Genomic DNA, 57,671 nt, shown 5'->3' with positions numbered 1-57,671 from the left:
GCGGAAACCTTCGCCATCGCGCAACAGAAATACGCGGCTGACCATGATTTCATATTCAAGCATGATGTCTTCGACCGCCTGGTCATCAAGACCGGCACGGCCAAAGGCGGCTTCTATGTCGCGTTGAATGATGAAAAGCTGGCGCTGGATCTGAAACACCGCCCAGACGAAATTTTCCCGATAGGTAAACCGCTCGTCTTCAAGCTGGCGAATGATCGCCCCGGACAGAACCGCATACAAACCGACAAACAGCACCAGTCCAAAGAACATGGCACGGCCTGAACGGTTGAAAAAAAACGCCTTAATTCTTTGCATCAACAGATTTTACCTGCCAGACCGAATATGCCCAATAGGTATCTGTCTGGAAACGCACGTCCCTGTCATAGGGGAAGACAACCCAGAACGGGCCTTTTTCACGCACCGACATTTCCGCGTCATTAAGGTGATAGGCCAGAATGGCACCGTCATTTCGCAATACGTTGGTCGGGACAATGACGCTGTAATCATTCAGGGCCGCGACACGCACCATATCGGCGTCAAGGCCATAGGTCTCAAGCAGCAGGTCAAAGGAAACGCCCTGAAATTTCTGCACCCCGTTTGTCCAGGGGGTCGATGTGTAAAACTCGACCGCAGGCATTTCCATGAGCTTTTCCATGGAAACCGTTACCACCTCGCCATCGGGTTTTGTCAGCTTCAATGACCCGCCGGCCGATGCCCCCGCAGAAACGAAGCCCACCATGGCGACCACAAGGGCCAACACCTTTGCAAAGCTTTTCATATTCATATCCATGCTCCCTACCATGCCTTAAAGAGTGGTCACAGCATGTTGATTTAACAATAACTAACAGGTGAATTTAGTCAAAGACACAAGCACTTTTACGCGCTCATGGCTGTTGCTGTCTTTTCTTCCCAGACATCAAGCGGCTCCGGGCTGCCAAGATAGAATCCCTGCAATTCGGTGATGCCATAGACTTGCAGTTTTTCGACAACCGCACCGCTTTCGATGCCCTTGGCCGAAATCGACAGCCCCATTTTCCAGCAGACCTGCGCGATCCATTCGACAAAGGCATCATCAAGGAAATCGGTCATGATCCCGCGGACAAGCTCACGGTCCAGCTTGATCCCGGCAAAGACTTCGTGGCGCAACAGTTCAAGCGAATTGTTGCCCGACCCGAAATCATCAATCAGTACCGCAATGCCGCGTTCACGAAGGCGTGAAACACTGCCCAGCAATTCCTGATCATCCGGAACCAGCTGACGTTCGGGAATTTCATATGTCACGACGACACCGCGCATGCGCATCTTTTCATAGAAGCGGATCAAAAGATCGAGGAATTCCGGCGTTTTGAGCGAATAGGCAGAAATATTGACCGCAAGGTTGCTGGAATCGCCCAGCAAGGCACGATATCGCGGTGCCTGATCAATCATCACCGCCATCAGCTGGCTGGTCAGCCGGTTGATTACCGGATGATCGCGGCATGCCTCAAAGATTTCATCAACACCGAAATCCTTTTCAAGCGACGGCATGCGGCACAGAACCTCCACACCGCACAGACCCAGGTCACTTGCCGCAAATCGTGGCTGAAGAACCGTGGAAAATCTGGCCTGATCAATCGTCGAATTAACCATCATCGGCGTCACGCGTGATGTCGGCTTTTCGGCCGGTTTGTTGGTCTGGATGACACGGTCAATGGCGTCTTTCAAAACAGAAACCGAAACCGGCTTGGCCAATACACGCGTGACCATGGCCTGACTGATGGCTTCGCGCAGGGAAATGGTCGAAATATTGCCAGACAACATCATGCGGCTGACCATCGGCGCGATGCGGGCGGCCTGTTTCAGGAACGAGATACCATCAAGAGTCGGCATGATCAGATCGGCAATGACAAGATCGGTGCGTTCGCGATTGTGCGACAACCAGTCAAGTGCCATTTGCCCGTCGGAAAATGTGACAAATTCAAAACTGGTCGCAAGGGTACGCCGCACCGCTGCCAACAGTTTTTCATCATCATCTACCATCAGAATGACGGGGCGTTTTGTATTGACCACATCCATTAATGGGCAACTCCGGAATTACTCTAAGTCCTGAAATTCTTGTTATTTGGCCCGGCGAGTTTGCGCATATGACGAAAGGCGGGGCTTTGAACGATTGCAGAATAGTGTCAGACTGCCATTGTCCAATATCCCCATTTGTGGAGGGCACTTTTGATGACCGAAAAAACGCCGGTGCGGATTGCCTTTGTCGATGATGACGAACATCTATTGTCATCACATCGGCGCAACTTTGCGCGCTTGCGGCCCCAATGGGGGGCGGTCTATTTCAATGATCCGATAACGGCACGCGATGCCATTGCCGCTGACCCGTCAATCGGGGCTGCTGTTCTGGATATCCATATGCCGGGCATGTCGGGGCTGGAACTGGCTGCGGAATTGCGCACCGTTCGCCATGATCTGCTGATTGTGATCCTGACCGGATATGCCGATTTGCAGTCGGCCTTGCTTGCCGTTAACGAGCTGGGGGTATTTCGGTTCTATCCCAAGCCGACCAATCTTCAGACCATTCTTGAAGGACTGGAAACAGAAATCGAAGCCCGTCAGGGACAGGCGGAAGATACCCTTCCCACCGATTTCCTTGATCTGTTCGAGCTTGGCGTGATTGCCGTTGATGCCGACCTTTCGATTTTGCATATGAACGCCCAGGCAGCCGAATTGATGCGCGGATCATCACTTGTTCATTCGGGCAGTCAGGGGCGCCTGATCATTGAACCCGTTCCGGAGGGGTTGGAAAGTTTCCTGAACCCGCCAGCAAAGATGGCGCCGCGCAAACATCAAAGCTATGCGATCGAACGTGACGGCGAAAAACTGTCTGTTCTGATCCGGCGTGTGCCCAAAAAGACCGATGGCAAATCAACCTTTATGGTGATCCTTGTTGATCCCGCACAGCAAAAGCCACCCGCGATTGACGATCTGATGGATCTGTTCGGTCTGACCCGGTCCGAGGCAAAACTGACCCAGAAACTGGCAGAAGGTCTTGCCCTTGATCAGGCAGCGGAACTTGTCGGCATCTCGCACAGTTCGGCCAGAACCTATTTGAAAACCATTTTTTCCAAGACCGGCGTCAACCGCCAGCCGCAATTGATGAAGACGGTCCTTTCATCAATACCGTCTTTGCGATAAGCGACGGGAAAACCAATAGAAACAACCCCCTACCAACCAAAGGCCATAATATATTTACTTGATCAGCGGCAAAATACATCTACCCTGAGTTATGTGAGCTGACATAACCATCCAGATGTGGGGGCATCGCGGTTGACCGGGGAAAATCACAAACCAGAAATCCTGTCCGACTTTTCCCGGGTGAATGCCGATCGCCATTACGGCCTCAAACGCCTTTGTGATCTGTTGATTTCATTGCTGGCGATCATCGTCTTGGCACCAGTGATGATTGTGATTTCCATAGTCCTGATCGGACTTGGATTCCACCACCCGATTTTCCGTCAGAAACGTGTCGGCAGACATGCAACGGTGTTCACCATTTTCAAATTCCGCACCTTGCGTGACCGGACCTGTCGGCGGTCATCAGGCCGGATTATCCGGCTTTCAGATCAATTCACCGGGTGGCTGCGCATAAGCGGGCTGGATGAATTGCCACAATTGATCAATGTGATACGCGGCGAGATGTCGCTGGTGGGACCGCGCCCGCACAGTGTCGCCGATCATGCCCTGTTTGCCGCATCCCTACCCGGCTATGACGCCCGCCTGGCCATGCGTCCGGGCATCACAGGATTGGCGCAAATTCGTGGGTGGCGGGGCCCGGTTGATTGCCATCATCATCTTCGGGCGCGCACGGGATGCGATCTGGATTATATCGCTGATCAAAATCCGCTGCGTGACGGGCTCATTCTGCTTGCAACCGTTCTTTTGCCGTTGCGCAGATCATCGACATCGCGACTGCCACCCCGTCAAGCGGACCATAAAGGGCAGAGGCCGGGACAGGGTCACGTTTTTCGTCATGACCAGCGGCTTGTTTGATGATCAGGCATTTCTGCACAATCACCCAAACAGTCGCCAGGACCGTCACCGGTCACGGCAAAGTCCCCGTCATGTTGTGTTGTGCGATATTCCTGACCGGGCTTTGGGCCCCAACGCGTTCTGTTGCCCAACCTGCCGCGTCATCCGGTCCGAAACACACCCGGTCACAAGATGCCCCCCATATGCGCCTTGGACGGTTTGTTCTGGCCCCGGAAATCACCAACCGCGCAACCCATGACGACAACATCTTTTTATCTGATGACAATGCGCAATCGGATGTCATCACCACGATCGCCCCGCGCCTTCATCTGAGCGGCGACTGGCCGTTCTTTCGTATGCATATGACGATCGGCGGGGAGCTTGGCTTTTTTGCCAAATCCGATCAGGACAATTATCAGGATGCCGAGGCCAAGGCCGCCGGAAGCATTGATCTTGGCCCGTCATCGGTTGATGGCGCAATCGAATGGCATCGTCAGCATGATCCGCGCGGAAGCAATGATGTCCCGACTGGCGCACGGGAACCCGTGATTTATCGCGATGTCCGCGCCCATATTGGCGGGCGATATGCCACCAGCAGCTTGCAATATGAATCGCGGTTGTCTTTGCGTCGTCTTGATTTCGAAGACAGTACCGCCATCAATGGCAATGCGATCCGCAATGACGATCGCGACCGCCTTGAAACCCGTGAAACCCTGCGCGCTGTGATGCCATTTGATCCGGGACGCGAAGCGTATGGCGAAATCACGCTTAATCAACGGCAATATGACAGAACCCCCGATGATAGCGGGCGGGTTCGCGATTCTGCCGGATACCAGATTTATGGTGGCCTGCGGTTTGATGTGACCGACCTGATCCGGGCGGATATTGCGGCCGGCTGGATGAGCCAAAGCTACGTCGATCCGGCATTTGGCAATATCAACGACTATACGCTGCGGGCCGATATCGACTGGTCCGTTACCCGGCTGACCAGCCTTTCATTTAACGCTGCGCGGGCGGTGCGCGAAACCACCGTCCAAGGTGCCAGCGGCATTCTGGCATTAGAAACCGGCATCGGAGTAACCCATGAATTGCTGCGCACGTTGCAGATCGGCGCCAATGCCCGTTATCGCAATGATGCCTTTCAACAAACCACACGCACCGACAGGGTACGTTCGATCGGCCTTGACCTTGATTATCAGCTGAATCGCTTTGCCAGGATCAACAGCACCGTTGGCCACGAAATTCGCCAATCAACCAGCAACGGCGAAGATTACGCCCGCCTGAAAAGCCAGATCAGCCTGAAGCTGGAGATGTAAATGACCGGCATTGTCACATCCGTCACAGCCAGAACCCGATTGCTTCCGATTGTGCTGATCATGTTTTTCGGGATCGTCGCACTTTCGCGTTCCGGAACTGCCCAAACCATCTATTCGCTTGATAGCGGCGATCTGGTCAGGGTCACGGTATTTGGTGAGCCGGACCTGTCGGGTGAATTCAGCATCGATGCACAGGGCAAACTGAACCTTGCACTGATCGGGCCGGTTTTTGTAAGGGGCATGACAACCAGCCAGGCTCGCACCGCCATTCATGACGCCTATCTCGACGGCTATTTGCGCCATCCCGATATTGCGGTCGATGTCGTTGCCTTTCGCCCGTTCTTCATCGTTGGCGAAGTCAATCAGCCCGGGTCATACAGCTTTGTCCCGGGCATGAATGTTTTAAATGCGATTGCGGTTGGCGGGGGCATGACCTATCGCGGGGACGAGGACGATATCGAAATCCTGCGCGGTAATGACACAGCGCGGGTTTCGATCCCGGCCAATCTGGCAACCATTGTCATGCCCGGGGACATCGTGCGGATCGCCGAACGGTATTTCTGATCCGCCCGCCGAATTCCATGCCGCTGCCGCGATTGTTCCTATGCCGCGGTTTCCATTGCTGATTTCGCGACAAAATGATGGGCTGCGATCTGTTGCAGGTCGGCAAGTTCCGGCTGGTAATCCAGCCCGTGAACCGGACTTGGAACTTCGCCGGTGATCAGGCTGAAATCCTGACGACGTTTGCGCGGATCGGGGATCGGGACTGCGGCCATCAGTTTTTTGGTATAGGGATGCTGCGGATTTTCAAAAACCGCCTGACGCGGCCCGATTTCAACAATCTGCCCCATATACATGACGGCTACCCGGTGGCTGATCTGTTCGACCACGGCCATATCGTGCGAAATAAACAGATATGAAAGCCCGCTTTCGGCCTGCAATTCCCCGAGAAGATCAAGAACCTGGGCCTGCACCGATACATCAAGTGCCGAAACCGATTCGTCGGCAATGATCACCTTGGGCGACAGGCTGAGCGCGCGCGCAATACAGATGCGCTGACGCTGACCGCCGGAAAATTCGTGCGGATGCCGTTTGGCTGCATCTGCTGGGAGTCCGACCCGCCTGAACAGATATTCGACCCGGTCATCAAGTTCCGACCCCGATGCCAGACCATGGATTACCAACGGTTCGGCCACCAGTTCCCCGACCGTCATGCGCGGATCAAGGGACGCATAGGGATCCTGAAAAATCATCTGGATATTGCGGCGAACTTCACGGGTCTGGATGCGGGAATTGGCATCGATCTCGCGCCCGTCAATCACCACTTCGCCCTGCCAGGGAATAAGGTTCATCAACGCCCGGCCGGTTGTCGATTTGCCACAGCCGCTTTCACCGACAATCGACAATGTTTCACCGGCAAAGATATCGAAACTGACCTGTTCGACCGCATGCACGCGTTTCTGCACGCGCTGCAAAAGACCGCCGCGAATATCGAAACGCACGGTAAGGTCCCTGACCGATACCAGGGGCTTGGCCAAACCGCGTTCAAGCGCCTTGCCATCACTGCTGGCCGGGCCTTCTGTGCCGGTCATGGCGCCAAGTCGCGGCACAGCGGCCAGAAGCCCGCGGGTATAGGGATCATCGGGTTTTTCAAACACATCGGTCACAGTGCCGCTTTCGACCACCTTGCCCTGGTTCATGACAATGACGCGGTCCGCCATTTCGGCAACAACCCCCATGTCATGGGTAATCAGAATGATCGCGGTTCCGGTTTCGCGTTGCAGATCGCGCATCAGTCCCAGAATCTGGGCCTGGATGGTGACATCAAGGGCCGTGGTCGGCTCATCCGCAATCAGAACATCGGGATTACAGGCAAGTGCCATGGCGATCATTACCCGCTGGCGCATGCCGCCCGACAATTCATGTGGATATTGCGAAAGCCGCTTTTCCGGCTCGGAAATGCGAACCTGTTTGAGTACCTCAAGCGCACGCGCCCGAACCCGGGATCCGGGCATCGGATTATGGGTTGAAATTGCTTCGCCCAACTGGCGTCCGATCGTCAGAACCGGATTAAGCGATGTCATCGGTTCCTGAAAGATCATCGCGATTTTATTGCCGCGAATGTCGCGCATGGCCCGTTCAGACAGGGTCACAAGATCGGTGCCGTTCAGGCGGATTTCCCCGCTGGCAACCCGTGCCATCGGTTCGGGCAGAAGCCCCATGATCGACAGTGACGTCATGGATTTACCACTGCCCGATTCCCCGGCAATACAAAGCGTCTCGCCACGGCAAAGGTCAAAGCTTAATCCATCGACAACGGTTTTCGGGCCGCTTGGTGTTGCCACCTGTGTCACCAGATCGCGTACTTCAAGGATCTTTTCCACCGCTTTACTGCCCTGTTCGATCATACTGCCAACCCTGAGAAAGTCTGTAATTTATTGATTTTAAAATCCGGGGCAGAACAATTCGATCGCTCCGCCCCGAAAAGCCGCCTTAGTCAAATACGATGCGCGGGAAATAGAACGAGACAACCCAGTTGGGCTGATCAACGATTTCACTGATGCGCAGATCCCCACAGACCGAACACAGCATATAGGCGTCGACCGCCGACATGCCCTGTGTCTTGCACAGCCAGTCCACCATGCGACGTACGGCATCACGCGCACCGGTCATAAGATCACTTCCGATCCCGGTTGTGCATTCATAGCCCTTGCTGTCGAGATGGCTGGTCACCGGACCCGGTGTGGTGAAATGCGGCGATTCAAGCTGCGCATTCTTGACCAGATCAAGGGTCACGGTTGCGTTCATCGGGCTTTCAATCGCCGTTCCGCAAACTTCGCCATCGCCCTGTGCGGCATGGGTATCGCCGATCGAAAACAGGCCACCGGCAACCTCGACCGGAAGATAAAGTGTAGTCCCTGCGGCAAGATCGCGAATATCAAGGTTGCCACCAACCCGCCTTGGCGGCACGACCGAATGCAGGCCCGGTTCAGCCAGTGCAAGGCCGATGGTACCGGCAAACGGTTTCAGCGGCACTTTGCCGTATTTGGAAAACAGCGACGGGGCCAGCGTATCGGGATCATATTTCCAGATATGCAGGGCCGGGTCTTCGAACTGATCGGCCAAAAGACCAAATCCCGGAATATTTGCCGTCCAGCCAAAGCCCGACGGTTTGAAACCTTCGATGGTGATTTTGACCGCGTCACCGGGTTCTGCCCCGTCAATAAAGACAGGACCGGACACCGGATTGATTTTGGAAAAATCCAGTGCGGTTACATCCGCAACCGTACTGTTTGCATTGAACTGGCCTGCGGCACTGTCGACGCATTCAAATTCAATGGTGGTACCGGGCGCGACCGTCAATGCGGGCGGAATCGAATGATCCCACCCGTGATGACAGTGCGCGGAGTGGATCGTGTAATCCGCACATTTGCACATGTTTATTTCACCGCAATGTAGTCATAGTGAACAGGAATGTGGACCGGATCGACGAGGATCGCGTCATCGGCCACAAGGCGCGGCGAACGAATGGTGTAACGCTGTTCATTGAACACCGGTACCCACGGTGCGTCGGCCATGACTTTGGTAAAGATGTCGCGCCACATATCAATGCGGGTATCGGCCTGGGACGGATCGGCAAGCGCATCGGCCTTTGATGCTTCGGCATCAAGTTCCTCGTTGCAATACCACGACCAGTTCCAGCCACCCGGCACCGCACCGCCACAACCCAGAATCGGGCCATAGAAGTTCGACGGATCCGGGAAGTCCGCAATCCAGGCCATGCCACCCGACCAGATCATCGGGGCCTGATCGGCTTCACCACCAGCGGCAATCACGTTTGCCTGTGCCAGCGACTTGATTTCGACTTTCATGCCGATTGCCGAAAGATCCTGCTGGATGGCCTGGGCGATACGCGGCTGCGGATCGGTGTTGGCAACAAACAGGGTGGTTTCAACGCCATCAGCAAAACCGGCTTCGGCCAGAAGGGACTTGGCCTTTTCCGGATCAAAGGCATAGCCCTTGTAATCGGTATTGTAACCGGGCATCAGCGGCGGCAATGGCTGGTTGGCCGGAACGGCACGACCATTGATTACGCGAACGATACGATCCTTGTTGACCGCCATGTTGACGGCCTGACGGACCTTGACATTGTCGAATGGCGGAATGTTGGTATTCAGGGTGATATAGCCGGTATGAAGCTGTTCACCCGATACAACCAGATCCTTGTATTCCGGGTCATTCATGACTTCGAGGAACTTTGCCGGCGGAATGCCGTCACCGGCAATGTCAACTTCGCCACGCTGCAAGCGCAGAAGTGCGACCACCGGTTCCTGACCGACTTCGACCGTAATGGTATCAAGCTTCGGGATACCCGCAATGTGATAGTCCGGGTTGGCCTTGAAAATCAGATGCTGGCCAAGGGTCCAGTCTTCAAGGGCAAAGGCGCCAGTACCAACCGGATGTTTGCCGAAATCCTGACCCCATTTTTCGACTTCTTCCTTGGGCACGATATGCGCAAAGTTAAGCGCCATTTTATGCAGGAAGGCCGCATCAGGCTGGCTCAGTGTGAATTTGACGGTGTAATCATCGACAACTTCAACACCCGAAAGGCTTTCGGTTTCACCCGCGGATTCTTCGGCAAAGCCCTTGATGGTTTCAAAGAAACCGGCACCCGGGCTTTGGGTTTTCGGATTTACAACGCGTTCAAGGGTGTATTTGACATCAGATGCCTTGAATTCGCGGCCATTGTGAAATTTGACCCCTTTGCGCAGCGTAAAGGTATAGGTCAGACCATCATCAGAAACCGTATAGCCGGTTGCCAGATCAGGCTTGAGCGTCGTGGTGCCCGGCTCGTAATCCATCAGGCCGTCAAACAGGCTTTTGATCATCGACCAGTTCTGCCAGTCATAGCCAATCGCCGGATCAAGGGTCGAAACATCGTCCTTGTAGGTCACGGTGATGTTGCCTTCGCCAGCAGCGGCGTTGTGCGCCGTCGTCATGCCGGCACCGGTAATCAGTGCTGCCAGTGCAACACCTTTCAGTGCTTTGCTAAACATTGTTGATATTCTCCCTGTGAATATAAACTTCCATAAGTTTCCTTCCTGATTTTGCTGCGTCTTTTGGTCTTGCATCAGCGCAGCTTGATGCGCGGGTCGATGAACGGCGCCACCAAATCCGCCAATAGATTGCCCAGCACGATGGCGCAGGCCGACACCAGCGTCACACCCATGATGATCGGAATGTCGACCCGCTGAATGGCCTGCCAGGCCAGCTGACCGATGCCAGGCCAGCCGAATACGGACTCGACAACGACAATGCCGCTCATGAACATGCCGATATCGATGCCAATCATTGCGATGATCGGCAAAAGCGCGTTGGGGAATGCATGAACAAAGAATACCCGGGCACGTCCAAGGCCCTTGGCGCGCGCGGTGCGCACGTAATCCTGACGCAGAACATCAAGCATTGATGACCGCATCATGCGCGAATACCACCCCGCCCCGAGGAACCCCATCGAGACCGATGGCAACACCAGATGCGCAAACGTGCCGTACCCGCCAATCGGGAACCAGCCGAGCACCACCGCAAACAGATACAGCATCAGAATGCCGACCACGAATTGCGGTGCCGATACCCCGACAAAGGATGCCACCATCAGACCGCGATCAAGCGGTGTATTGCGCTTGATCGCCCCGATTGCACCGGCCGTCAGCCCGAACAGAAGTTCACAGAAAATCGCACCGGCCATCAGCAAAAGGGTCGCTGGAAGACGGGCCGCAATCAGTTCACCAACCTCGGTCTTTTGCAGATAGGACCGACCGAAATCACCGGTCAGAAGATTGCCCAGATAGCGCAGATATTGCTCATAGAATGGCAGGTTAAGGCCAAGCTGCTCGCGGATATTGGCAACCGTTTCCGCGGTTGCCGAACGCCCGGCAATCTGGCGCGCCGGATCGGCCGGCAGCATGTAAAGCAACGCATAGGTCACGATACTGACGCCCAGAAGGATCAGGATGGCCTGGACAAGACGGCGAAGAATATAGGCAATCATCAGTGGCGCCCCTTCTGAGTCGGATCAAGAATGTCACGAAGGGCGTCACCCACCAGATTGAAGGCCAGTGCCAGAAGAATGATCGCAATACCCGGGAAGAACACCAGCCACGGGGCCGAGGTAAAATAAGTCTGGTTTTCAAAGATGATGTTGCCCCAGCTTGGCGTTGGCGGCTGCACCCCGACACCAAGATAGGAAAGGGTCGCTTCAAGCAGCACCGTGGTCGCAATTCCAAGGGTTGCCCACACCACCATGGTCGACAACAGATGCGGCAACATATGTTTGAAAAGAATACGGAACCGGCTGGCCCCGATGCCCCATTCGGCCTCGATGAATTCGCGCTCGGACAGGGACCGGGTTTCGGTATAGATCACGCGTGCAACCTGGACCCAGTTGACCATGGCAATCACCATCGCAACAATCCACAGGCTGGGTTTGAAAATTGCCGCCAGCACAATCGCCAGCAACAGGGCGGGAAACGCCATCATCAGATCGGTTGCCCGCATCAGGATGGTTCCGATCCAGCCCCGGAAAAACCCGGCCGTGACACCTACAAGGGCACCGATCAGGACCGCGGCCCCGTTTGCGACAATCCCGATGATCAGCGATGTCTGTGCCCCATACATCAGACGGGACAGCAAATCACGGCCCAGCAAATCGGTTCCCAGCAAGAACTGCCCGCCGGGCGGCATCGGCGCGCCTTCGATGGTCAGGCCGTCAAACATCTGGTTTTGCGGATCATATGGCGCGATCCACGGCGCAAGCAGGGCTGAACCCGCGATCACCACGATGATAATCAGCCCCAGAAGCGCCAGTTTTCTTTTGGCCAGTTCGGCAAGAACAAGCATACCCACCCTGTCTCGTTAGTTCGTGACAATCGGTGCACCGTCGCCCGAACCGGTCCGGCCCGACGCAACGATTGCCGCGCAATAGTCTTCGATCGTTTGTTGTTTTTTCATCGCTTCGGCGCGGATCGCCTTAAGGGCGCCGTGCTCGTCGATATTGTGGCTGAGCATCACGGTCATCAGCACCTTGGCCACGACCGGACGCAGTTTCAGCCGCCTGCGCAATTCACAAATCTCAGCCCGCAATTTCTGTTGCTGTTCAAAGGCATGAACCGCCAGAACCGCCGCACTGAAAACACCGGCTGTTGAAACCGGCTTTTGCAAATGGGCCCCGCTTTGACGGCTAAGAACCCATTCAAGACGCCCCGGTGCTTCCGACCCGATCAGGGCGACACTTGGCATCGGGGTCTGATCGGGCGTCCAGGGGAACTGTTCATCCATCCCCATATCGGCATCGAAAAACAGGATATCGGCCGCCTTCAGATTGGCATCATCGCCGCGCGGCAATTCCGGCCAATAGCGGTCAACCGTCATCCCGAGACGTTCCAGATGGCGCAATAACGGATCGATCGCCGCACTTGGACGGTGCAGGACCCAGACATGCCAACCTCGGAAGTTCGGAATACGATTGGTGCGTTTCATCAGCTGACCACCCGCAAATTGCCTGCACCGGGTTTGCCGACCTTGCGCCGGAAATCATCGGCATCAAAATGCACAAGATAGGGATCGGGCACGACCGCATGATCCGCGCGCGACACGATCTTGAACCAGCCCGCTTCGCCGATCTCGCCAATCAGCGGAGTCAGGGCGGCATGATTGTTGGTTGCATCGATCTGAACCATGCCAAACGGTGTCTGTACCGGCTTGCGCATCAGGTGATGGCGCACCGCAGGAACATCATCATTCCCGGCCCGCCGGATCGACTGGGCCAGCATTTTGACCGTGGCATATCCCTGGGCGACAAAGGCCGACGGAATACGATCAGCCCCGGCAAATTCATGGAATCTGGCCAGCCATTCGGTGTTTTCGGCATCGGTCTGGTTGGCGAAATAGATCGCTGTACTCAGATGCCCGATCCCCGCTTCGCCAAGCTGGCCCAACTCGCATTCCGTCAGATTGCAACTGACGATCGGGCGTTTGGCAGCGGCAAATTCCGGATCTTCCTGACCCAGTTTCTGATAGGCGCGAAACAGCGCATAGCTTGAATTGCCAATCAGGTTATTAAGGATGAAGTCGGGCTTCTTGGCCTTGATATCTTCGATGATGTGGTCGACATCGACACTGTCGATCGGCAGGTACTTTTCGCCGAGCACTTCACCATTGCAGGCCTGAATCAGTTCGCGCCCGATGCGGTTGGTTTCCCAGCCCCAGATATAGTTCGACCCGGTCAGATAGACCCGCCGCCCGAATTTCGGAACAACATGTTCAAACAGCGGCAGGATATGCTGATTGGGATTGGCCCCGGTATAGATGACATTTTCGCTGCATTCGAAGCCTTCATACGGGCACGGATACCACAGCAAGGCGTCAAATTTTTCGACAGTGGGCAGCACTTCCTTGCGCGCCAGTGACGTGATGGTGCCGATGATATGTTTGCACCCGTCGCGCCGGATCAGACTGTCGCAAAATTCGGTATAACGTTCAGGCACACCGGCCGGATCGCGAAATTCCGGCACCAGGCGAAATGCAAAGGCAGAGTCGTTATTAACCTCGTCCAGGGCCATGCGCGCGCCATCATAAAGATCCTGCGCGATGGTCCGGTACGGTCCGGTCACGGAATACAGAAAGCCGACCCGGTAAACCGGGTTGGAATGCGTCTCGCCCAAAACTAAAAGCCCCTAAAACAAAAAAAACCCGCGCTTCTTTGCAGTGCAAAGAAACAGCAGGCCTTGATTGGCATGCGGCGATTTGTTGCCGCTATTTGATAAATTCCGCCCCGAAGGACAACATAACGGTAACAATAATTTCCAACTTGTCAAACGGGAGTTTCAGTTTTTGCAAATCTAATGCTGCAATGCCGCATTCCCGCAGAACATCATGCTGTGCCCGTGCTGGCAAAAAAGCCAGCTTTTAGAACCGTTAAACCCGATGTTCGATTTTCCGCCAATTGATCGCGCTGACACCTTTACCTTGGCCCTGAATTCGTGATGAAATCGCGTTTGCGCATCCACCGCGCCAAAAATGAACAACGCAAATCACGTATTTTGCCCCACCATACGGAGTTCTTCATACATGTCCGGGAAAACGGAAAATCGCCAACAGCGTCACGGCGGTCGTATTCTGGTTGATCAATTGGCCCTGCATGGCGCGGAACGCGTCTTTCTGGTGCCTGGCGAAAGCTATCTGGCGGTTCTGGATGGTCTGGTGGATCATCCCGCCATTGATCCCGTCATCTGCCGTCAGGAAGGCGGTGCCGCCATCATGGCAGAGGCCTATGGCAAACTGACCGGAAAACCCGGCATCTGCATGGTCACGCGCGGCCCCGGTGCCACCAATGCATCGGCGGGCGTGCATGTCGCCCATCAGGACAGCACACCGATGATCCTGCTGGTCGGGCAGATCGGGCGTGACATGGTCGATCGCGAAGCGTTCCAGGAAGTCGATTATCGCAAGATGTTCGAACCGCTTGCCAAATGGGTCGGCCAGATTGATGACATCAACCGCATCCCGGAATATATCAGCCACGCCTATCACATCGCGACATCGGGTCGCCCCGGCCCGGTTGTTCTGGCCCTGCCCGAAGACATGCTGTCTTCAAGTGCCGATGTCGCGGACGCCAAACCCTATGTCCCGATCGAGGCCAAAACCGCCCCCGAAGATGTCGCGCGTTTCCGCGATGCCCTGTCAAAGGCCAAACAGCCGATCATGATCGTTGGAGGTGGCGGCTGGACCCGTGAGGCGACTGAAAACCTTAAATCGTTTGCACTTCGTAACAATGTTGCGATCGCGACGTCTTTCCGCTGTCAGGACTATATCCCCAACACGCACAGCCATTTTGTCGGCGATGTCGGCATCGGGATTAATCCCAAACTGGCCGAATTTATCCGCGACAGCGATCTGGTGATTTTGGTCGGGTCGCGCATGGGGGAAATGACCAGCAGCGGCTATAGCCTGCTTGATATCCCCTGTCCGAAACAGAAACTGGTCCATGTCTATGCCGGACCCGATGAACTGGGCCGGGTTTACCGCCCCGATATCGCGATCAATGCATCCCAACGATCCTTCCTGCGTGCCATCGCCATGATGGAGCCGGTTGACGGATCGGCACGCGATGAGATGATTGAAACCGCACACGCCCATTACATCGCCTTTTCCACCCCGCTTGATACGCCGGGCGACGTAAAAATGGCCCATGTGGTTGCCGAACTTCGCGAAAAACTGCCCGATAATGCCATTGTTACCAACGGGGCTGGCAATTACGCCGCCTTCCTGCACCGGTTCTTCCGTTATCGCGAGTATCGCACCGAACTGGCGCCAACGTCGGGCTCAATGGGCTATGGCCTTCCGGCATCGGTATCGGCCAAGCTTGCCCATCCGGATCGCACTGTTGTCTGCCTTGCCGGTGACGGATGCTTTTTGATGCATGGACAGGAATTTGCCACCGCCGTGCAATACGGGGCCAATATCATCACGATTGTGGTCAATAACGGCATGTTCGGCACCATCCGCATGCATCAGGAACGCAACTATCCGGGTCGAGTTTCGGGCACCGAACTGCATAATCCGGATTTCGCGGCCTACGCCGTTGCCTTTGGCGGACACGGCGAAACCGTCACACGGACCGAGGATTTCGGTCCGGCCTTTGACCGCGCGGTGGCCAGTGGCAAACCCGCCATCATCGAGGTCCAGGTCGACCCGCAGGCCCTGACCCCGATCAAGACCCTTGATCAGATCCGGTCCGGTTCGTAATCGAAACGAAAATATGAATTGTTGAAAAACAGGCGGGATCAGCGTTTGGGAATGCTGATCTCGCCATTTTCAAGCCCGGTCTTCCGGGCATCGACCGCAACGGCCAACTTTTCATCAATCACATGCAGATAGGCCGTCCAGTCGGAAAGCTTCTTAAGCTCTTCCTTGCCATCTGAAATGCCGCGAAGCCCGATCAGCGGCACATCAAACTTGTGACATGCCCGCAGGATGGCAAAGCTTTCCATATCGACCATATCGGCATCAATCACATCGTAGGCCGCACCCGAAACCACATTGGCCCCGGTCGAAAGACGCGCTTCGGGGATACCCGGGATGCGCAACTCCATCGGAATTTCGGCCGGGAAATCCACAAACGGCGTGCAGCCCTTTTCAAACCCCAGAACCGACGCATCCATATCGCGGTAAGACACGGAAATCGCCTGATAAACCTCGGCCTGCTCCAATGTCCGCGACCCGGCCGAGCCCAGCGTCACAACAAGATCGGGCAAATCATCGGTAAGCTTAAGCTCGGTCAAAGCCGCGGTCAGATTAATCGCAGCCTCCACCGGCCCAACCCCGATCATCAGCGGCGTAAAACGTGCCTTCAGATAGTCGCCATATTCCGCCGGTGCGGCCATACAAAACAGCATATTGTAACTGAGGAAATTACAAAGGTTTTTACTCATGATCCACCACTTTATAGATGTATCTATTTCTTCGATTAAAACGTCTAGGCAGGGCGAAGTTTGACAAAAACCCTACAATTAGATTAAATATCTGATCTTAATAACTACCTTTGAATCAAAACAACGACATCAAAGGAGATTTTCTCGCATCTACAAATTCGGGTGAAATCGTTCAAATTTCAGTCCAAAAGCCGTTTGCATCATTTGAAGTGTTCGCCTATAAATTCTCGGATATAGTGTCGCAAATCATCGTATTTTCTTGAAGTAGATTTTGATTCAAAAGGTCAAAAATTTCTTCTGGTTAACATTGTTCTTGGAGTTTGAAAGGATAATATCATGCTTTCTATCTCGATGCAGGGCCTGCACAATATAGTTCGAATGAAACTTTTGCATTTGCACAAAGGGAACAACGAGGCCCTCGGAACTCGCAGAACCCAACAATTTGCAAAATGGTTCAATGGATTACTTGTTAGCCGTTCAGAAAAACAAAAGAGAACAGAGAATATACCTGTTGCTTCACAACACCAACTACAGGTCGTATCAAACCTTACATCAGAGGGGTGGTCTACTGATATCGATCTTTCGGAAATATCCGGTCCTTTAGTATCTATTTGTTCGAAAATTTCAGACAATAGAGCCGAATTACTTGCAAGCAAGAAGACCGGGAAAAGATTTATGCAAAACTTGCTAACAGATACAGATTTTGAAGAACACCCGGAACTTTTAGAATTTGTTCTCTCAGAAGAAGTTCTTAGCATTGCATCAAACTATATGGGGTTTGTTCCAGTCTTATCGTCATGCAAACTGTTAATCAGCGGCCCAGACCCTGAAGGCTCTAAAGAACTAAAATCCAGCCAACTGCTACATTGCGACACAGCAGACACACCATTTAATCACTTAAAACTAATAGTGCATATAAATGATATTGGACTGGATAATGGTCCATTCTCGTTCTTGGACGCCAGAAGTTCAAGCCAATTAAGCCAAGCTATAGACTATGCGGAAAAAGGAGTAGATTATCGCGTACCCGATGAACTGGCGTACCGCCATATTGATTCTGAGAACCTACTGAAATCCGTTGGCCCATCCAGCCACACCATGTTTATTGATACTTCACGCTGCTTCCATCAGGGTAGCAGAAACATCAAAAACCCTAGAATACTTTTAATGGTTCAATTCGTGTCCCCTTCACATGCAGCTTTTATAAAGCTACAGGACTTTAAGATTAGAGATTTGAGCAAGTTTTCTGAAATCCAATGCCTAGCACTAAGAAAGAATACAATGACCACTGACAAACAACAAAACACCGACAGTCGAGACCTACTCAATACGGCACTAGGAGAAATTGCGCCTCACTCAGAAGGCGAACGCTATTCTGAGTACTATGAGCGACGAATGGATGTTTACGCTGAAACCGTTCCCGGGACATTTCACGATGTAGAAAGAACATTTCAACTAGATTATTTAAAAAGAAAAGGACTTATGCCAAACAATTCCCTTTTCGACTATGGTTGTGGGCCATTGGGTGCAGGCATACACTTCATAGAGTACCTCGAAAACAATAATTACGTCGGCGCGGACATCTCTAGCAAGTTTTTGAAACTTGGGATGAAAAAACTGGATGAACTCCGCCTTTCATCCAAGAATGTTGAATTACACCATTGCTCCGCTGGCGATCTATCTGCACTACCTGATCGAAAGTTTGATTATATTTGGGCTCAATCTGTATTGACCCATATGCCAGCAGAAGATGTTGAGTATCTTTATTCACAGATCTCTCGGTTTATGCATTCAGAAACAGTATTTTTCGCATCCATCAATTTCCTAACGGACGAGTATGAAGAACGTGATGTGATTCGAGAAAATATTAAGAACTGGATTTTCTCTAAATCCTATTTCGAGAATCTTGGAAAAAAATTGGGGTTCGATATGGAAATACTGGAGGACTTTCATCATCCTGATGAGCTAATAAAAGCCAATCGAAAGCTCGCAATCGTTCGTTGCAAACTCTCAGCTCAATAAAGTGTTTCCATATCCAGTATCCAGAGGATCAACCGAATGCTCCGCCCCTCAGTGGTTCCTCTGGTGGAGCTTCGTCTTGCCTCTACTTTTATTAACACGCAAATAGAGCTTCGTGGTTTTTTCGAAATAGAGCACAGGCTCATTGGTCAGACCATCTCGCGTCTTAAAAATTAAAATTTTAGCCTCTGGCACCTCGCCTAGCTCGCTCCAACCCAGATAATCCCAATAGATCTCTAACCAGTTTGAGATCGTCGAAGAGCGCTTTAGAGCCACTTTAGGGCATAGGTCTAAACGTCAGAACGATGCGCTTAGGCCTATATTTTGCTTCTAGGCCCGCAGGAACACAGCGAAAGAAGCAGAAAACACCCCTCTTTCGAGAGGTATAGGCCGGCTTTTTGGTCTCCAGTTCGGTCTACCATCATGACGAATGAAAACGTGTACGAAAAATCACACAGACAATTCAATAAGCTAGGTGGAAACCATTGGGAGGAAATTGGCGCACCCGACAGGATTCGAACCTGTGGCCTTTGCCTTCGGAGGGCAACGCTCTATCCAGCTGAGCTACGGGTGCGCAATATAGGGGCCACAACTGGATCAAGTGGCCCGAGTGCGATGGGTGATACAGGTTTTGACCCGAACGGGCAAGGGTTTTTGACCCCCATGCCGTTACAGCATTATCACCATGCCGGGTTAACGTAACCTTGCACCCAAAGCAGTGCAATCAGCTTTCAACGTCGCGCCGGTCATAGGGATCGCGCACAACCCAAGTCCCGTTCCATTCGCGGTCCTGTTCACGCCGTTGCAGACGTTCCATCCGGTTCATCATCAGCTGGGCGGCAAAGTCGCTGTCATCCAGTTCACGGACGGCCTCATAAAGCGGCTTGGCCTGATCAAATGCGCCTTCGCGGTAATGGGTCATCGCCGTTTCATATTTGGAACGCCAGTCGCGACGCTCCTCACTAAGCTGACCGCCAAGGGCAAGCACCTCATAGAGGTAAACTTCATGTTCCGTCCCCAGAAGCACCACATGGTCAAGATCGCGCATTTCGATCTCGCCGGCTGCCATATTGGCTGTTTCATGGGAGGCCAGAATTTGCGTGCCATATACACGGTTGGCCTTTTCCAGACGGTTGGCATAGTTCACGCAATCGCCCACCACGGTGTAGGCACGTGACTTGTCCGTCCCGATGGAGCCGACGACCACCTCGCCGGTGGCAATACCGATGCGGATATCAAGCCCGTGATCGCCAATCAGGTCGGCATATTTGGTCTTGAGCGCGTTAAAGCGTGCCACCTGTTCAAGGGCCGCCTGACAGGCATGACGGGCATGGGCATTTTCCCCGCAAAATGGCGGGCCCCAAAATCCGATCACGCGGTCTCCGACAAAATTGTCGATGATGCCGCTGTGGTTGGCGATCGGTTCGGTCATTGCGGTCAGATAGTCATTGAGGAAATCGACCAGCTTTTCGGGCGGGGTATGTTCGGCCAGCCAGTCAAATCCGGTCAGGTTGACAACACTGACGGTCATCACGCGCTTTTCGGAGTTTTCAAGCGCGGTTTCCTGATTGATCAGATTGTTGATGACCTTGGGATCAACATATTTGCCAAACCGTTCGCGCATCCGGAACCGCACGCGCAATTCACGCGACATCCGGTTGAAGGCATCGGCAAGACGGGCAAAATCACCCTTGCCCTTGAAATCAAGGCTGGTGTCGAGTTTGCCCGACTGGATGCCATTAAGCGCATTGGTGGTCTGGCGTACGGCCACCACCACCGCATGGGCCAGATAATAGGCCAGCGACACCCCGATGATGATCGCCGCCAGCATCATGATGAATTCGGCCTGGATCAGGAAATCTTCACTGCGCGAAACACTTTCGACCGTATCGGCCGCATATTTTTCCAACAGAAGAATTTCGTTGCGCAGATCAAGAACGATATTGCGATGAAGGCCGCGGACAATGTTTTCCTGACGCTGTGCATCAAGAAGATCACCATCCCGCACCCGCCCCAGCAACCGTTCGACACCAAGGGCGAATTGTGCCGAGACATCGGCGAATTCGCGCATGCGCACATCAAGATCAAGCAACACACCATTGTCGAAATGGCCTGATGCCTGTGCACGACCAAGGGCGGCAAAGGTGAATGTCTTGCGATAGGCCTGTTCGATCTGGGTTTGCTTGGCATTGATTTCGATTTCAATGCCATTGAGAAGCGGCGCATGCGGTCCGTCATTTTCGACCACCCGCATATAGCGATCCAGAAGCGAGATTTGTTCAAGCTGGCGGGCACGAACATCCGACAGCGCATCCTTGACCGGTGTGACATAGCGCGACACCGCTTCAAGATCACCATTGATGCCAAGGGACTGGATCACCGAAAAACCGGTTGCCACGAACAGCCAAACGACAAAGAAGGCCGCGACACCCAGGAACTTTGCCCGAATGGTCCTTAGCATGGCGGTCCTGATCCTCCGAAATTCCGTTTACTGCTGGCATATCGGGGTTCCAACACGTTTAGACAACCCGCGAAATGCTCTGCAACCGATTAAAAATGCTACCTGATCACTGATCAGCGGTCAAAAAGCAATCAAGATCGCGCGCAGGAATAATTTTCAACACCACCCCCGCCCGCGATCCAGCGGCGAATGTCATCAATCACCACCGGCCCGTTCAGATCACGCAACAACATGTGATACCCGGCCTGATACAGGCACCGGTGATAGGATGTCATGCCAGCGGCCCGCAAATCACGATCAAGGGCATCAATCGCATCTGGCGGAATGACCTGATCCTGTTGGCCGGACAGCAACAAAGTCGCAACCCGGATGTCGGATGCCCGAACGCGGGCCAGATCCATCAAATCGGCCACCCCGGCAATCAGATCGACCCTTACCGCTGACATCATGTGCGGGTCCCGCGACAGACGACGGAGCATTTCGATATTGTCCGACGGCCAGATATCAAGCCCGCGACCGGTCAGTGGCAACCATGGCAAGCTGTGCGACATAATGGCAAGCGGGGCCGTCTGATACCAGGGCATGCGATCACGGTTCCAGACCGCCGGGGCCACCAGAACAAGACCATCCATCAGATGTCCGCGCGTGGCTGCTGTCACGATTGCAACCGCCCCGCCCATCGAATTGCCCAGAAGATAAACCGGTTTTTGCCGATATCTGGCGCGCAACAGGCTCAGCACGTCGCTGGCATCATTGACCATACTGCTGATCCCCGCCCAGAACGGCCGGGACGGACTGCGTCCGAAACCGCGCTGGTCAAAGGCATAAATCGCAATACCGGCCGGGCCAAGTGCTTCGCCCAGTTCCATAAACGCATTTGCGTAATCCCCCATCCCGTGCAGGGCAAGGATCACCGCATCGGGATTTTCGATATTCCCCCAATGTTGCAATGGAAGTGCCGTCCCGTCACTGGCGTGAAAGACGTTATCATCAAGCGATATCTGCGCAATCGGCGGACCGGCAGGGACGATTTTCGGCGCACAGCCGGTTACCCCCGCCGCACAAAGAAGAACAACCGCACTCAGACGCAGCAAAGATAGAAACATGGGACGGGGCATCCAGATGCGTGACAAAAATCCGTTTTCAAACATGACCCTAAGACCAAAAACAAAAACCCCGCAAGCCTTTGCGGGGTTTTGTCGGTTCATGGCGCAATCGGGCCAACAGGGATATGTCCCTGATCCTGATCAGGCTGCTTTGCCTGCGCGAAGCTTGTCATTATCGCGGGTCAGCATCAGGAAGATGTCTTCAAGGTCGCCTTCCTCGGTCGACAGATCCTTGATCGCAAGCCCGCTGCCCTGAACGGCCTGAAGGATTTCGGCCATCTGGGTGTTGCTGGGACGATAATGAAGGGCGATCTGATTTTCGGATTTAAGTTCCCCACCCCACTGGGCAAAGACATCGGGAACCGAATTCAGTTCGTTATTCACGGTCAGAACAAGCGTCTTGTGATCGATCCGGCGCAGCAGGCTGCGTTTGTCTTCATGGGCGATCACGTTGCCCTTGTTGATGATGGCGATTTCATCACACAGTTCTTCGGCTTCTTCGAGATAATGCGTGGTCAGAACAATCGTCACACCGGCCTTGTTCAGTTCTTTGACATAGGCCCAAAGCTGCTGGCGCAGTTCGATATCGACACCAGCGGTCGGTTCATCAAGAACCAGGACCGGCGGGGTATGAACCATCGCCTTGCCCACCAGAAGCCGGCGGCGCATGCCCCCCGAAAGCGACCGGGCGTACGAGTCTGCCTTGTCCGACAGGCCAAGGGCGGCCAGAATTTCGTCGGTGCGGCGTTCGGATTTTGGCACGCCATACAGGCCCGCCTGCAATTCCATCACCTGACGCGGGGTGAAAAATGCATCAAGGTTCAGTTCCTGGGGCACGATCCCGATCGAACAGCGTGCAGCACGCATTTCGGCTTCGATATCATGGCCCCAGATTTTTGCGGTCCCACCGGTTTTGGTCACCAGTCCCGCCAGGATGTTGATAAAAGTCGACTTTCCCGCGCCGTTCGGCCCAAGAAGGGCAAAAAACGAACCGCGCGGAATTTTCAGGGATACGTTATCAAGGGCAAGTTTTTCGCCATTTGATCCCGTATAGACCTTTGTCAGCCCTTCGACTTCGATGGCATAGTCGGGCATTGCAGTCATAAGTCAGTGATCTCCACTCTTTTCCACGTCGCCGGTTTGCGCTAAGACGATGGGGCGCCATGCGATGCGGAAGTATTGATTGAATATGCCCAATCGGTATCATTCCCGGGAAACCGGGGTCAATGCTGAGCACAGCACGCGGCCAATCCCGATGGTCACACAAGCCTGAAACAGGCAAACTTGGAACTGGATATATGAAGATCACCGAAGAAATCAAAGTCGGCACCCTCAATGTTGCCTGCGACGGCGGTAAAGGCCACCTTGGTCACCCGACGGTTTACCTCAATCTCGAGGACAAGGGCGAGGTGGTCTGCCCGTACTGCTCGAAAAAGTACATCTTCGACAAATCCCAGGCTGATCACGCAGCACATTGATCCGCACCACGCGTTCGTGAGTACAAGCATTGCGCGGGGGCCAACCGCCCCCTATCTGTCGCAGGCTTTCGCGGATTGACACCCTTTCGCCTGCCTATGCTGTCGTGAACGCCATCACGGCCAAATCCACGGGGAACTTTCATGACGTCTTCATCGCCCACGCTCAACAGTTACCGCGCGCTGCCGGACCCGGATGGACATTTCGGCAATTTCGGCGGTCGTTTTGTCGCCGAAACCCTGATGCCGCTGATCCTTGAGCTGGAACAGGCCTATAAAGACGCCAAAAGCGACCCCGCCTTCAAAAAGGAGATGGATTATTATCTCCGTCATTATGTTGGCCGTGCGAACCCGCTTTATTTCGCCGAACGCCTGACCGAAGAACTCGGCGGTGCAAAGATCTATTTCAAGCGCGAGGATCTGAACCATACCGGCGCGCACAAGATCAATAACTGCATCGGCCAGATTCTTTTGGCCAAACGCATGGGCAAAACCCGCATCATCGCCGAAACCGGTGCCGGACAGCACGGGGTTGCGACCGCAACGGTTTGCGCGCGTTTCGGCCTGCCCTGCACGGTTTATATGGGCTCCAAGGACATTGAACGCCAGTCGCCCAACGTCTTCCGCATGCGTTTGCTCGGCGCTGAAGTCAAACCGGTCGTTTCGGGTTCCCGTTCGCTGAAAGACGCAATGAACGAGGCGCTTCGTGACTGGGTAACCAATGTGGAAGATACCTTCTATATCATCGGCACCGCAGCCGGCCCGCACCCCTATCCGGAACTGGTTCGTGATTTCCAGTCGGTGATTGGCAACGAGGCCAAGGAACAGATCCTTGAAGCCGAAGGCCGCCTGCCCGATCAGGTGATTGCCGCTGTCGGTGGCGGATCGAACGCCATCGGCCTGTTCCATCCGTTCCTTGATGACAAGGGTGTCGAGGTGGTTGGTGTCGAGGCCGCCGGTCACGGTGTTCATACCGGCAAACATGCCGCCAGCCTGTCGGCCGGCAAGCCGGGCGTGCTGCATGGCAACCGCACCTATTTGCTGATGGATGACGATGGCCAGATCAAGGAAGCCGACTCGATTTCGGCGGGTCTGGATTATCCGGGCATCGGGCCGGAGCACAGCTGGCTCAAGGATATCGGTCGGGCGCGCTATGAACCGATCACCGACACAGAGGCCCTCGATGCCTTTAAACTTTGTTCGGAGCTCGAAGGCATCATTCCGGCGCTGGAATGCAGCCACGCGATCGCGCAAATCGTCAAGGAAGCGCCCAAGATGGGCAAGGACAAGATCATCCTCATGTGTCTGAGTGGCCGGGGTGACAAGGACATCTTTACCGTGGCCGAAGCACTGGGAGTTAAGTTGTGAGCGACGCTATCATCGGCGGCCAGGACCGCATCGCCAAACGTTTTGCCAAGCTCAAGGAAGAAGGCCGCGCGGGTCTTGTAACCTTTATCACCGCGGGTGACCCCGATCCCGAGGCATCGTTCGAAATCCTGAAATCCCTGCCTGAAGCAGGTGCCGATATCATCGAACTGGGCATGCCGTTTACCGATCCGATGGCCGATGGCCCCGCCATCCAGGAAGCATCGAACCGTGCATTGGCCGCAGGCATGCATATGCGCAAGACCCTGTCGCTGGTGCGTGGCTTCCGCGATCTTGATCACGAAACGCCGATCATTCTGATGGGCTATTACAACCCGATCTATATCTATGGCGTTGCAGAATTCCTTGAAGATGCGCGCAATGCCGGGGTTGATGGCCTGATTGTGGTGGATCTTCCGCCCGAAGAAGACGCCGAACTGTGCGTTCCGACCGTGGAAAAGGGTCTTTCATTCATCCGCCTGACCACGCCGACCTCTGATGACAAGCGCCTTCCGAAACTTGTTCAGAATACGTCCGGCTTTGTTTATTATGTATCGGTTGCGGGTGTTACCGGTGCCGGATCGGCCAGCAATGATCAGATTGTCGAAGCAATGGGACGCCTGCGTCGCCATACCGATCTTCCGATTGCTGTGGGCTTTGGCATCAAAACCGCACAACAGGCTGCTGATGTTGCCCGGCAGGCAGATGCAGCTGTGGTCGGGTCCGCAATCGTATCAAAAATTGCCGAAAGTCTTGACGAAAACGGCAAGGCCACCGATAAGACCGCCTCTATGGTTACCGGCCTTGTGCGCGAACTTGCAAACGGGGTCAGAAACGCGCGCAAATAGTGCGGTGCGTTTTGAAAGAACCGATATAGACAGAACCAAGGATCAGTATCCGATATGTCGTGGCTGACTGAATTCGTCCGTCCAAAGATTCAGAAACTCGTTCGCCGTCCAGATGTGCCAGAGAACCTTTGGCATAAATGCAAATCGTGCGAACAGATGATCTTTCACCGTGATCTGGCAAAGAACAATCATGTTTGCCAGCATTGCGGTCATCACATGCGTATTTCCGCCAAGGACCGTCTTGAGCTCCTGTTTGATGGGGGTCAATACCAGACCATCGAACTGCCGAATGTTCCGGTCGATCCGCTGAAATTCCGTGATCAGAAAAAATACACCGATCGCCTCAAGGCGGCACAGGCCAAGGCAACCTTCAAGGATGCGCTGGCGGTTGCCCATGGCGAGGTTGGTGGTCATCCGACCGTGATTGCCGTGTTTGACTTCTCCTTCATGGGCGGGTCGATGGGCATTGCCGTTGGCGAAGGCATTGTTGCCGCCGCCGAACTGGCAACCGTTCAGGATGCGGCACTGATCATTGTTCCGGCATCGGGCGGTGCACGTATGCAGGAAGGCATTCTCAGCCTGATGCAGATGGCCCGTACCACGGCCGCCATCGAAAAGGTCAAGGAAAAGGGCCTGCCCTATTTCGTGCTGCTGACCGATCCGACCACCGGCGGTGTTTCGGCATCCTTTGCCATGCTGGGCGATATCCAGGTTGCTGAACCGGGCGCACAGATCGGCTTTGCCGGTCGTCGCGTGATCGAAAGCACCATCCGCGAAAAGCTGCCTGATGATTTCCAGACGGCCGAATATCTTCTGGAACACGGCATGGTTGATATGGTCGTTCCGCGCAATGAACTGAACGCGACCTTTGGCCGCCTGATCGACATGATCCGCCGCACCAAACCGGGTGCAAGCATCGTTCCGATCAAGGACGCCAAAGCCAAGACGTCCAAGTCCAAGACTTCGAACGCGGACAAGTAACTTGGCCCGAAGCGACGCAATTCTTGCTCGCCTTGGCAAGCTGCACCCGAAAGTCATCGATCTTTCGCTAGGGCGGATTACCCGGCTTCTGAACAAGCTGGGTAATCCGCACCTTTCCTTGCCGCCGGTCATTCATCTTGCCGGTACAAATGGCAAAGGCTCCACCCAGGCCTATCTGCGCGCCATCTATGAGGCCGCCGGACTTAAGGTCCATTGTTCGACATCCCCGCATCTGGTGCGTTTCCATGAACGCATTACCCTTGCCGGTGACATGATTTCCGAAGATGCGCTGTGTGACCTTCTTGAAGAAGTCGAAACGGTCAATGACGGCGAATCCATCACATTCTTTGAAATCACCCAGGCCGCTGCATTCCTTGCATTTGCGCGCAGTCCTGCTGATGTCCTGATCCTTGAAACCGGACTGGGCGGGCGGGTTGATGCCTCCAACGTGATTGACAAGCCTGCTGCGACGGTCATTACGCCGGTATCGCTTGATCATCAGGGATTCCTTGGCGATACCATTGCCAAAATCGCCTTTGAAAAGGCCGGGATCATGAAACCCGGTGTGGTCAGCATTCTGGCACCACAGATGCTTGAAGCCTTCAACACGCTTGTCACCCACGCCAATGCGATCAAGGCCCCGGTCTTTTGCAATTTCGAAGTATCGGATGAACGTGCCGACGGGTTTACCATGCGCATCGAAGGCGATCATATCGATCTTCCGTTGCCCGCACTGCCGGGGCGTCATCAGTTCGTCAATGCCGCAACGGCGATTGCCGCGGTGCGCAAGGCCGGCATTCCGGGCTGCGATGGCAAGAATGTCGATATTCTGGCCCGTGGCCTGACAACGGCACGCTGGCCGGCCCGGTTGCAGAAACTGACTTCGGGGCCGCTCTTTGATGCGCTTCCCGACGGGTGTGAGCTGATTTTGGATGGCGGGCATAATATCGCCGCCGCAGAAGCCATTTCCGACTGGCTGTCGCGTCAGGACGCCGGCGATACCGTCATCATGATGGGGATGCTTGATAACCGTGATGCGGTGGCGTTTCTAAAGCCGCTTGCCAAGCAGATTACAGCACTTGCCGGTGTGCCGATCCCCGGTGAACATCAGGCACATCTGCCGGCAACACTTCGCGATGCTGCCAAGACCTGCGGTATCGATGCGGCCTATGCCTGTGATGATTTCGGTGATGCTTTGGCATCATTGCTGTCGACCTGCCCCGCCCCGAAACGGGTATTGATCCTTGGATCACTATATCTGGCTGGCCTGATTCTTGAAAATCATGGCTGATCAGCCATATATCAGAATTTCCTTAACCAGACTGTCAATATCACCATCCAATAACAAGTGACCAGCCAATTCCAGGACGATTTTCCCGGCGGTGGGCAGATGGTCTACATAGGTTTGGAAATGGTCAAACCCGACAATCCGGTCATCACGGCTGTGACAGAAATGGATTACTTTACAATCACCTAAAATACGAACTTCATCCTTGGTCAGGGTGAATTCATCTATTTCCCAGTCTGTTAGGCCCCAAAATGGCGATGCGATGATGAAAACAGCTGATAAATGGCTGTTTTTGCGCCAGATTTCCGGATTGCGAGCCAGAAACTGCAAGATTGTCGACCCGCCAAGCGAATGCCCGACCAAAACAAGCCCCGGGGCTGCCTGTGAAACGGCCTTTTCGATCCCGCCAAGCCATTGATTGATATCGGGGCGTTCGGGATCGGGCATCGCCGGGGCTGACAGGGTGAAGTTTCCACCCAGCCGGTCTTTCAGCCGCGCGACAAACCGTGTACTGCCATTGTTCCCGCCCTGGGGACCGGCACTGTGAATGAAAACCAGGTCACGGCCCATTGTGGCCTCCTTGCCCTGCTGGTCGATAAATCGTTATCGACCGGGAAAATTTGACGATACGGCAGGTCACCAAAGCCCGGCATCAGACATCGGGCAGGCGAACCTTTGGACCGGCGCCATTCGCCGACCGCGCACTGCCATCATCATTGCCGCCATCGGTTCGGCGCAACCGCAGATTTCCGGCCTTGTAGGTCTGTCGACGGTCCCCCTTGAGCGGCGGGGGCAGGCCATTGTCGCCACCATGGTTGTGGCCATCACGTGATCGGTCAAGGTCGCCATATTTTGCGTTTTCACGCTTTACCTTCTGGCCGGTCACCCAGGTATATCCCAGAACATAAAGCAAAAATCCCCCGACCCCGATGGTCAGGGTCAGGAACTGCACAACCGGGACAAAGCTTCCGAACACCTGACCGCCGCCATAAATCATGAAAATACAAAGGGCTGCGACCGGGGCAAGTGCCAGGAAAAAGATGCTGCGCACCTTGTGACGGATCGGTCCGTAATGCATCAGCATGGCATAAAACAGATACATCAGCGCGACAAACACCACGAGTTTGATCAACAAAATGAAATGATCAAAATTGGCAAGCTTCTGATTGCGTTCATAAATGCCAAAGGCCGTGAACAGGCCATGCACGATCAGGCCGAAACTGCCAAATGTCAGGATAAAACGCAGCCAGACACTGACGCGAAAAAACCTGCGCCATCCCGTCTCGCCCGCGCTGCCGCGGCGACCTGATTTGTTTTTTTTCCGCTGCCGGGAGGAAAGCTTCATATCTTCTGAAAGCTCACGCACCGGACCGGCGGTTTCTACCCCGATACCCTTGGGGGTAAAAATCGGTTTGGCTGATTTCCGGGCCACGAACCCGTTCTCCCATGTCCCTTGGGATTAACTTTTCAACTTACCATAGCAATCCCGACCGACCCTGATAAGCACAAACAGACCATCGGGAATAAATCTTCGGAAATCCGCATGTTATCTTATTTGTTTTGATATCGAAATATTATGAGATTACCTAAACAATCATCATACAATACTGATGCCAGTACTTGTCAGGAGCCCCGGGCTTTTTGGCCAATGCCCACAGGCTATGCTCGACTTGGCGGCGCGGATCGGGCATTCTGCGAAGCATGATTTTCCTCCAGACAAGAGCACGAAACGTATGACTGAATCTGCCCCGTCCAACACCAATACATCCGCCGGCAATCCGCCGCGCCGCGTCGTACTGGTTGACGGTTCCGGCTTTATTTTCCGCGCTTTCCATGCCCTGCCGCCGATGACAAGTCCCGACGGGACCCCGGTCAATGCGGTATATGGCTTCTGCACCATGTTGATGAAGCTGCGCGAAGATACCAAGCCCGACCATATGGCAGTCATTTTCGACACCAAGGGCAAGTCATTCCGCAACGATTTCTATGCCGACTACAAGGCCCACCGCCCGCCGCCCCCCGAAGAACTGGTACCGCAATTCGGTTTGATCCGGGACGCGACCCGCGCCTTTAACCTGCCCTCGATCGAGCTCGAAGGCTATGAGGCCGACGATCTGATCGCCACCTATGCCCGCCAGGCCGAGGCACAGGGTTCTGATGTGATTATCGTGTCTTCGGACAAGGACCTGATGCAACTTGTTACCGACAAGGTGCAAATGTTTGATGCGATGAAGAATCGCACCATCGGGGCTGCCGAAGTCATGGAAAAATTCGGCGTCGCGCCGGATAAGGTCATTGATATTCAGGCACTTGCGGGCGATTCCGTTGACAACGTACCCGGCGTACCGGGCATTGGTGTCAAAACCGCCGCCCAACTTATTGATGAATATGGTGATCTTGATTCTCTACTTGAGCGCGCTGGCGAAATCAAACAGCCCAAGCGTCGCGAAAAGCTGATCGAGAATGCCGAACTTGCCCGCATTTCACGCGATCTGGTGACCCTTAAAACCGACGTGCCGGTGGTCGAGGACCTTGATGATTTCGACCTGAAAGAACCCGATCCGGAAGTTCTTTTAAGCTTCATCGCAAGTCACGGCTTTAAATCACTGCTTTCTAAAGTAAAAGCCAAGTTTGGCGGCGATGTTGAATTTGAAAGCCCGACCCAACCCGGCATTGGTGTCAATGATATCAAGGTCGAAAAGGCCGAATATGAACTGGTGCAGGATGAAGAACGTCTAAAGCACTGGATTGCGGAGGCCGAATATCTTGGCACCGTGGCGGTTGATACCGAAACCACATCACTTGATGCCCATCAGGCCAAACTTGTCGGCATCTCGCTTTCGACCGAACCGGGCAATGGCTGCTATATCCCGCTTGGCCATGTCAGCGGCGAAGCACAGGGTGGCTTTGACTTCGGCGACACCCCCGAACAAAGCAGCGACGCCCCCAAGCAGATCAAGCTTGAACGCGCGATTGAGCTTCTCAAACCCCTGCTCGAAGACCCCGGCGTGCTCAAGGTCGGTCAGAACCTGAAATATGACATGATCGTTCTGGCCCGCCATGGCATCGATGTCGCACCGATGGACGACACCATGGTTCTGTCCTATGTGCTTGACGGAACCAGCCATGGTCACGGCATGGACGAGCTGGCCGAACTGCATCTTGATTATAAACCGATCAAGTTTTCCGATGTTTGCGGATCGGGCAAAACCCAGATCACCTTTGATCAGGTACCGCTGGACAAGGCGCTCGATTACGCGGCCGAGGATGCGGATATTACATTGCGTCTGCACCGCCTGCTGAAGCCGCGCATCGCACAGGAACATATGGCAAGTGTCTATGAAACCCTTGATCGGCCGCTGGTGCCGGTTCTGGCAAAGATGGAAAGCCTGGGCGTCAAGGTCGATGCCGAAATCCTGAAAAACCTGTCGGATGATTTCGCCAAACGCATGGCAAGTCTTGAGGTTACCATCCATGAAATGGCTGGAGAGCCGTTCAATCTTGGCAGTCCCAAGCAGCTCGGCGAAATCCTGTTTGATAAAATGAGCCTGCCGGGCGGTAAAAAGACCAAAACCGGTGCCTGGCAAACCGGGGCAGATGTTCTGGAAGCCTTGGCAGCACAGGGGCATGATCTTCCGGCCAAGCTGCTGGAATGGCGTCAGCTTTCGAAACTCAAAAGTACCTATACCGACGCGCTTGCCAACCATATCAACCCGCAAACTGGTCGTGTGCACACCAGTTACGGTCAGACCAACGTCAATACCGGGCGTTTGTCATCCAATGATCCGAACCTGCAAAACATCCCGATCCGAAGCGAAGAAGGCCGTAAAATCCGTACTGCCTTTGTTGCAGAGCCTGGCCACAAGCTTATTTCTGCCGACTATTCGCAGATCGAATTGCGTCTTCTTGCCCATGTGGCCGAAATCGACGCCCTGCGCGAAGCCTTCAAAAACGGCGAGGATATCCACGCCGCGACCGCATCCAAGGTCTTTGGCGTGCCAATCGAAGGCATGGATCCGATGGTCCGCCGCAAGGCCAAGGCGATCAACTTTGGCATCATTTACGGCATTTCGGCCTTTGGTCTGGCCAATCAGCTTGGCATTCCGCAAAAAGAGGCCAAGGCCTTTATCGATGCCTATTTCGAGATTTATCCGGGTATTCGCGACTATATGGATCAGGCCAAGGAATTTGCCACCAAACATGGTTTTGTCCGTACGCTGTTTGGTCGCCATATCCATATCAGCGGCATCAATGACAAAAACGGCATGCGCAGAAGCTTTGGCGAACGTGCAGCGATCAACGCCCCGATTCAGGGCGGTGCTGCCGACATCATCAAACGCGCGATGATCGCGGTACCCGGTGCGCTGCTTGATGCCGGCCTCAAGACCCGCATGCTGTTGCAGGTCCACGATGAATTGATCTTTGAAGCCCCGGAAGACGAGGCCGAAAAAGCCATCAAGGTCATCCGTGACGTCATGGAAAATGCGGCCCATCTGTCCGTACCGCTGATTGCCGAAGCCGGCATCGGCGATAGCTGGGCGGATGCCCACTAACTAAGAACATTAGCCAGCCGAGAAAATCCGACTAAACTTCTCGGCTGGCATTTGTTTGAACGTCTCTTAAAATCCGCGCGCGATGCCTTATTGACGGTCGAGGAGTGCACATATGGAAGCAGCCCTTCGCCTAGAGAGCCTTCAAGAAGTCGACTACATCCCTTTCGCCGAACTTTCAAAGTCGGCCAAAGGAGAGTTATCTAGAGAATTTTGCCGTCATTACAGACTTAAGGAAGATCTTGTTCTGCAACGCACAGACCTTCCCATAAGTCGTGCTTTGACCAAGCAGTCCGGATACCGTTTCCAAATTTGGTCCGAATGTCTGCTTAATGGGTTGAGCGTCCGCGAAGCTAATCAAGCGATCAAAGACGGGAAATACAACAACCCAGAACTTGATGCCGATATCGTGCTTGCGATTTATCGCGGCTATTTGAGGCTTGCTAGCCCACAGAACTAGTTAGAGGCCCAGAACTTCACGCATGGAATAAAGCCCCGGTGCCTTGCCCTCGGCCCATTTGGCGGCGCGCACCGCACCCTTGGCAAAGACTTCGCGCGATGATGCCTTGTGGGAGATCTCGATGCGTTCGCCTTCACAGGCAAAGACAACCGTATGATCGCCAACCACATCGCCCCCCCGAAGCGTTGCAAAGCCGATGGTACCGTCTTCACGCGCCCCGGTATGGCCATCACGGGTACGAACAGCCACATCGTCAAGTTTGACACCCCGGCCTTTTGCCGCGGCCTCACCAAGGCCAAGTGCTGTGCCCGAAGGCGCATCGACCTTGTGCTTGTGATGCATTTCGACGATTTCGATATCGGCCACATCCTTGTCCAGGACACTTGCGACCTTTTCGACCAGTGCGAAGGCAAGGTTCACACCGACACTCATATTCGGCGCAAAGATGATCGGGGCCTTCTGGGCGGCAACTTTCAGCTCGTCCTTTTGATCATTGGAAAGCCCGGTGGTTCCGATCACAAGGATCGTCCCGGTTTCAGAAGCCAGCTGCGCGTGTTTCATGGTTGCGGCCGGGGCGGTGAAATCAATCACCGCATCAACGGCTTCGAACAAGGCCCTGGCGTCATCGCCGACCAGAACGCCGCTTTCTTCCAGACCGGCAATCAGAGTGATGTCCTTGCCAATGAACGGGCTTTCGGGAAGATCCGTACCGCCACCGACTTCGCAGCCCTTGGTTTTGGCAGTTTCATTCACCAGCATCCGGCCCATACGGCCCGCACATCCAACAATCCCGATCTTCATTTCCGGTCTCCTAGCAACAAAGCTTGCAAATTATGCCTTTGCTTTATCACAAGCCCCCGGTCAGGCAAAACAAAACCCCTGACCGGCATGTCAGGGGTTTTGATCGTGTCGTTTCATTGAAGCGATGCTGACCTTAGTCCGTCAGATCTTTCCAGATTTCTTTCATCTTGGAAAAGAAGCCTTCGCTTTCCGGGCTTGAGCCCTCTTCGCGGGAAATCTCGTCGAATTCTTCAAGCAGTTCCTTCTGACGTTCTGTCAGATTGACCGGCGTTTCGACACTGATTTCAACAAACATGTCACCGCGGGCCTGCGAACGCAGGATGGTCATGCCCTTGCCGCGCAGACGCAGCTGCTGACCCGACTGGGTCCCGGCGGGAATGTTGATCCGCGTGCGCGTGCCTTCGATCGTCGGGACCTCGATGGTGCCGCCAAGGGCAGCCTTGCTCATCGGGATCGGAATCCGGCAATAAAGGTTGGCACTTTCGCGCTGGAAGAAGCGATGATGGGCGATATCAAGGAAGATATAGAGATCACCCGGAGGTGCCCCGTTCGTTCCTGCTTCGCCTTCGCCCGCCAGACGGATGCGCGTACCATCCTCGACACCGGCCGGAATGGTGACCTGAAGGGTCTTTTCCTTTTCAACGCGACCAACACCGTGACAGGATTTGCACGGATTCTTGATGATCTTGCCTTTGCCATGACAGCTCGGGCAGGTGCGTTCAATGGTAAAGAAGCCCTGCTGTGCGCGGACCTTGCCGTGACCGTTACAGGTCGGGCAATTGACCGGCTGCGAACCTGCTTCGGCACCGGTGCCATCGCATTTTTCACAGGAAACCGAACCTGGAATGGTGATCTCGGCCTTTTTGCCTTCGAACGCTTCTTCAAGCGTGATCGCCATATTATAGCGCAGGTCCGCCCCGCGCGATGACCCGCCACCACGGCGTCCACCGCCCATCGCACCAAAGATCTCGTCAAAGACGTCGGCAAACCCGCCGCCACCGAAACCACCACCAAAGCCGCCACCGCCACCGGGGCCGCCCTGTTCAAACGCTGCGTGACCGAAACGGTCATAGGCTGCGCGTTTTTCGTCGTCCTTGAGAACTTCGTACGCTTCGTTGACCTGTTTGAATTTTACTTCGGCTTCGGCATCGCCCGGGTTTTTGTCCGGGTGATACTGCATCGCTTTTTTACGATAGGCGCTTTTCAGCTCCGCTGCGCTGGCGCCTTTCGAAACACCCAACAGCTCGTAAAAATCTTCTTTCGCCATCTGTAACTCCGAAATACGGTCGGGCCGTTCCCGCAATCCTTGCGTCCGGAACGGCCCGATTTTTCTTTACAGGGCGTCGTTCAAGACGACCTCTGCGGTCGTCTTACTTGTCTTTTTTGTTGTCATCGACTTCTTCGAAGTCGGCATCAACAACGCCGTCATCGGCCTGGGACGCGGATGCGCCTGCATCACCTTCGGCACCTTCTTCGGCCTGCTGTGCCTGATACATGGCTTCGCCAAGTTTCATTGCAGCCTGCTGAAGTTCATTGACCTTGGCGTTGATGGCTTCGGCATCGTCACCGTCTTTGGCTTCTTTCAAAGCCGACAGAGCGTTTTCGATGTCGGACTTGGTTGAGTCATCAACCTTGTCACCATGCTCGTTCAGGTTCTTTTCGGTGGCGTGAACGACGGCTTCTGCCTGGTTGCGGGCTTCGACAAGTGCCTTGCGCTTCTTATCGGCTTCGGCGTTGCTTTCCGCGTCCTTGACCATGTTTTCGATTTCGTCGTCCGAAAGACCACCAGATGCCTGAATACGGATCTGCTGTTCCTTGTTGGTCGCCTTGTCTTTGGCCGACACGTTGACGATACCGTTGGCATCAATGTCAAAGGTCACTTCGATCTGCGGAACACCGCGCGGTGCCGGCGGGATACCAACCAGATCAAACTGGCCGAGCATCTTGTTATCAGCCGCCATTTCACGTTCGCCCTGGAAGACGCGGATGGTCACGGCCGTCTGATTGTCTTCAGCGGTCGAGAAGGTCTGCGACTTGCGGGTCGGGATCGTGGTGTTACGGTCGATCAGGCGGGTGAACACACCGCCAAGGGTTTCGATACCAAGCGACAGCGGGGTCACGTCGAGCAGAAGAACGTCTTTGACGTCACCCTGCAGAACACCCCCCTGAATTGCGGCACCAAGGGCAACAACTTCGTCCGGGTTCACACCTTTGTGCGGTTCACGACCGAAGAACTCCTTAACGCGTTCCTGGACCTTCGGCATACGGGTCATGCCGCCGACCAGAATAACGTCGTCGATTTCACCCGCGGTAATGCCGGCATCCTTGAGGGCGGCTTTACACGGGGTCATGGTGCGTTCGATCAGATCGGAAACCAGACCTTCAAGCTTCGCACGTGACAGCTTGATGTTCAGGTGCTTCGGACCGGAAGCATCAGCGGTGATGAACGGCAGGTTCACATCGGTCTGCATCGACGAGGACAATTCGATCTTTGCTTTTTCAGCAGCTTCTTTCAGACGCTGCAGGGCCAGACGGTCCTTGCGCAGGTCGATCTGCTGTTCCTTTTTGAACTCGTCAGCAAGGTAATCAATGATCTGTTTGTCGAAGTCTTCACCACCAAGGAAGGTATCACCGTTGGTCGATTTCACTTCGAAAACGCCATCGCCGATTTCAAGAACAGAAACGTCGAAGGTACCGCCACCAAGGTCATAAACAACCACGGTGCCGCCGTCTTTCTTGTCCAGGCCATAGGCCAGGGCTGCCGCGGTCGGCTCGTTGATGATACGTTTGACTTCAAGACCCGCAATCTTGCCGGCGTCTTTGGTCGCCTGGCGCTGGGAGTCGTTGAAATATGCCGGAACGGTAATCACGGCTTCGGTTACCGGCTCACCCAGATGGGCTTCTGCGGTTTCCTTCATTTTCTGAAGAACCATGGCTGCGATCTGGCTCGGTGCCATTTTCTCGCCATTGACTTCAACCCATGCATCGCCGTTTTCGCCCGAGACGATTTTGTACGGCACGAGGTCTTTGTCTTTTTCGACTTCCGGATCGCCGTAACGACGGCCGATCAGACGCTTGATCGCAAACAGGGTATTTTCCGGGTTGGTCACAGCCTGGCGTTTCGCCGGCTGACCGACAAGGCGTTCACCATCGTCGGTGAAAGCGACCATTGACGGGGTGGTACGGGCACCTTCGCTGTTTTCAATCACACGGCCTTCTTTGCCATCCATGACTGCAACGCACGAGTTGGTGGTGCCAAGGTCGATACCAATAATCTTGCCCATAGTAAGTTCCTCTTTTAGCGGCCGGTCCGTCCCGCAGCCTTCAAACCGAAGCGCCGCGCAGGACCTCCTGGGACCAATGGTTGTAATACACGTAATTTTTCTGGGGTCTCTGCATGACCCCGCGCACCTATATATGAAAGTCCCCACAAAGTCGCAAGCGGTCAAAGAGGGGAATCTTGGGTGTTTTTTACCTTAAAAATGCAATTTTTATCCAATCGCGGGCAATATCATCGCGATTGCCACGCCATTTGGGCGATTTCGAGCCGATTTTCAGTGTCAAAACCGGGCTTTTCAAATCGCTCATAACCGGGTTGCAATTCCGTCAAATCACAGAATTTTACGGGGATTGAAGCGGAATATCCGAGGGATTACAGCGGGTATGGCGCAATACCGCTTCGAGCTGACAGGCCAGATCAGCCTTTTCATCTGCCCCCAAAAAGCCGGCAATTTCGAAGCTTTTGCCATGTGTTTGCAAAAACAGCGCACATTGATCGTCTTCGCCGCGTTCCAGAACAACGCGCAGCCAATAAGGCTGAAAATCAAATTCCTGACGATCGCCGCGGACCGAAATGCGGGTTACGCGAAGATTGGCCGGGCTGAGTTCGATGCGTTCTTCCTGCCGGGCCGAGCGGAAGCTGAAATGAAATGCCAGCGACAGCAACACCACATCCACGCCGAGAAACCCGATCACCGGCCAGGCCCCGACCGACCAGAAAACCAGACCGATACTTGTCGTCAACGCAGCCAGCATCAGGACAATATTGCGCGCAGCCCGGCGCGAAAGCGACCGCGGCGGAAACAAATCCACCCGATAGATCGGCTTGGCACTGCGCGGGACGGCGGGCATTTCACTTACCTGTATATCTGAACGGGCCTGCTGCTGTTTTCCTTATATGGTGCGTACAGCACAGGATGTCGTGTAATCAAAATTCGATTTTTCGTCTTATCCCTTATATATAATGTCCGCACAGGAGATCGGATCAGGGACGCCATGCTTTGACACATGTGCATCCCCAAATCGGCTGAAAACAGCCCGCCAAAAAAGAGAGCTAAAGTCCATGGCCCGCCCGATGAGCAAAGCCGCCATTGAAGAATTTTTCCAGCGTCTGTCGGATGCTGATCCCGAACCCAAAGGCGAACTGGATTACACCAATCCCTATACCCTGCTTGTGGCTGTTGCCCTGTCGGCACAGGCAACCGATGTCGGGGTCAACAAGGCGACCAAAAAGCTGTTTCAGATCGTTGAAACACCTCAAGACATGCTTGATCTGGGCGAAGAAGCACTGATTGATCATATCAAGACGATCGGGCTTTATCGCGGCAAGGCCAAGAACGTCATGGCAGCAGCCAAAATTCTGGTCGAAAAGCATGGCGGGGTGGTTCCCAATGATCAGGAAGCCCTTGAAGAATTACCCGGTGTCGGGCGCAAGACCGCCAATGTCGTGCGCAATATCGCCTGGGGCGAACATACCATGGCGGTTGATACCCATATTTTCCGGCTGGGCAATCGCACCGGCATGGCCAATGGCAAAACGGTTCTGGCTGTTGAAAAGGCTCTTTTGAAAAAGGTGCCGGCACGCTTCATGACCCATGCCCATCACTGGCTGATCCTGCACGGGCGCTATATCTGCAAGGCGCGCAAGCCACGCTGTGGCGACTGCATCGTCAATGATCTGTGCAATTTCAAAGACAAAACGCCTGCCGAAGCATAATCCGGCAGGCGTTTAAAAACAGGCCAGGCATCCATCAGATCGGAAGATCAGAATACCTGGTCAAAGGTTGCTGGCGCCGGCGCAATGACCTTTGCGCCATCCGGCTGGATCTGCATGATGGCATAGCCGCGTTCGGACTGGCCATCGGCCGTCAGACGGAAAATCCCGTCAACCCCGACAAAGCCGCTTGGATTGGTCAGTGCATCACGCGTAATCCCGTTTTCATCACGCGCCATCAATGCCGCCAGTGCCGCACTGTCATAGGCCAGACTTGAAATGCGCGGCGGCTGGCTGCCAAAGGTGCGTTCAAACCGGTTGGCAAACAGGTTCCAGTTTTCCGGATTGGGGGCGGCAAAAATACCGCCCTTAAGGGCCGGTTCCGCAAACAGGCCGGGATCATTCCAGCCAAAGGTCCCGATGAACTGAACAACCGACGGATCAATATCAAAATAGGCCAGCAGGGCCGATACCTGACGCAGATCGCCACCGGTTGCCGGCAGGATCAACGCATCAAAATCAAGCTCGCCAAAGGTGTCGACGCCTTCAAGACGGCGCAGCGCCCGCTTTGCCCCGGCACTGCCATCAGCTTCAAGCTGGGCCTTGTGGGCGCGCAGATTGGCGCGACGCGCATCGTAATTGGCAAAATCGCGAATGGTCTGTTGCAGACTTTCCGAGCCGGGCTGATAGAACGCCACCCGTCCCAGCGATCCGCCAACACGCGACACCACCCCGTTCAGGGCACTGGCGATCTGGCGACCATAATCATTTTGCGGCAACAGGGCGGCAAACCGGAAATGGCCCTGTGTTGTGGCATATCCGACAGCACGCGCAATCTGGTCTTCAGGGATCAGGCCACTGACCCAAACACCGTTTTCAGCAACACGCCGGTTGTTGGAAAAGGCAATGACCGGAACGTTGGCGGCCTTGGCAACTTCGCTGGCCCCGCTGACCGATTCGGAAAACAGCGGACCAAGGATCATTTTCGCGCCGGCATCAACCGCCTGGCGTGCGGCATTTTGCCCGCCCTGATAGGTACCCGCCGTATCGATCGGCATCAGGACAAAATCATCCCCGGCAATATCAAACATTGCAAGTTCGGCCGCATGGCGCATGGCACGACCAAGATCGGCATGCTGCCCGGAAAGCGGCAGCAAAAGCGCAACCCGCTTTTCAAAGACTGCGGCTTCATCGTTATAAAGGGTCGGCAGTTCGACACCTTCGCCTTCAGGAAGGGCGGCGTCACTTGGCCATGGATTGGCATCAGGGATCAGCCCCTGATCAGGGGCGCCTGTCGGGTCGACAGGGGGTTGATTGGCTGTTTCGACCGGGGCGCCACGTTGCGTACCAAACAGGTCCGTGATACTCGTGGTCGCATTACATGCGGCAAGCCCGACAGAGAGGACAACAACTGATGCCGTCCGGCGTGCAATCCGGCCCCAGGTCGAACCCCCATTCAGATTCTGCAACGCCTGACGCGGCAGCGCCTCGTTCTGCATCCGATTCTGTGACGGATGACGTTTCGGACAACCCACTCTCACCTCCAGATAAGTCGTTTCGCACGCAGGGTAATGCGCGCGAGGATGCAAGTAAACATGATGAAAGCCATTTGCCACTTTCATCGGGTCTTTATCTTGTCGCTACTCCAATCGGAAATTTGGGCGATATTACGTTCAGGGCGCTCGAAATCCTTAAAAGGGCCGATGTCATCCTGTGCGAGGATACCCGGACATCGGGCAAATTGCTGTCACGCTATGGCGTCAAGACCAAGCGAATCGCCTATCACGAACATAACGCCGCCAAGATGCGCCCCGAAATCATGGAACGCCTTGGCAAGGGTCAGGGACTGGCACTGATTTCCGATGCGGGAACGCCCCTGATCAATGATCCGGGCTACAAGCTTGTACGTGATTGCAAGGCAGAAGGCTTTAACGTCACGGCTGCACCGGGCGCATCTTCGCCAATTGTCGCGTTGATCCTGTCAGGATTGCCAAGCGATCATTTCTTTTATGCCGGTTTCCTGCCGCCCAAAACCATGGCCCGGCAAAAGGAACTGACCCGTTTTACCGCCATTCCGGGCAGCCTGATTTTTCTTGAAAGTCCCAAACGTCTTGCCGCCAGCCTTGCCGATATGGCCCGGGTTCTTGGCGGATCACGCGAAGCCGCTGTGACCCGCGAACTGACCAAGATGTTCGAGGAAGTTCGTAATGGCACCCTTGATGAACTTGCCACCCATTACGAAGAAGCCGGCGCCCCAAAAGGCGAAATCGTGATCATTGTCGGCCCGGCCAATGATGCGGATAACGAACCCAGCCCCGAAGACATTGATGCGCGGCTGCTTGATCTGATCAAAACCCATCGGACCAAGGATGCCGCCGATATTCTGGCCCGCGAAACCGGCCTTAAGAAGCGTGATCTTTACAATCGCGCCCTTGAACTGGCCAAGACGGAGTAGCCATGCCCCGAACCCGCCGCGCACCTGATCAACAATCAAGTCGCAAGCGGGCGGAAAAGGCCGGACGCCGCGCAGAAATGCTGTGTGCCCTGTTTCTGCGCCTGAAGGGATATCGCATCCTTGCAACGCGCCATAAAAGCCCGGTCGGTGAAATTGATATCATCGCCCGGCGCGGCAAGGTCCTGATTGCAATCGAAGTAAAAAACCGGCCCGACAGGGAAACAGCGCTGCTTGCACTGCGTCCCCGTCAGCAGGTCCGAATTGCCCGCGCCCTTGAAAGCTATGCCGGGCAAATCGGCCATGACGGCGATCTTCGGTTCGATCTGATGATGGTGCACGGTCTTGTGCGGGTCGAACATCTTAGCAATGCCTGGCATGTCAATTAACTGCGACCGTCATCATGCCCCTAGGGATGCATCTTTGCGCCCTTGGTGATTTTATCGACAATGCGCTTATCAGCATGAATGCCAATGCCGACAAATTTGGCCTGTTCGGGATCCACAGCGGCAAATACTTCGCGATTGGCCGCATCATGCCCGGTGGCAAACATTTCTTCGATATAGGCCGATGCCCTGACACCGCGATCAAGCACCCGGCGATGGATTTTGCTCAGGGTCGCCTGGTCTGCGGCCAGAACAATCGCCGGTTGCCGCGATAGCGGATTGTAAATATTTTGCTTCGCATCGATATAGGGTTCGCCGATGATATCGGGTGTCTGGGCGACGATGCCGCTCATCAGAAAGGCCGTCACATTCAGCGATTGCCAGGCTTCAAGATCATTGCGCAAGACCAGCGCGACTTTGGTGTCAAACATATGCGTTCTCCAACGGGTCGGATAATCAGGTGATGAAAGAAGCAGTAGATCAAAGCACCGATCCCGGTATTGAACGTTTGTGCAAAAAGCGTGAACGCTTTATCGCCGCCCCGACCAGCGACGGGATCGAACGGATCGAAGCCCGGTTTTATGGCAATATGTTCAGCCCGCACCGCCATGACACCTATGCGCTGGGCATCACCATGCAGGGTGTGCAAACCTTTAACTATCGTGGGGAATTTCGCGCCAGCAATCCGGGCAATGTCATTATCCTGCATCCCGACGAAATTCATGATGGCGGGGCGGGCACCGAAGACGGATTGCAATACCGCATGCTGTATCTTGAACCGGCGCTTTTGCGCAGCGGTCTGGATCATGAGTCCGATCCCCTGCCCTTTGTCGGTGAACCGGTGATCAATGATCGGGTTTTATGGTCGGTTCTGGCATCGGTTCTGGGCGAACTTGATTGCGATGTTGATCCCATGCTGCGTGACCAGTTTGTCGCCGATATTGCCCAGCGCCTGTCACTTCATGGCAAAACACCGTTAAAACAACCGCGCTTTAATGCCGCTGCGCGCATGGATCAGGTCCGCGCCTTTCTGGAAGACAACTTTGACCGCACGGTCCAGTCCGATGAACTTGAACAGATTGCCGAAATGGACCGCTATCGCCTGATCCGGCATTTCCGGGCCCGGTTTGGCACGACCCCGTATCGCTATCTGATGATGCGCCGCCTGCAAAAGGCCCGGGCGCTGATGGTTCTGGGGCAACCGCTGGCCGGGATTGCGGCCGAAACCGGGTTTTCAGATCAAAGCCACTTCAACCGGCATTTTCGCCAGACCTATGGCGTGACACCGGGACGCTGGGCAGGACTGATCGCCGAAAGGGCGCATTGAAGCCATCCCGTTCCGATCAATATGCAAAAAGATGCATTTTTGCTGATAAACTGGTCGGGATTTTAAAACTCTTTAACCCCAAGGCGCGATGATTGCACCCGGAAGACTGAGGGAATCGGGGGCGAGACATCACCATATGTCGTCAAAAACGGACATTGAATGGCATCTGACCACCAGACCGCCAGATCATGCCAACCGTCATTTGCGCGCGGTCAGGCATCTGGTATTGGCCGGGTTCTGTCTTTTGCCGTTGTCGGGATGCACATCGCTTGTAATCGGTGCCGGGGCCACGGCCGGGGTTGCAGCCCTTCAGGAACGTGGTCTTGACGGTGCCGTCAGTGACACCGCGATTACCGCAGAAATCTGGCAGAAATTTCTGTCAAAAGATGAGAAACTGTTTCTCGATATCGAAATCGAAGTTGTCGAAGGCGAAGTCCTGCTGGCCGGTCGTGTACCGTCCGTCGCAGATCAGCTTGAAGCGGTACGATTAAGCTGGCAGGTCGATGGCGTCAGAAGCGTCATTAACGAAATTGATGTCGGATCGGGCATGTCACTGATGGACAGTGCCGGCGATCTGATCATCACCACACGGATCAAGACCGCGCTGATGTTTGATGGCGATGTTTTCGCGATCAATTACAGCATCGAGACCGTAAACGGTACAGTGCATCTGATGGGCATTGCCCAGAACGAACGCGAACGTGAACGGGTTATTTCGCATGCGCGTGAAACCAGCTATGTAAAACGCGTGGTCAGTCACATCCGCCTGAAAGATGACATCAACCGGCAAGGGACCTGATCAATTAGTACCGTAAGCCACATCATCGCACCGACCGATCCGGACCGCCAATGGCTTGTCGATTACGCCAAGGGCCAAAAACCTGACGCCAGCGTTGCGAAGGCGGCCCTTCATTTTGCCCGGCTCAATCTGGCAGAAGACGGTCAGAAACGCGATATCGCGCCATATCTTCGTCATCTCGATGACCTTGCCGACCAGCTGCGGGCCGAGCTGGCCCGCATAACCCTGCAACCGGACTTTGTCACATTGTCCGATATTGCGGGCCTTCCGGTCGACGACAAGGAAGCCGAACCAACCATTGAACAGGTGGTCAAAGGCCTTCAGACAGTGATTGCCGAACGCAACGGCTTTCAGGGCGACATGGAAAATTACGATGACATGGCCAATGCCGACCTGTTGCAAGTCATTGAACGCAAACGCGGCCTGCCGGTTGCACTGGGATTGCTTTACATCCATGCGGCCGAACGATGCGGCATTACCATCACCGGGATCGATTTCCCCGGCCATTTCCTGTTGCGGGTCCAGGCCAATGGCAAACGCCGCATGATCGATCCGTTCCACGGGGGCATTACCCTTGGACCCGCAGAATTGCGCGAATTACTGAAATCCTTTAGCGGGCTTGATGCCGAACTTGAGCCCCGCCACTATCGCCCGACAAGCAATGTCGATATATTGTTACGACTTCAAAACAATATAAAGGTCCGGGCCCTGCGCGCAGGTGAACTGGCCCTTGCGACCCGTGTGATCGAACACAGTTTGCTGATCGCGCCCGACCATGAAGGGCTTTGGCATCAGCTTGGTGCGCTTTATGCACGTCTTGATCAGGACCATATGGCACTTGGCGCGTTTGAACAGTTTGTCATGCGCTGTGACGACCCGCTTCATCGCGCCCGGATCGAAGCCGTGATCGAAGAATTGCGCGAACGGCTTGAACGGGAAGTCGCCAATCAGGATGATCCGGCCGGGATTTCCGCACCATCGGAAAGTTCCGATCAATCGCGCAGCGATCCACAGCAAAAATCCAACGCGCCGATCCCGCTTTTCCCCGATCTGAATTCCTGATTTCCCAAAAATCACCTGTACTCGCGAGGTGCAATGCGGCCGGATTCCGTCATCTGGCCGTGCACGACCTTTATAAGCTCGGATCATGAAAATCCATGTGAAATAGCTTGTTTTTCGATATAGAATTAAATAAATATTCCTATAAATTATTAATTAGGATGTTATTTTTAAACCTAAATACGAACAAACTGGTCCGTCCGGTTTTTCAAGATCCCTGAATGCCGGTGATTATCGGGCACAAAATCATCAAAAAATGCTTGTTTCGGTATTTTTTGCCCAATTTCGGCGATCTGACCACTTCATGCATCAGAAAATCCTGAAGAATACGCAAACCCCCGGAAATCGGGGCTTTTGACCACTGACATGCGATGGCGACCGGATAGACGGAACCGTCATCGGCCCGAAGATCGAAATTGAAACCGGATTCAGATCGAATTTCGCGGTGACATCGCCTTGAAAAACATCTTTTGCAGTTTTTTTCGGTTCTTAACGGCAGGTTAAACAACCGGCCACGAAACGGTCGCGACACTTGCACCGTGAACAGCAATGCATATACTCCGCGCCAGTCAGTTTTTAGGCGCCTGATCATGGCCATCTGCCAGATTGGCCCGCCTGTGCGGTCAACCGGGTTCAATACGGTGCCGTTCAAACCGAACAAATTGCAGGAATGAACTATATGAACGACACCACAGTCGACGTCGTCGGTATTGGCAACGCCATTGTTGATGTCCTTGCCCATTGCAAGGAAGAAGACCTGACCCGTCTGAAGCTTGTCAAAAACTCCATGACCCTGATTGACGCGGAAACCGCAGATAGTCTGTATGAACAGATGGGTCCGGGCATGGAAATGTCCGGCGGGTCGGCAGGCAACACCATGGCCGGCATCGCAGCCCTTGGCGGCAAGGGTGCCTATATCGGCAAGGTGCGCGACGACCAGCTTGGCCAGGTTTTCCGCCACGATATCCGTGCAATTGGCGTTCAGTTCAATTCCGCACCGGCCACGGCCGGTTCGCCGACCGCGCGCTGCCTGATCTTTGTCACCCCGGATGGCCATCGCACCATGAACACCTTCCTTGGTGCCTGCACCGAGCTTGGCCCGGAAGATATCGACGAAGATCTGATCAAATCGGCCAAAGTCACATATATGGAAGGCTATCTGTGGGATCGCCCCGAAGCCAAGGAAGCCTTTGTCAAAGCGGCCAAGGTCGCCCATGAGGCCGGTCGGCAGGTTTCCATCAGCCTGTCTGATTCATTCTGTGTTGACCGTCACCGCGATTCATTCCGCGATCTGGTTCATCACCATATCGACGTGCTGTTTGCCAACGAAGAAGAAATCAAGTCGCTTTACGAAGTCGACACCTTTGAAGAGGCACTGGCCGAAGTTCGCAAACACTGCAAGGTCGCAGCCCTGACCCGTGGTGAAAAGGGCGCGGTTATCGTTGCCGAGAACGAACTTCACGAAATCAGCGCCGAACCGGTCGCCAAGGTGGTCGATACCACAGGTGCCGGCGATCTGTTCGCATCAGGCTTCCTGTATGGCTATACCCAGGGTCACGAACTTCCGGTTTGCGGGCAGCTTGGTGCGATTTGCGCATCCGAGGTGATTTCGCATATGGGCGCGCGCCCGGATGCGGACCTTAAGGAACTGACCGCAAAGGTCATCTGACCGGAAACCGGTGGCTTTCAGCGCCATCTGCAAAGATTTCACGGGACGGCAACAATCCGTTGTCGTCCCGTTTTACGTTACCAAAGACCCCGATTTCCGGGCATTGCAGCGCAACACAAACATTGACTTTATACAAAGTTTAGCGCAAACAGCCCGCATTGCAGAAAAATCAACCCCGCATGGCGCGCACAAAGCTGGTCATTCGCCTCCACATTGGCTATGACAGGGCGGCCTTCGGGCAAGATACACAATGCCCGGACCAGTAAACATTCAGCATATGCCGTGTTCTAGAGTTGCGCGGATGACCGAACAGCATCGGTCATAAGGCTGCTGAATATCTACTGGCCTTGAAACGTTTTACTGACCGATGCGCATGGGCAAGCCCCGGCGCGCGGCATTTTTATTTCTGGAGTCCGCGCCCATGAGCTTGCGCAATATCGCCATCATCGCCCACGTTGACCACGGCAAAACCACGCTGGTCGATTCCATGTTCCGTCAGTCCGGTGTCTATCGTGACAACCAGCGCGTAGATGAACGCGCAATGGACAGCAACGATCTGGAACGTGAACGCGGCATTACCATCGTTGCAAAACCAACGGCTGTTCAGTGGGGTGATACCCGCGTGAACATCGTCGATACCCCGGGCCACGCCGATTTCGGCGGTGAGGTCGAACGTATCCTGTCCATGGTCGAAGGCGTGGTTCTGCTTGTTGACTCGGCCGAAGGTCCGATGCCGCAGACCAAATTCGTTCTGGGCAAGGCGCTTAAACTTGGTCTGAAACCGATCGTTGTCATCAACAAGATCGACCGTCCTGACCAGCGTGCCGAGGAAGTCCTTGACGAGATTTTCGATCTCTTCGTATCGCTTGAAGCAACTGAAGAACAGCTCGACTTCCCGGTTCTGTACGCATCTGGTCGTGACGGCTGGGCTGCTGAAAGCCCGGAAGGCCCGAAAGAAAACCTGACCCCGCTGATGGAACTGGTTCTGAACCACGTTCCGGCACCGGACGTCAATGTCGATGCCCCGTTTGCGATGCTGGCAACCATGCTGCATGCTGACAACTTCCTGGGTCGTATTCTGACCGGTCGTGTCTATCAGGGCCGTGCGAAACTCAACATGCCGGTGAAGGTTCTTCGTGGCGATGGCACGGTTGAAACCGGCCGTCTGTCGAAACTGATGGGCTTCCGCGGTCTGGAACGTGTCCCGCAGGACGAAGCTGTTGCCGGTGACATCATCGCAATTGCCGGCCTGACCGAGGCAACCGTTGCCGACACCATTTGTGCAACCGACGTCAACACCGCCATCGAAAGCCAGCCGATCGATCCGCCGACCCTGGCGATGACCTTCTCGGTCAACAACTCGCCGCTGGCCGGTCAGGAAGGTGACAAGGTTACCTCGCGCATGATCCGTGCCCGTCTGGAACGCGAAGCCGAAGGCAACATCGCGATCAAGATTGGCGAAACCGCCGACAAGGATGCATTCGAAGTTGCCGGTCGTGGTGAACTTCAGCTTGGCGTTCTGGTTGAAACCATGCGCCGCGAAGGTTTTGAACTTTCGATTTCACGTCCGCGCGTTCTGTTCCAGGAAATCGACGGCGTAATGTCCGAGCCGTACGAAGAAGTCCAGGTTGACGTTGACGAAGAATATTCCGGCGTCGTGGTCGAGAAAATGAGCCTGCGCAAGGCTGAAATGACCGACATGCGCTCAAGCGGTGGCGGCAAGACCCGTATCATCTTCCTTGCGCCGTCGCGTGGCCTGATTGGCTATCACGGTGAATTCCTGACCGATACCCGCGGTACCGGCGTTATGAACCGCGTGTTCCATTCCTATGGCCCGGTCAAGGGTGCGATTGCGGGCCGTCGTAACGGCGCACTGATTTCCAACGATCAGGGCGATGCCGTTGCCTACGCACTGTTCGGTCTTGAAGATCGTGGCATCATGTTCATCGAACATGGCGAACGCGTCTATCAGGGCATGATCATCGGTGAACATAACCGTGACAACGACCTGGAAGTGAACGTGCTCAAGGGCAAAAAGCTGACCAACGTTCGTGCATCGGGCAAGGACGAGGCTGTTACCCTGACCCCGCCGCGCCGCATGTCGCTTGAAGAAGCCCTGTCCTACATTCAGGACGACGAACTGGTCGAAGTCACCCCGCAGAGCGTACGTATCCGCAAACTGCACCTTGATCCGAACGTTCGTAAGCGCGAAAGCCGCAAGAAAGAAGGCTAAGCCTTCCTGCTAGCAACAGATTTCAAAAGGGCCGGTCCAGTGGATCGGCCCTTTTTTCATGGCAGACCGCACCTTTGCCACCCGCCCGGCGGTGCTGCGCGAATTGGCTATTCATTAACCTGTTTGCACTAGCTTCTTCGCAGCGTGTTTCAAGTTGGGGGAATCGATGCACAGCACAGAAAAGCGAAGCTGGGGTGAAGCCTTTGGCGCCTTTGTTCATCCACGCGTCATTACGATGCTGTTTCTGGGCCTGTCGGCGGGCATTCCCATCCTTCTGATTTTCTCCACCCTGTCGATCTGGCTGCGCGAGGCCGGCGTTGACCGGTCGACCGTCACCTATTTCAGCTGGGCTGCCCTTGGCTATTCCTTCAAGTTTGTCTGGGCGCCATTGATTGATCGGCTGCCTTTTCCGGTTCTGCACGGGCTTCTGGGCCGCCGGCGCAGTTGGCTGATCATTGCGCAGGCCTGCATCATTGCCGCCATCCTGTGGATGGGCCTGACCGATCCGGCCGAAAACCTGACCATGATGGCCTTTGCGGCCGTGGCGCTTGGCTTTGCATCGGCCACACAGGACATCGTTATTGATGCCTACCGGATCGAGGCCGCCGATGCCGACCTTCAGGCAATGATGAGTTCGGCCTATATTGGTGGTTACCGGATCGGCATGATTGTCGCCGGTGCCGGTGCATTGACGATTGCCGGCCTGTTTGAGGCCGAAGGCACCTATCAGCACTTTGCCTGGACCGTTGCCTATGGCTGTATGGCGCTTGCCATGTGTGTTGGCGTTATCACCACGCTTCTGGTGCGTGAACCCGATGCGCCCAAAACACAAAGCAAATATTTCCATGAAACGTCAGACTATCTTCGTTTTCTGGCGATGTTTGCGCTCACTGTCATCGCCTTTATCCTTGCCAATATCTATGCAGGCGACTTTACCGACCCGCTCAAGACCGGCCTGACCGATGCCGGGATGATCAAGGAGCTGTCCGGCTTTATTGCCGGGACGCTCAAGCTTGCGATCGCAGTCGGTTTTGCCATTCTGGTTGCCTGGCTGACCACGCGGGTCGGCCTGACGCCGACCGGAATGGTGCAGGAGACCTATATCTCGCCGGTAAAGGACTTCATCGACCGTTATGGCAAGGTTGCGATCATCATTCTTGCCCTGATCGGGGTTTATCGCATTGCCGATATCGTCATGGGTGTGATGGCCAACGTGTTTTACACCGACCTTGGCTTTTCCAAGGAAGAAATCGCCGCGGTCTCCAAGACATTCGGCCTGTTCATGACGATTGGCGGCAGTTTCCTGGGCGGGGTTCTGTCGGTACGTTATGGCGTGGTCAAGATCCTGTTTCTTGGCGCCCTGCTTTCGGCCATTACCAACATCCTGTTTGCTTTCATGGCGCAGCTCGGTCCGGATACCACGATGTTTGTCGTCGTGATCATGGCCGATAACCTGTCTGGCGGTCTCGCCACAGCGGCCTTCATCGCCTATCTGTCGGGCCTGACCAACATCTCCTTTACCGCCATGCAATATGCGATCTTCAGTTCGATCATGACCCTGTTCCCGAAAATCCTTGCCGGTTTCTCGGGCACCGTGGTGGATGCGGTCGGATATAGATGGTTCTTTGTCGGTACCGCCGTGATCGGCATCCCGGTTCTTTGGCTTGTTGTGCTGGCCGGTCGCATGACCGATACCAAAGCGACCAAACCCGATGCCTCAGCCCAGGATGCCTGATACCGATGCCTGATATCGGTGCCTGATGCTGAAACCTGATGCTGATCTGGCGCGGATGCCCTTTGATCACAATCGGTCTGCCCAAAAGAAAAACCGGACGCCAGCAAAGCGTCCGGTTTTTTTAAATCTGGTCTGTCTGCATTACGGGGACTACCCGCCTTTCACTGACCGTTTCAAGCGGCCTGTTCGGCCTCGTCCTGGGTCAGCAATGCATAGATCGCGTCGGCGGAACCCGCCCCGCGCAGCTTGTCGCACATGCCCTGATTACGCAGCAGACGCGAAATCCGCGCCAGTGCCTTCAGGTGATCGGCACCGGCTTCCTCGGGTGCGATCAGCATGCAGAAAAGGTCGACCGGGTGTTCATCAACCGCATCGAATTCGATCGGGTTCTGAGCACGGGCAAAGACCATGTAGAGCCGATCAAGGTCATTGAGCTTGCCATGCGGAATCGCGACACCACCGCCTACGCCAGTGCTGCCAAGCTTCTCACGATCAAGCAGGACAGAGAAAATCTCGCTTGCGTCGCGTCCGGTAACTTCGGCTGCTTTTTCGGCAAGTTCCTCAAGCACAGCCTTTTTCGCACCGGACCGCAGTGCCGGAATGACCCCGGACGGGGTAAGTATAGATGATATGTCCATTTTTCGCGTTGCGTTGTTTGGCTCGGAATCCGTGTTCGTCACGCGCCACCAGCATCTTTATCGTTTGGATCAAGCCAACCGATATTGCCATCCGCGCGACGGTACACAACATTCAACCCGCCATGTTTGCCATTCCGGAACATCAGTGCCGGAATGTCCCCCAAGTCGAGCCGCATGACAGCTTCTCCGACAGAGAGCGTATCAATGCGATCCGGTGTCTCGGCGACAATCACCGGTTCAAACCCGTTTACGTGATCGTCGTCATCCGAATGATCGTCATCTTCCTGTGCGATCACATAGTGAATCGCTTCAAGACGAGCCTGCTCGTGATGGTCCCGGCTTGCGTGATGATCACGCAGGCGCCGTTTATAGCGCCGCAACTGCTTGGCCACTCTGTCACAGGCTGAATCGAAGGCCGGATAGACTTCATCCGCCGACGCCTTTGCCTGTACCATCATGCCCTTGCCAACATGGACCGAAATTTGTGCCTGATAGAGATGTGCCTGTTTGGTGATCGTCACCGTGGCTTCGATCGCGTGATCGAAATATTTCTCTACCGCAGGGTCCAAGGTCTCGACGACGTGCTGCCGAAGAGCATCCCCAACGTCAAGTTGCTTACCGATAACCGTAATTTGCATGGATCGCCTATCCCCAGTTGAGTGACTTCCCAGTACATATGGATGTTTGGTGCCCCTCAATCAGGAGGCCGCACCATATTCCCTCGTCATTGCCAAGTCAAGATATGGGTATATTTCCTTTGATTGCAGTACGTTACAGTACAAATTTTCGAAAAAACGATGCTAGGAAGCACGTGATTTTTTTTCGCGCCGACGCTGGACCGACGAAGGAATACGCATCGCTTCACGGTATTTTGCCACTGTTCGGCGGGCAATGTCGATCCCTTCCTTCCCGAGCAACTCAACGAGTTTGTCGTCAGACAAAATCTTTTTCGGATCTTCGTTATCAATCAATGACTTGATCCGATGCCGAACAGCTTCGGACGAATAGGCATCCCCGCCATCAGATGACGAAATTGCCGTGGTAAAGAAGTATTTCAGCTCGAACATGCCGCGCGGTGTCGCCATGAATTTGCCGTTGGTCACCCGCGACACCGTACTTTCATGCATGCCGATGGCCTCGGCAATGTCGCGCAGAATAAGCGGCCGCAGATGCGATACCCCGTGGGTAAAGAACCCGTCCTGCTGGCGGACAATTTCGCTGGCAACCTTCATGATGGTGGTCGCACGCTGATGCAGTGCCTTGACCAGCCAGTTCGCGGTTTGCAACTTTTCACTCATGAAGCTGCGTTCTTCGCGGTCGCGCAGGCCCGATCCGATCTGGGCGACATAATCTTCATTGACCAGAACACGCGGCAGGGCTTCGGAATTCAGTTCCAGATGCCAGTTGCCATTCCCCGCCGATCGCATCAGAACATCGGGGATGACCGGGGTTGCAACTTCGCCATCAGCTGTGCGACCCGGGCGCGGATCCAGTGTCTTGATCTCGGCGATCATGTCGTGAAGGTCGTCGGCATCAACACCACAGACCCGACGCAACCGGTCAAATTCGCGCTTTGCCAGCAGATCAAGATTGGCAAGCAACGCCGCCATTGCCGGATCAAACCGGTTCATTTCGCGCAATTGCAATTCAAGACATTCGGCAAGATCACGTGCGAAAATGCCGACCGGCTCGAACCCCTGCATGATGCCAAGAACGCGCTCGACCTCCGCCAGCGGGCATTCCAGCGCCTCGGACACCTCATCAAGGTCACCGCCGACATAGCCGTTTTCATCAAGCATATCGATCAGATAGGACCCGATCATCCGCGACATGACATCGGCAAAGGCGATATTGAGCTGATCATCAAGGGATTGGCGCAGCGTCGCCTCGTCGGCCAGGGTCTGTTCAAGACCGGGCAGATCATCACTGCTGCCCGCCCCGGATCCGCCGGCCCCGCCGCCATAGGGCGACGCATAGTCGTGATTGCCCGCGACCGGTTCGCCATTGCGCGAAATTTCGCCTTCACCGTCGTAAAGCGCGTCGCTTGACACATCAAGCGGGCCGTCATCCCCGCCCATGGTTTCACTTGCGGTCAGTCGATCAGTGCCAAACCGGTCTTCGCGGTCGGTGAAATTGTCACTGGATCGGCTGTCGATACCGTCATCGCCATTGCCAACGGCCCCGTCTCCGGTCTCGGCAAAGGTCTGACCGGGGTCGGCCCGTTCCAGCAACGGGTTTTCCATAAGTTCGCTATCGATGAAATTGGAAAGCTCAATATTATTGAATTGCAGCAGCTTGATCGCCTGCTGCAGCTGGGGCGTCATGACAAGAGACTGGGACTGACGTAAATCGAGCCGCGCCTTCAGGGCCATTTATGCACTACCCCGTGTCAATCCGAACTCCCCCAAGACTGTTATGTCTGTCTGGTGTTTTCGTCTGGTATCGTGATCAGAGACTGAAACGATCACCCAGATAAACCCTTCGAACATCATCATTTCTGACGATTTCGTCAGGACCACCTTCCATCAAAACCCGACCGTCATGCAAGATATATGCCCGGTCAATAATGTCGAGAGTCTCGCGCACATTGTGGTCAGTAATCAAGACCCCAATGCCACGATCTTTCAGATGGCGGACAAGATCACGGATATCACCCACTGCAATCGGGTCAATCCCGGCAAGTGGTTCATCAAGTAGAACAAAGTTCGGATGTGCTGCCAGGGCCCGGGCAATTTCGCAACGGCGGCGCTCCCCGCCCGACAGCGCAAGTGCCGGCGTGCGGCGCAAATGTTCGATGGCAAATTCGGCCAGAAGATCTTCAAGATTCTGTTCGCGCTTGATGCGGTCATCCTCGACCACCTCAAGGACCGCCATGATGTTCTGTTCGACCGTCATACCACGGAAAATCGATGCTTCCTGTGGCAAATAGCCGATTCCAAGGCGCGCACGCTGATACATCGGCATTGCCGTGATATCGCGCCCATCAAGGGAAATTGTCCCGCGATCCGATGAAATCAGCCCGGTAATGATATAGAAACTGGTCGTCTTGCCTGCACCGTTCGGCCCCAGAAGGCCGACGGCCTCGCCGCGCTGAACAGACACAGATACATCCTTGAGAACCGGGCGCTTCTTGAAGCTTTTGCCAAGATTATGCGCCACAAGCCCCTTGTTGGTCGTAATCAGCCGCGGACCACCCGCGGTCCCCGCCCCTGAGGATGCTTGTGCACCGGCAGACGCGCCTTGCGCCTTTGCGTCATCGGATTTTACGCCCTTGCGCGACCAGAACAAATTACCGACCTTTCCTCAGTTACCGGTCCCGGCACCGGCCGGGCTTTTATTTTCATCTTTTTCAGGAACCAGCAGGCCGCGAACCCGGGCCTTGCCGTCACCATTGCCATTTGCCGTCAGACGACTGACACCGGTATTCAGATCAACAACCGCGCGATCCCCGTTCAACTGGTTCTCTCCGCGGGTGATCTTAACCGATCCGATCAATGTGGCGATACCTGTTTTCGCATCATAAACGCCCTGATCGCCCACGACAAAGTCGGTGGATGTGCGAATATTCACATTGCCCTGACCATCAATGCGGCGCAACTCGTTTGCACCGTCCTTGCCCGGTTCAAACCGTGCTGTCAGCGTATCACCACGCAGGGTCCGGTCCTCGGAGGTTGCAACCGCGTTGCCACGGGCCACTGCAATCCGCTCGGTCTCCCAATATTCAAGGCTGTCACGCGCCGTCAGGGTTTCCTTTGGCGTGGTGTATTTAAGGTTATCACCGGTCAGAACCACCACCGCCTGATCGATGTCATAAACTGCCTTGTCGCCGGTGGCGACATCGGTATCCGATGACAGTTTGACATTGCCGATCGCAATGATGCGGTAAATCTCGCTATTGCCGTCACGATCACGATAAAGCGCCTGAAGCTCATCGGCATCGACGCGCGATGTCCCGCGCTTGGCCACCGCATTGCCGCGGGCAATCAGAACCTGTTCGTTGCGACGCCATTCAATGCCGTTATCGGATTCGACTTCAAGACCGCCACTGCCATTTTGCGCCAGGCCCAGCGGATTGGCCTTTGCACTGTTTGGCAGACCCGACAGAGCCAGCACAGCACCACCAAGCATCAGGGCCGCAACAAGCGTTCCGGTTTTTCGGCTCAGATGCCCCATTGCGATCATGACTTCCCTTTCAATGCGCTATCGAAAATCACCAGTTTGGACTTCCCGAGAAACCGGATCACCGCCCCTTTGTTTTCCAGTTCAAACCCGGAATCGGATTTGATCGTGCCGAACGGCCCCTGGCCATCGACCGGCACCGTCCCGCTTGCCGAACCGGAATTCATAGCGATTTCAGCTTCTTCGGTGTGAATTTCAAAGCCGTTATCGTGATACATATTGACCGTACCAACAAGATCGAGCATCCCGTTTTCTTCGGTATAGAACCCCTCATTGGCGGTAAGCGCGATCCAGGATCCGTCTTGCAGGGTGATGTCAGCCTGCGGCGCATCCAGATAGATATGTTCGTTGCGTTCCTGGGTTTCCGGGGTTTCGATGGCTTCGCGTGCGGTCACGGTAAAGGGCTGCTTTTTGCCATCCACACCAAAGAAACGCGGGTTGCTCATGGCAACATTTTCCATCAGATCTTCGGGAGATGTCGAAAACCCAAGGCGGAAGCCGCTATCCTGAACCTGTTCGATCTGCGGCCACAGCACCACAAGCGCCATCAGCGCCAGCGCAATCATCGGCAGAACGAATTTCAGCATGGTGACAATCATCCGTCGCAACGGATTGATGCGCACCTCGCGGCGACCGGAAGGCAGCCGGTCGCGCGAAAGGCCTTCGGCCCTTTGCGATGCGACCTTTGGCGTGCCTTCGATACTCATTGCTTATGCCACTCCCGAACGCAGAAGATCATGGATATGGACAAGCCCCACCGGCACTTTGTTTTCATCCAGAACGAACAAGGCGGTGATGCTGCGATCATTCATGATTGCCAGGGCCTCGACCGCCAGCGCATCGGCATGGGTCACCTTGGGCCCGGCCGTCATGACATCGCCAACCTTCATCGCCACCAGATTGTCAGCCATATGACGGCGCAAATCGCCATCGGTCACAATCCCGATCAGCGCGCCATCATCGCCAAGCACCCCGACACAGCCAAAGGAATGGCTGGTCATGGTTACAAGGGCTTCTGACATCAGCGCGTCGCGCGCAATCAGCGGCAGGCTGTCTGCATCATGCATGACGTCGTGAACATGCAGCAAACGCTGCCCCAGCTTGCCGCCGGGATGGAAAGTACGGAAATCATCGGCGCTAAAGCCGCGGCGTTCCATCAACGTCACCGCCAGCGCATCGGCAAGGGCCAGCATCGCCGTGGTCGAGGTGGTCGGGGCCTGCTTGTTCGGGCAGGCTTCCGGACTTGCCGGCAAAACCAGCGGACAGTCCGACTGCTTGGCAAGCGAGCTTTCCGGTTTACGGGTCATGCCGATCAGCGGCACTTTAAAGCGCCGGGTAAAGGCGATGATGTCGGACAGTTCCGGGGTTTCACCGGAATTGGACAGAGCCAGAACCGCATCATCCTTGCCAATCATGCCAAGATCGCCGTGGCTGGCTTCAGCCGGATGGACAAAGAAGGATGGTGTGCCGGTCGAGGCAAAGGTTGCCGCGATTTTCTTGGCAATATGACCGCTTTTGCCCATGCCGGTAATCACCAGACGGCCCTTGAGGCCTTCGATCAGGTCAATCGCCTTGCAGAAATCACCATTGAGCGAGTCTGCAAGTTCGCGCAGCGCCGTGGCTTCGATATCAAGTACCCGGCGCGCAATCGCAAGATCGGCATCAGACGCCGGTGCGGGAGCATTTTTTGAGGTGGGAGCGATAGAGGTCACTGTCATCTGTTTCTTGTTTGCGTTTCCTGCCCGGAGATAAGGCACAAGGCCCCTTATGCAAGACCAATGAGCCGAAACTATGAACCTGACAGGTGTAGGGGTCAATTTTATTGAACCCCATACACCGCCATTCTTCACAGGCGGTTAACCGCAATGATTAATGGGCAAAAATATCGGTTTCTTCCCAACCCGACAGATCAAGCGTCGCACGGGTCGGCAGGAAGTCAAAACAGGCCTGGGCCAGCTCGGTACGGCCTTCACGGGCCAGACGACGATCAAGCTCTTCCTTGGCCTTGTGCAGATACAGCACATCGGA

General features: G+C 54.7%; 53 protein-coding genes and 1 tRNA gene (2 of these 54 running past the window's edge). 22 read left to right on the top strand and 32 right to left on the bottom strand.

The annotated features are described in order from the left end of the window. The 3 genes from M9H61_RS14755 to M9H61_RS14745 all read right to left on the bottom strand — a co-directional run. Positions 1-315: the 5' portion of a sensor histidine kinase gene (locus M9H61_RS14755; RefSeq protein ID WP_250281290.1), read on the bottom strand. Its footprint begins 1,206 nt before the window's first position; only the first 315 of its 1,521 coding nucleotides appear in the window; the start codon lies at positions 313-315; the stop codon falls past the left edge of the window. After that, positions 302-778: a molybdopterin-dependent oxidoreductase gene (locus tag M9H61_RS14750; protein ID WP_250281288.1), complete on the bottom strand. Its 477-nt coding sequence runs from the start codon at positions 776-778 to the stop codon at positions 302-304. Before M9H61_RS14750 ends, M9H61_RS14755 begins: the two co-directional genes overlap by 14 nt. Before the next feature lie 98 nt (positions 779-876). Beyond that, positions 877-2,055, bottom strand: coding sequence for an EAL domain-containing protein (locus M9H61_RS14745; protein ID WP_250281286.1), 1,179 nt, complete (start codon positions 2,053-2,055; stop codon positions 877-879). 153 nt (positions 2,056-2,208) lie between these two features. Between M9H61_RS14745 and M9H61_RS14740 the strand changes: the two genes are divergently transcribed. The 4 genes from M9H61_RS14740 to M9H61_RS14725 all read left to right on the top strand — a co-directional run bounded on the left by M9H61_RS14740 (position 2,209) and on the right by M9H61_RS14725 (position 5,891). After that, the gene (locus tag M9H61_RS14740) at positions 2,209-3,177 is read left to right on the top strand and encodes a response regulator (protein WP_101246592.1); all 969 of its coding nucleotides are present in this window, start codon (positions 2,209-2,211) and stop codon (positions 3,175-3,177) included. Positions 3,178-3,309: 132 nt separating this feature from the next. Next, positions 3,310-4,032 carry a sugar transferase gene (locus M9H61_RS14735; protein WP_250281284.1) on the top strand — a complete coding sequence of 241 codons (723 nt, stop codon included), beginning with the start codon at positions 3,310-3,312 and terminating at the stop codon, positions 4,030-4,032. Between the two features lie 182 nt (positions 4,033-4,214). After that, positions 4,215-5,327: an outer membrane beta-barrel protein gene (locus tag M9H61_RS14730; RefSeq protein WP_250281282.1), complete on the top strand. Its 1,113-nt coding sequence runs from the start codon at positions 4,215-4,217 to the stop codon at positions 5,325-5,327. Further along, a complete protein-coding gene (locus M9H61_RS14725) occupies positions 5,328-5,891 on the top strand; it encodes a polysaccharide biosynthesis/export family protein (protein WP_250281280.1) in 564 nt (187 codons plus the stop codon). Between the two features lie 38 nt (positions 5,892-5,929). Here M9H61_RS14725 and M9H61_RS14720 read toward each other — a convergent pair whose 3' ends face one another. The 7 genes from M9H61_RS14720 to M9H61_RS14690 all read right to left on the bottom strand — a co-directional run bounded on the left by M9H61_RS14720 (position 5,930) and on the right by M9H61_RS14690 (position 14,050). Continuing rightward, positions 5,930-7,735 (bottom strand): ABC transporter ATP-binding protein, encoded by a 1,806-nt coding sequence (locus M9H61_RS14720; protein ID WP_250281279.1) that lies wholly within the window; start codon positions 7,733-7,735, stop codon positions 5,930-5,932. An 85-nt stretch (positions 7,736-7,820) separates the two neighbouring features. Beyond that, positions 7,821-8,690, bottom strand: coding sequence for an acetamidase/formamidase family protein (locus M9H61_RS14715; protein WP_250281277.1), 870 nt, complete (start codon positions 8,688-8,690; stop codon positions 7,821-7,823). Positions 8,691-8,767: 77 nt separating this feature from the next. After that, positions 8,768-10,384, bottom strand: coding sequence for an ABC transporter substrate-binding protein (locus M9H61_RS14710; protein WP_250281275.1), 1,617 nt, complete (start codon positions 10,382-10,384; stop codon positions 8,768-8,770). A gap of 74 nt (positions 10,385-10,458) precedes the next feature. Continuing rightward, positions 10,459-11,379, bottom strand: coding sequence for an ABC transporter permease (locus M9H61_RS14705; protein WP_101246599.1), 921 nt, complete (start codon positions 11,377-11,379; stop codon positions 10,459-10,461). Next, entirely contained in the window at positions 11,379-12,227 is an 849-nt protein-coding gene (locus M9H61_RS14700) for an ABC transporter permease (protein ID WP_101246600.1), read from the bottom strand. The genes M9H61_RS14705 and M9H61_RS14700 overlap by 1 nt, the downstream gene beginning before the upstream one ends. Before the next feature lie 15 nt (positions 12,228-12,242). After that, a complete protein-coding gene (locus M9H61_RS14695) occupies positions 12,243-12,866 on the bottom strand; it encodes an ANTAR domain-containing response regulator (RefSeq protein ID WP_250281272.1) in 624 nt (207 codons plus the stop codon). Further along, positions 12,866-14,050 (bottom strand): transporter substrate-binding domain-containing protein, encoded by a 1,185-nt coding sequence (locus M9H61_RS14690; RefSeq protein WP_101246602.1) that lies wholly within the window; start codon positions 14,048-14,050, stop codon positions 12,866-12,868. Before M9H61_RS14690 ends, M9H61_RS14695 begins: the two co-directional genes overlap by 1 nt. 406 nt (positions 14,051-14,456) lie before the next feature. On the opposite strand from M9H61_RS14690, the gene M9H61_RS14685 reads away from it, so the two are divergent. Then, positions 14,457-16,133, top strand: a complete 1,677-nt coding sequence (locus tag M9H61_RS14685; protein WP_250281271.1) for a thiamine pyrophosphate-binding protein — start codon at positions 14,457-14,459, stop codon at positions 16,131-16,133. Positions 16,134-16,171: 38 nt separating this feature from the next. Here M9H61_RS14685 and M9H61_RS14680 read toward each other — a convergent pair whose 3' ends face one another. Next, positions 16,172-16,819, bottom strand: coding sequence for a 5'-methylthioadenosine/S-adenosylhomocysteine nucleosidase (locus M9H61_RS14680; protein ID WP_250281269.1), 648 nt, complete (start codon positions 16,817-16,819; stop codon positions 16,172-16,174). A gap of 336 nt (positions 16,820-17,155) precedes the next feature. Between M9H61_RS14680 and M9H61_RS14675 the strand changes: the two genes are divergently transcribed. After that, positions 17,156-18,841 carry a class I SAM-dependent methyltransferase gene (locus M9H61_RS14675; RefSeq protein ID WP_250281266.1) on the top strand — a complete coding sequence of 562 codons (1,686 nt, stop codon included), beginning with the start codon at positions 17,156-17,158 and terminating at the stop codon, positions 18,839-18,841. A gap of 494 nt (positions 18,842-19,335) precedes the next feature. Here M9H61_RS14675 and M9H61_RS14670 read toward each other — a convergent pair. The 4 genes from M9H61_RS14670 to M9H61_RS14655 all read right to left on the bottom strand — a co-directional run bounded on the left by M9H61_RS14670 (position 19,336) and on the right by M9H61_RS14655 (position 23,509). Further along, positions 19,336-19,412: transfer RNA gene (locus M9H61_RS14670), tRNA-Arg, on the bottom strand. Positions 19,413-19,562: 150 nt separating this feature from the next. After that, complete coding sequence (locus tag M9H61_RS14665) at positions 19,563-21,299, bottom strand: adenylate/guanylate cyclase domain-containing protein (RefSeq protein WP_101246605.1); 1,737 nt, start codon at positions 21,297-21,299, stop codon at positions 19,563-19,565. Between the two features lie 131 nt (positions 21,300-21,430). Continuing rightward, positions 21,431-22,405 carry an alpha/beta hydrolase gene (locus tag M9H61_RS14660; RefSeq protein ID WP_250281264.1) on the bottom strand — a complete coding sequence of 325 codons (975 nt, stop codon included), beginning with the start codon at positions 22,403-22,405 and terminating at the stop codon, positions 21,431-21,433. A 141-nt stretch (positions 22,406-22,546) separates the two neighbouring features. Further along, positions 22,547-23,509 carry an ABC transporter ATP-binding protein gene (locus tag M9H61_RS14655; protein ID WP_101246606.1) on the bottom strand — a complete coding sequence of 321 codons (963 nt, stop codon included), beginning with the start codon at positions 23,507-23,509 and terminating at the stop codon, positions 22,547-22,549. A 194-nt stretch (positions 23,510-23,703) separates the two neighbouring features. Between M9H61_RS14655 and M9H61_RS14650 the strand changes: the two genes are divergently transcribed. From M9H61_RS14650 to M9H61_RS14630, 5 genes are all read left to right on the top strand, one after another. Beyond that, on the top strand, positions 23,704-23,883 hold the full coding sequence (locus M9H61_RS14650; protein ID WP_101247009.1) for a zinc-finger domain-containing protein: 180 nt from the start codon (positions 23,704-23,706) through the stop codon (positions 23,881-23,883). Between the two features lie 141 nt (positions 23,884-24,024). After that, positions 24,025-25,248 carry a tryptophan synthase subunit beta gene (trpB, locus tag M9H61_RS14645; protein WP_101246607.1) on the top strand — a complete coding sequence of 408 codons (1,224 nt, stop codon included), beginning with the start codon at positions 24,025-24,027 and terminating at the stop codon, positions 25,246-25,248. Further along, a complete protein-coding gene (trpA, locus tag M9H61_RS14640) occupies positions 25,245-26,093 on the top strand; it encodes a tryptophan synthase subunit alpha (RefSeq protein ID WP_101246608.1) in 849 nt (282 codons plus the stop codon). Before trpB ends, trpA begins: the two co-directional genes overlap by 4 nt. Positions 26,094-26,147: 54 nt before the next feature. Further along, positions 26,148-27,074, top strand: coding sequence for an acetyl-CoA carboxylase, carboxyltransferase subunit beta (accD, locus tag M9H61_RS14635; protein ID WP_101246609.1), 927 nt, complete (start codon positions 26,148-26,150; stop codon positions 27,072-27,074). 1 nt (position 27,075) lies between these two features. Further along, positions 27,076-28,365 carry a folylpolyglutamate synthase/dihydrofolate synthase family protein gene (locus M9H61_RS14630; RefSeq protein WP_250281261.1) on the top strand — a complete coding sequence of 430 codons (1,290 nt, stop codon included), beginning with the start codon at positions 27,076-27,078 and terminating at the stop codon, positions 28,363-28,365. Here the strand turns inward: M9H61_RS14630 and M9H61_RS14625 are convergent, their stop codons facing one another. Together M9H61_RS14625 and M9H61_RS14620 are read right to left on the bottom strand one after the other, a co-directional pair. Then, positions 28,366-28,932 (bottom strand): alpha/beta fold hydrolase, encoded by a 567-nt coding sequence (locus M9H61_RS14625; protein ID WP_250281259.1) that lies wholly within the window; start codon positions 28,930-28,932, stop codon positions 28,366-28,368. Positions 28,933-29,014: 82 nt separating this feature from the next. Continuing rightward, complete coding sequence (locus tag M9H61_RS14620; RefSeq protein ID WP_250281258.1) at positions 29,015-29,794, bottom strand: hypothetical protein; 780 nt, start codon at positions 29,792-29,794, stop codon at positions 29,015-29,017. 301 nt (positions 29,795-30,095) lie between these two features. Here M9H61_RS14620 and polA point away from each other — a divergent pair, with 301 nt between their 5' ends. Beyond that, positions 30,096-32,915 (top strand): DNA polymerase I, encoded by a 2,820-nt coding sequence (gene polA, locus M9H61_RS14615; RefSeq protein ID WP_250281256.1) that lies wholly within the window; start codon positions 30,096-30,098, stop codon positions 32,913-32,915. Positions 32,916-33,027: 112 nt separating this feature from the next. After that, the gene (locus tag M9H61_RS14610) at positions 33,028-33,372 is read left to right on the top strand and encodes a hypothetical protein (RefSeq protein ID WP_250281254.1); all 345 of its coding nucleotides are present in this window, start codon (positions 33,028-33,030) and stop codon (positions 33,370-33,372) included. Here the strand turns inward: M9H61_RS14610 and dapB are convergent, their stop codons facing one another. The 4 genes from dapB to M9H61_RS14590 form a co-directional block, all read right to left on the bottom strand. Beyond that, positions 33,373-34,173: a 4-hydroxy-tetrahydrodipicolinate reductase gene (gene dapB / locus M9H61_RS14605; protein ID WP_250281253.1), complete on the bottom strand. Its 801-nt coding sequence runs from the start codon at positions 34,171-34,173 to the stop codon at positions 33,373-33,375. A 133-nt stretch (positions 34,174-34,306) separates the two neighbouring features. After that, positions 34,307-35,440, bottom strand: a complete 1,134-nt coding sequence (gene dnaJ, locus M9H61_RS14600) for a molecular chaperone DnaJ (protein WP_101246615.1) — start codon at positions 35,438-35,440, stop codon at positions 34,307-34,309. Between the two features lie 103 nt (positions 35,441-35,543). Continuing rightward, entirely contained in the window at positions 35,544-37,457 is a 1,914-nt protein-coding gene (gene dnaK / locus M9H61_RS14595; protein ID WP_250281251.1) for a molecular chaperone DnaK, read from the bottom strand. Between the two features lie 337 nt (positions 37,458-37,794). Beyond that, on the bottom strand, positions 37,795-38,304 hold the full coding sequence (locus M9H61_RS14590) for a DUF2244 domain-containing protein (RefSeq protein WP_114112075.1): 510 nt from the start codon (positions 38,302-38,304) through the stop codon (positions 37,795-37,797). Positions 38,305-38,527: 223 nt separating this feature from the next. Between M9H61_RS14590 and nth the strand changes: the two genes are divergently transcribed. Then, positions 38,528-39,169, top strand: coding sequence for an endonuclease III (nth, locus tag M9H61_RS14585; RefSeq protein ID WP_101246618.1), 642 nt, complete (start codon positions 38,528-38,530; stop codon positions 39,167-39,169). 47 nt (positions 39,170-39,216) lie between these two features. Here nth and M9H61_RS14580 read toward each other — a convergent pair whose 3' ends face one another. Then, positions 39,217-40,665, bottom strand: coding sequence for a penicillin-binding protein activator (locus tag M9H61_RS14580; protein WP_250281248.1), 1,449 nt, complete (start codon positions 40,663-40,665; stop codon positions 39,217-39,219). 110 nt (positions 40,666-40,775) lie between these two features. Here M9H61_RS14580 and rsmI point away from each other — a divergent pair, with 110 nt between their 5' ends. After that, positions 40,776-41,621 (top strand): 16S rRNA (cytidine(1402)-2'-O)-methyltransferase, encoded by an 846-nt coding sequence (gene rsmI, locus M9H61_RS14575; RefSeq protein WP_170310189.1) that lies wholly within the window; start codon positions 40,776-40,778, stop codon positions 41,619-41,621. 2 nt (positions 41,622-41,623) lie between these two features. Next, complete coding sequence (locus tag M9H61_RS14570; protein ID WP_250281247.1) at positions 41,624-42,007, top strand: YraN family protein; 384 nt, start codon at positions 41,624-41,626, stop codon at positions 42,005-42,007. A 20-nt stretch (positions 42,008-42,027) separates the two neighbouring features. Here M9H61_RS14570 and M9H61_RS14565 read toward each other — a convergent pair whose 3' ends face one another. Next, positions 42,028-42,435 carry a DUF2000 family protein gene (locus M9H61_RS14565; protein WP_250281245.1) on the bottom strand — a complete coding sequence of 136 codons (408 nt, stop codon included), beginning with the start codon at positions 42,433-42,435 and terminating at the stop codon, positions 42,028-42,030. Positions 42,436-42,467: 32 nt separating this feature from the next. Here M9H61_RS14565 and M9H61_RS14560 point away from each other — a divergent pair, with 32 nt between their 5' ends. Then, positions 42,468-43,331 carry an AraC family transcriptional regulator gene (locus M9H61_RS14560; RefSeq protein WP_250281242.1) on the top strand — a complete coding sequence of 288 codons (864 nt, stop codon included), beginning with the start codon at positions 42,468-42,470 and terminating at the stop codon, positions 43,329-43,331. A gap of 136 nt (positions 43,332-43,467) precedes the next feature. Beyond that, the gene (locus M9H61_RS14555; RefSeq protein WP_206926510.1) at positions 43,468-44,130 is read left to right on the top strand and encodes a BON domain-containing protein; all 663 of its coding nucleotides are present in this window, start codon (positions 43,468-43,470) and stop codon (positions 44,128-44,130) included. On the opposite strand, the gene M9H61_RS14550 is transcribed toward M9H61_RS14555, so the two are convergent. Continuing rightward, the gene (locus tag M9H61_RS14550; RefSeq protein WP_250281240.1) at positions 44,131-44,361 is read right to left on the bottom strand and encodes a hypothetical protein; all 231 of its coding nucleotides are present in this window, start codon (positions 44,359-44,361) and stop codon (positions 44,131-44,133) included. Between M9H61_RS14550 and M9H61_RS14545 the strand changes: the two genes are divergently transcribed. The 4 genes from M9H61_RS14545 to M9H61_RS14530 all read left to right on the top strand — a co-directional run bounded on the left by M9H61_RS14545 (position 44,260) and on the right by M9H61_RS14530 (position 50,826). Continuing rightward, the gene (locus tag M9H61_RS14545; protein WP_250285064.1) at positions 44,260-45,192 is read left to right on the top strand and encodes a SirB1 family protein; all 933 of its coding nucleotides are present in this window, start codon (positions 44,260-44,262) and stop codon (positions 45,190-45,192) included. The two genes, M9H61_RS14550 and M9H61_RS14545, sit on opposite strands and share 102 nt — an antisense overlap. A 676-nt stretch (positions 45,193-45,868) precedes the next feature. Next, on the top strand, positions 45,869-46,858 hold the full coding sequence (locus M9H61_RS14540) for an adenosine kinase (RefSeq protein ID WP_114112359.1): 990 nt from the start codon (positions 45,869-45,871) through the stop codon (positions 46,856-46,858). A 421-nt stretch (positions 46,859-47,279) separates the two neighbouring features. Next, a complete protein-coding gene (gene typA, locus M9H61_RS14535) occupies positions 47,280-49,091 on the top strand; it encodes a translational GTPase TypA (protein WP_101247013.1) in 1,812 nt (603 codons plus the stop codon). A gap of 166 nt (positions 49,092-49,257) precedes the next feature. After that, positions 49,258-50,826, top strand: coding sequence for an MFS transporter (locus M9H61_RS14530; RefSeq protein ID WP_250281237.1), 1,569 nt, complete (start codon positions 49,258-49,260; stop codon positions 50,824-50,826). A 173-nt stretch (positions 50,827-50,999) separates the two neighbouring features. Here M9H61_RS14530 and ptsN read toward each other — a convergent pair whose 3' ends face one another. From ptsN to M9H61_RS14490, 8 genes are all read right to left on the bottom strand, one after another. Beyond that, entirely contained in the window at positions 51,000-51,464 is a 465-nt protein-coding gene (gene ptsN / locus M9H61_RS14525; RefSeq protein WP_028791622.1) for a PTS IIA-like nitrogen regulatory protein PtsN, read from the bottom strand. Between the two features lie 38 nt (positions 51,465-51,502). Further along, positions 51,503-52,102, bottom strand: a complete 600-nt coding sequence (gene hpf, locus M9H61_RS14520) for a ribosome hibernation-promoting factor, HPF/YfiA family (RefSeq protein WP_250281236.1) — start codon at positions 52,100-52,102, stop codon at positions 51,503-51,505. 162 nt (positions 52,103-52,264) lie between these two features. After that, entirely contained in the window at positions 52,265-53,836 is a 1,572-nt protein-coding gene (gene rpoN / locus M9H61_RS14515; protein ID WP_250281229.1) for an RNA polymerase factor sigma-54, read from the bottom strand. Positions 53,837-53,912: 76 nt separating this feature from the next. Beyond that, the gene (lptB, locus tag M9H61_RS14510) at positions 53,913-54,752 is read right to left on the bottom strand and encodes an LPS export ABC transporter ATP-binding protein (RefSeq protein WP_371922190.1); all 840 of its coding nucleotides are present in this window, start codon (positions 54,750-54,752) and stop codon (positions 53,913-53,915) included. A gap of 15 nt (positions 54,753-54,767) precedes the next feature. Further along, the gene (locus M9H61_RS14505) at positions 54,768-55,637 is read right to left on the bottom strand and encodes an LptA/OstA family protein (RefSeq protein WP_250281227.1); all 870 of its coding nucleotides are present in this window, start codon (positions 55,635-55,637) and stop codon (positions 54,768-54,770) included. A gap of 5 nt (positions 55,638-55,642) precedes the next feature. Continuing rightward, positions 55,643-56,350, bottom strand: a complete 708-nt coding sequence (lptC, locus tag M9H61_RS14500; RefSeq protein WP_101246629.1) for an LPS export ABC transporter periplasmic protein LptC — start codon at positions 56,348-56,350, stop codon at positions 55,643-55,645. A gap of 3 nt (positions 56,351-56,353) precedes the next feature. After that, a complete protein-coding gene (locus M9H61_RS14495; RefSeq protein WP_250281225.1) occupies positions 56,354-57,361 on the bottom strand; it encodes an SIS domain-containing protein in 1,008 nt (335 codons plus the stop codon). Positions 57,362-57,512: 151 nt separating this feature from the next. Further along, on the bottom strand, positions 57,513-57,671 hold the end of the coding sequence (locus M9H61_RS14490) for a ribonuclease D (protein WP_101246631.1). The gene runs 453 nt beyond the window's last position; only the last 159 of its 612 coding nucleotides appear in the window; its start codon lies beyond the right edge, outside the window; it ends in the stop codon at positions 57,513-57,515.

The sequence above is a fragment of the Thalassospira sp. GO-4 genome (assembly GCF_023588965.1).
Taxonomy (GTDB): domain Bacteria; phylum Pseudomonadota; class Alphaproteobacteria; order Rhodospirillales; family Thalassospiraceae; genus Thalassospira; species Thalassospira povalilytica.
This window is presented reverse-complemented; position numbering and strand designations above follow the sequence as displayed.

Excerpts from the sequence above, each read along its gene's own strand:
- M9H61_RS14750 (WP_250281288.1), bottom strand. The coding sequence starts at position 778 with ATGAAAAGCTTTGCAAAGGTGTTGGCCCTTGTGGTCGCCATGGTGGGC.
- M9H61_RS14745 (WP_250281286.1), bottom strand. The coding sequence starts at position 2,055 with ATGGATGTGGTCAATACAAAACGCCCCGTCATTCTGATGGTAGATGAT.
- M9H61_RS14740 (WP_101246592.1), top strand. The coding sequence starts at position 2,209 with ATGACCGAAAAAACGCCGGTGCGGATTGCCTTTGTCGATGATGACGAA.
- M9H61_RS14730 (WP_250281282.1), top strand. The coding sequence starts at position 4,215 with ATGCGCCTTGGACGGTTTGTTCTGGCCCCGGAAATCACCAACCGCGCA.
- M9H61_RS14725 (WP_250281280.1), top strand. The coding sequence starts at position 5,328 with ATGACCGGCATTGTCACATCCGTCACAGCCAGAACCCGATTGCTTCCG.
- M9H61_RS14720 (WP_250281279.1), bottom strand. The coding sequence starts at position 7,735 with ATGATCGAACAGGGCAGTAAAGCGGTGGAAAAGATCCTTGAAGTACGC.
- M9H61_RS14710 (WP_250281275.1), bottom strand. The coding sequence starts at position 10,384 with ATGTTTAGCAAAGCACTGAAAGGTGTTGCACTGGCAGCACTGATTACC.
- M9H61_RS14705 (WP_101246599.1), bottom strand. The coding sequence starts at position 11,379 with ATGATTGCCTATATTCTTCGCCGTCTTGTCCAGGCCATCCTGATCCTT.
- M9H61_RS14700 (WP_101246600.1), bottom strand. The coding sequence starts at position 12,227 with ATGCTTGTTCTTGCCGAACTGGCCAAAAGAAAACTGGCGCTTCTGGGG.
- M9H61_RS14695 (WP_250281272.1), bottom strand. The coding sequence starts at position 12,866 with ATGAAACGCACCAATCGTATTCCGAACTTCCGAGGTTGGCATGTCTGG.
- M9H61_RS14685 (WP_250281271.1), top strand. The coding sequence starts at position 14,457 with ATGTCCGGGAAAACGGAAAATCGCCAACAGCGTCACGGCGGTCGTATT.
- M9H61_RS14680 (WP_250281269.1), bottom strand. The coding sequence starts at position 16,819 with ATGAGTAAAAACCTTTGTAATTTCCTCAGTTACAATATGCTGTTTTGT.
- M9H61_RS14675 (WP_250281266.1), top strand. The coding sequence starts at position 17,156 with ATGCTTTCTATCTCGATGCAGGGCCTGCACAATATAGTTCGAATGAAA.
- M9H61_RS14665 (WP_101246605.1), bottom strand. The coding sequence starts at position 21,299 with ATGCTAAGGACCATTCGGGCAAAGTTCCTGGGTGTCGCGGCCTTCTTT.
- M9H61_RS14660 (WP_250281264.1), bottom strand. The coding sequence starts at position 22,405 with ATGTTTCTATCTTTGCTGCGTCTGAGTGCGGTTGTTCTTCTTTGTGCG.
- M9H61_RS14655 (WP_101246606.1), bottom strand. The coding sequence starts at position 23,509 with ATGACTGCAATGCCCGACTATGCCATCGAAGTCGAAGGGCTGACAAAG.
- M9H61_RS14650 (WP_101247009.1), top strand. The coding sequence starts at position 23,704 with ATGAAGATCACCGAAGAAATCAAAGTCGGCACCCTCAATGTTGCCTGC.
- trpB (WP_101246607.1), top strand. The coding sequence starts at position 24,025 with ATGACGTCTTCATCGCCCACGCTCAACAGTTACCGCGCGCTGCCGGAC.
- accD (WP_101246609.1), top strand. The coding sequence starts at position 26,148 with ATGTCGTGGCTGACTGAATTCGTCCGTCCAAAGATTCAGAAACTCGTT.
- M9H61_RS14625 (WP_250281259.1), bottom strand. The coding sequence starts at position 28,932 with ATGGGCCGTGACCTGGTTTTCATTCACAGTGCCGGTCCCCAGGGCGGG.
- polA (WP_250281256.1), top strand. The coding sequence starts at position 30,096 with ATGACTGAATCTGCCCCGTCCAACACCAATACATCCGCCGGCAATCCG.
- M9H61_RS14610 (WP_250281254.1), top strand. The coding sequence starts at position 33,028 with ATGGAAGCAGCCCTTCGCCTAGAGAGCCTTCAAGAAGTCGACTACATC.
- dapB (WP_250281253.1), bottom strand. The coding sequence starts at position 34,173 with ATGAAGATCGGGATTGTTGGATGTGCGGGCCGTATGGGCCGGATGCTG.
- dnaJ (WP_101246615.1), bottom strand. The coding sequence starts at position 35,440 with ATGGCGAAAGAAGATTTTTACGAGCTGTTGGGTGTTTCGAAAGGCGCC.
- dnaK (WP_250281251.1), bottom strand. The coding sequence starts at position 37,457 with ATGGGCAAGATTATTGGTATCGACCTTGGCACCACCAACTCGTGCGTT.
- M9H61_RS14590 (WP_114112075.1), bottom strand. The coding sequence starts at position 38,304 with ATGCCCGCCGTCCCGCGCAGTGCCAAGCCGATCTATCGGGTGGATTTG.
- nth (WP_101246618.1), top strand. The coding sequence starts at position 38,528 with ATGAGCAAAGCCGCCATTGAAGAATTTTTCCAGCGTCTGTCGGATGCT.
- M9H61_RS14580 (WP_250281248.1), bottom strand. The coding sequence starts at position 40,665 with ATGCAGAACGAGGCGCTGCCGCGTCAGGCGTTGCAGAATCTGAATGGG.
- M9H61_RS14570 (WP_250281247.1), top strand. The coding sequence starts at position 41,624 with ATGCCCCGAACCCGCCGCGCACCTGATCAACAATCAAGTCGCAAGCGG.
- M9H61_RS14565 (WP_250281245.1), bottom strand. The coding sequence starts at position 42,435 with ATGTTTGACACCAAAGTCGCGCTGGTCTTGCGCAATGATCTTGAAGCC.
- M9H61_RS14560 (WP_250281242.1), top strand. The coding sequence starts at position 42,468 with ATGAAAGAAGCAGTAGATCAAAGCACCGATCCCGGTATTGAACGTTTG.
- M9H61_RS14555 (WP_206926510.1), top strand. The coding sequence starts at position 43,468 with ATGTCGTCAAAAACGGACATTGAATGGCATCTGACCACCAGACCGCCA.
- M9H61_RS14540 (WP_114112359.1), top strand. The coding sequence starts at position 45,869 with ATGAACGACACCACAGTCGACGTCGTCGGTATTGGCAACGCCATTGTT.
- typA (WP_101247013.1), top strand. The coding sequence starts at position 47,280 with ATGAGCTTGCGCAATATCGCCATCATCGCCCACGTTGACCACGGCAAA.
- M9H61_RS14530 (WP_250281237.1), top strand. The coding sequence starts at position 49,258 with ATGCACAGCACAGAAAAGCGAAGCTGGGGTGAAGCCTTTGGCGCCTTT.
- ptsN (WP_028791622.1), bottom strand. The coding sequence starts at position 51,464 with ATGGACATATCATCTATACTTACCCCGTCCGGGGTCATTCCGGCACTG.
- hpf (WP_250281236.1), bottom strand. The coding sequence starts at position 52,102 with ATGCAAATTACGGTTATCGGTAAGCAACTTGACGTTGGGGATGCTCTT.
- rpoN (WP_250281229.1), bottom strand. The coding sequence starts at position 53,836 with ATGGCCCTGAAGGCGCGGCTCGATTTACGTCAGTCCCAGTCTCTTGTC.
- M9H61_RS14505 (WP_250281227.1), bottom strand. The coding sequence starts at position 55,637 with ATGGGGCATCTGAGCCGAAAAACCGGAACGCTTGTTGCGGCCCTGATG.
- lptC (WP_101246629.1), bottom strand. The coding sequence starts at position 56,350 with ATGAGTATCGAAGGCACGCCAAAGGTCGCATCGCAAAGGGCCGAAGGC.
- M9H61_RS14495 (WP_250281225.1), bottom strand. The coding sequence starts at position 57,361 with ATGACAGTGACCTCTATCGCTCCCACCTCAAAAAATGCTCCCGCACCG.